Source organism: Cupriavidus sp. GW823-FHT07A04 (assembly GCF_058794615.1).
This window is the reverse complement of the sequence record NZ_JBXAHA010000012.1, coordinates 1-57,671: the sequence shown is the minus strand read 5'-3', so window position 1 is coordinate 57,671 and position 57,671 is coordinate 1. Positions and strand designations below refer to the sequence as shown.

The window sequence follows — 57,671 nt, the reverse complement described above, 5'->3', positions numbered from 1 at the left end:
CCGTCTCGCAGTAGCGCTGCCGCGGACACACGCAATGGCCGAGATGCCAAGGATCAGGCTGGCATCGCTCGCCGGCGAGGAATTTGTGATGTTCGCTCGACACGTCAGCCCCGTCTATTACGACAGCCTGGTTTCGACCTGTCGCACAGCTGGCTTCTCTCCCCGTGTATTGCACGAAGTGCGCACCGTCTCCTCACAAATTGCCTTCGTGGGATGCGGACAAGGCATTGCGCTTGTGCCGGCTTCTCTAAAGAAAGCGGCACCCGACAACGTGGTAGTTCGACCACTTAAAGAAGCCGTGAACGTGGTGACAACTGCAGTGGCCTGGTCTACCAGCCGGGAGAGTCCGATGCTCAAGGCAGTCATCGCCGCGCTGACGACCGGAAAAGCTACCAAATGAACACGCGAACCGCTGATCGGTGTCATCAGCACGCAGTCAGGTTGGATCTGCCGAGCTTCTGCAGAAGACTATTCCGGCAAAGTTGCAGCAGAAATGGCTGGAAACGTACTGACGCCGTACGGCCTGCAGGCATCTACAGAGCCCTGCAAGGGCTCCGGATCGAACGTAAAGGCCCGCGCAGCACAGAGCCAAAGGGTCGGAACAGATACTAAATTCCGGTCGGCTCAACACGCCGTGATCAAATCAAGCCGAACTGTTGCTAAGGACGGGGCGCGCGGATTTCATCAAGGCTGCAGGCATGTTCAACGTTGCCCAACAAGCAAGCCGTATACATGTGTGCAGGCCGTTTCAAGTCACCAAAGAGAGCTTGCAAAAGGCGCCGGGTCCATACATGCAGGAAGTGGATGCGCAGCATCCGCTCCAGTCCGATCGGCGGTCGCCCACGATGCCCGTTGGGATAGTACGGCCCGACCGCCGCTACCAGGCGTTGCCAGGACACTACGCTTTCCATCTCCGTCAAGAAGCGCTGGCGGCAGGTCACGCGCTTCTTACCGTGGCTTTCCGCTTCCGCAAAACTGATCTGTCCTTCATCTCCGACTCATCGCTTGGGCATAGACATGACAACGCTCACAAGCCACCCAACGATGGCTTCCTTTCTGAATAATTCAGTCTTCCCCTAGCTTCTTCAAGACGTCGAGGGCTTGCCGAGCCGCTTGCTGATTGGTGGTATGCGAAAAGATCATGCCTCGGCGCGATTTTGGAAGTGTTCGTCCTGCGCCATAGTACGCACAATATCTCGCATAACTTCATCATCTGGAGACACTTCCTATGCGCCATTCCGTCCTTGCGCGCTTCTCTTTGCTAGCGCTTGCGAGCTTTGCTTCTTGCGCGATAGGCCAGACATATCCCTCGAGACCTGTTACGGTAATTGTACCGTTTGCTGCAGGCGGAAATCTTGATGTAACCACGCGAACCGTGTTGACAGAGATGTCTAAGACGCTAGGGCAGTCCTTCGTTGTCGAAAATCGAGTGGGAGCAGGCGGAATAATTGGACACGAGGCGGCCGCACGAGCCAAACCAGATGGCTATACGCTTCTTGCCACAGCCAACGGAAGCTATGCCTACACGCCCAAGATGATCGGTAAGCCAACTTTCATGCCTACGGACTTTGTGCCAATCGGGATGATGGCAGTCACCCCGCTGGTGTTGGAGGTTCCGGCCAACAGTCGCTTCAAATCGTTTCAGGAATTCGCGGCATTTGCAAAGGAAAATCCTGGAAAAGTAGTCATCGGTCATGCTGGTGTGGGAACAACGAACCATGTCGCCATTATTCAACTCCAGGCGGAGCTGAATACGACGTTCACAATCGTTCCATACAAGGGCTCAGCCCCGGCCATTACCGATCTTCTGGGGGCTCAGATCGATGCAGTTATCGACCAATTGCCGAGCTCTCTACCTAATCTAAAGGCAAACAAGCTACGTGCGTTAGCGGTGACGAGCAAAGTCCGCGCGCCCGATCTCTCGCAAGTCTCGACGCTACAGGAACTGGGCCTGAAGAACTTCGAAGTGGTGACGCTGTCAGGCCTGATGGCGCCAGCCAAGACGCCACCAAGCATCCTGCAGTTGCTCCACGACGCTTTGAATCGCACGCTCTCGGAACCCGATGTCAAACAACGTTTGCTAGGCTTAGGCTCGATTGCCACGCCAGCGAGCGCCAAGGACTTTGACAAACAGATGCGCGATGAAGACGCGCGCGCGGCAGCGCTTGCGCGGCAAGGATTGCTCAAAGCAGAGTAAGCGACGCGGTCGGTGATCAAGCCGACCGTTCAAGATGCTTTGCATGCGAGCAGCTCGCGTGCCGCCAAGAGTCACAACCCGTACAAGCGGGCGGGATTGTGAACCAGAATCTTCTCAAGCTGGGACCGATTCGGCGTCCATGCGTTAAGGAGGTTGAGTAGAGTTCCGGCATCCGGCGCGTTCTGCATCATGTTGACGTGTGGCCAGTCCGAGCCCCATAGAAGTTGGTCGGCGTTTGTCGCAAGCATCCTCTCGTGAAAAGGCAGGATATCCTCATAGCTCGGATAGATGCCCGATACACGGTAGGGTGTGAGTTTGACCCAGACGAGGCCGTCCGAGAGCAAGCCAAGCACCACGGAAAAGCGAGGATCATTTGTTCCTCGTTCCGGAGCGACACGACCCATGTGGTCAAGGACAAATGGCACGCCTGCGGAGCGGATTAATGGCTCAAGGTCTACGAGTACATCAATGTCGGCCCAGAGCTGTACATGCATCCCCAGGCTGCGCAGGATTGGCAGTACTCTAGGCAACGCCTCGATATCGACGGTGTTCTTATAGCGTGCTTGACCATGACTGAGGAGGCGGCTGAATCGAAGTCCACGAATGCCGTGCGCGTAGAGTGCCTCCAGATCGCTCTCGCCAAGAGCGGGATCTACGACAGCAACACCCCGAAGACGGTCTGGTGTTGTAGCCAACGCATCGAGGAGGGCCCGATTGTCCAGCCCATGCGCAGATGGCTGCACTAGGACACCACGTTCCAAGTGCAGTGCATCGAGCAGATCTAAGTATGCGCGCGGTGTGCACTCGGGCGGCGTGTAGGTGCGCTCGGCAGACAAAGGATAGCGAGCATACGGACCGAAGACATGGCAATGGCAATCCGTGGCCCCCTTCGGCATCACGAAGTCCGGTGCAATCACTGCCTGTGGCGAATCATTGCTCATGGGCAAGCGCTCCAACTTTAGGCAGCCGCGGTAGCGCCCAGGACAACACCCAGCACGTTGCGTGCCGCTGTCGTGCCGAGATTGACGTACGCTGCATCGCTAACGCCACCAACATGCGGCGACAGAATGAGGTTCGGAATGTTGCAGAACGGATGGTTTGCCGAAAACGGCTCGACTTCGAAACTATCCAGGCCGGCGGCATAGAGCTTTCCGGAGTCCAGTGCGTCGATGAGGGCAGGCTCGTCGACCAACCCGCCTCGTGCGGTATTGACGAAGATTGCGCCGTCCTTGAAGCGGGTCAACGTGTCGCGATTGATCATCTTGCGATTCTCCTCAGTGAGCGGGCAGTGCAAGGAGACGACATCGGACTGCTCATACAGCTCTGCTAGTGATGCGAGTACAACGCCTTCTGGTGCAGTCTTGGCAAACGGATCAAACGCAAGGATGTTCATGCCCATCGCTTTGCCGATGATTGCTGTGCGCCGACCGATCTCACCCAGGCCGACGATGCCGAGCGTGCGGCCGCTCAGTTCCATCGTCTTGTGTGTCGCCTTGTCCCAGTATCCGGTGCGCATCCGGGAATTGAGGTGGATCACGGATTTTGCGCAACCCAGAATGAGTGCCCAGGCATGCTCTGCAACGGCGGCCGCGTTGGCTCCCACAGCGGCTCGCACGGCGATGCCACGCTCGGCGGCGGCTTTCTGATCCACGACGTCCACACCGCTTCCGTGGCGCGAGATGACCTTCAGCCCCGGCGCTGCATCCATCATGGCTGCCGTGATCTTGCCGTAGCGCGCAATGATCGCGATCGGGTTCCTGGCCTTGGCCAGCGCAACTACCTCTGATTCGGTGGGCTGTTTCCCCGCGAATACCACGTCGAAATCTTGCAGCAGATCGAGTGCCTGTCGTGCCAGATCAGCCCCCGTGACGAGGACCACTGGTTTCTGTTCGTTGTTCACAAGTGAAAGTTTCCTAGTCGGACCGCTCAGAATGAGCCGCCACCCAGGAAAATTTTGGGGGCTCAGGCGCGCGAGTGCCACTTCCAATCGTGCGCTTAGGTATAATAAAAAGTCATTCCTCAAGGTGGCGAGATGGCCCGGCGTATTCCCCCTCTTAATCCCTTGCGGGTATTCGAAGTCGTTGCCCGTACCAAGAATTTGACGATAGCTGCGCAGGAGTTGCATGTCTCGCAATCCGCTGTCAGCCGCCAAGTTGCCGTTTTGGAAGGTTATCTTGGCGTGGAGCTTTTCCGAAGGGAGCGTCATGGTGTGACCCTTACGAAACTCGGCGAAGAGTATGCCGGGGACGTACTCCCAGCCTTTGACGCGATTGCCTCTGCCACGTCTCGCTTGTTAAGGAGCACATCGCAAGGCGCACTTCGGGTGCGCACCTACACGACTTTTGCCGCCAAATGGCTCATTCCGCGGTTACCCGATTTTCAGGAGCAGTACCCGAGCATCGAGGTCCGCATTGACAATGCAATCCCGGACGTGGATTTCGACCGCGACTCGGCTGACGTAGCGATCCAATTTGGGGACGGTCATTGGTCGCGTGTAAAAAGCGATCTGCTGTTCCATGACGAGATCGAGCCTGTGTGTACCCCAGGCTACCTGAGCAGCCACCGAGACGCTCGTGGAAAGCTGGACCCCCTGCTGAAACATCGTTTGCTGGTTTCGCATTACAGGCGCACTGACTGGGACGAATGGCTTGAGTTTGCCGGGATGGCTGAAGTGGCAAGTGGAAGCGAGCGGATGAGCTTTGGCAGTTCTGTTCTCACGTGGCAGGCCGCCCAGGATGGCATGGGCATCGCCATCGGCCAAACTGCCATGTTGAAGTCGGAGCTTGAGTCGGGGCAACTGGTCCGGCCATTTGCAATGCCATGTAGGCGGGGAAAGGCCTACTATCTGGTTCGCCCACAAGTGCAACGAGAGTCTCGCAAGCTCGTGGCTTTTCGTGACTGGTTGCTCGAAACGGTAGCTCGCGAGAGGAGCGCGGCGGAACACGCTTGACTGTTGCCGGTTAGGGGTATCCAGACGGCTCCATTGCGTCCAGTCATGCGCTGAGGTATTACATTTTGTTCTGACTGGGCTCCAAACTTGAAGTTCACAACTCTTTCTGTATGGACGATGCTGATGCCTGTCAACAGTCCAAGTCAGAGAGACAGAAATGAACTTCGAACTCAGTGAAGAGCATCAGGCATTTGCGGAATCGGTGCGTCGCTTCGCCCAAGACAAGCTTGCGCCCGGTGCACTGGAGCGCGCACATTCGGCTCAGTATCCGTGGGATGCCGCAAAGATGCTCGCCGAGCAAGGTCTGCTGGGTATCGCGTTTCCGGAAGCGGATGGCGGCCAGGGCGGCACCCTGATGCACGCCGTAATCGCAATTCAAGAAGTCGCACTGGTGTGCCCCAAGAGCGCTGATATCGTGCAAGCGGGCAACTTCGGCCCCATTCGCACCTTCGTTGAGTATGCAACGCCGGAACAGAAAGCTCGCTTCCTTCCCGATTTGCTTGCAGGCAACAAGCTAATCGCCTTGGGCATGACTGAGCCCGAAGCTGGATCTGCCGTGACGGAGCTCAAGACGTCGGCAAGGCTCGATGGCGATCACTACTTCATCAATGGCAGCAAAATCTTCTCCACGCACAGCCCCGAGGCAGAACTCTTCCTGGTCTATGTTCGCTTCGGTCCGGGTGTTGGCGGCATAGGTTCGGTTCTTGTCGAGCGTGGTGCACCGGGGTTCCAGGTCGGCGAACCATCGAAGTTCATGAGCGGCGAGGAATGGTGCCAACTCTACTTCGAAGATTGTCGCATCCCCAAAGCGAACCTGCTGCTGGGCGAGGGCGGCTTCAAGCGCCAAATTTCCGGCTTCAACGTTGAGCGCCTGGGCAACTCGTCGCGCTCACTGGCACTCGGCCGTCACTGCTTCAACATCGCTCGCGAGCACGCCAAGATCCGCAAACAGTTTGGTCGCGAACTGTGCGAATTCCAAGGTATTCAGTGGAAGTTCGCCGAGATGGCACTGAAGCTCGAGTCCGCTCAGTTGTTGCTTTACCGCGCCGCAATGGAAGGGGAGCACGGTTTGCCTTCCGCGCATAGTACCGCAATGGCTAAACTCGCCTGCAATCAGGCCGGCTGGGACGTCGCCAATGAGGCGCTGCAAGTCATGGGTGGTATGGGCTACAGCCAGGAATCGATTGTCGAGTACTGCCTGCGCCGTATCCGTGGTTGGATGATTGCCGGCGGCTCCATCGAAGTGCTGAAGAACCGCATCGCAGAGGGTGTTTTTGAGCGCACCTTCTCGCAGCGTCCGCCCAGGGCAAGCTGACGCGCTTACATAAGCCTGAGTCAATAACAAGATCTGGAGACACTTATGTTTGCAAAAATCAGCAGCGCTTTGGCGCTGAGTATGGCATCTCTGCTTGTGCCTGTATCCGTTCATGCGCAAGCAGGTGCCAGCACTTATCCCAACAAGCCTGTCCGTATTCTTATCGGATATCCGGCGGGCGGCCCCACTGACCTCACTGCACGGCTCATCGCAGCCAAGCTGCAGGCCTCGATGGGCCGGCCGTTTGTCGTCGATAACAAGCCGGGAGCGGGTTCGAACGTGGCCTCGGAAATGCTGGCCACCAGTCCGGCCGACGGCTATACGCTGATGATCGCCGCGGCCCAACTGACGTGGAACAGTGTCCTATACAAGAACATCCGGTACGACGCGCTGAAGAGTTTCGAACCGATTTCACGCCTGATGTCCGCGCCAGCGGTGCTGGCGGTCAACCCCAAAGTCCCGGCAAAGACGGTGTCTGAGTTGGTGGCACAGGCAAAAAAGGAGCCCGGCAAGTATACGTTCGCGTCATCGGGCCCTGGATCGGTGCCGCACATCGCAGGAGAGTTGCTCAAGAGCAAGGCAAAGATTGACCTGCTGCATGTTCCCTATAAGGGAAGTGGTCCCGCGGTTACGGCAGTGCTCGGAGGAGAAACGGACATGTACTTCATGACCGTACTGAGTGCGATGCCGTACTTTAAGAGCGGAAAGCTCCGCGCGCTCGGCGTGACTTCCAACCACCGGATTCCCCAATTGCCTGAGGTGCCAACCATGGCAGAGGCAGGGGTACAGGGCGTTGAGGTGGACTCGTGGAACGGCCTGTTTGCGCCAGCGGGCACACCAAAAGAGATTATCGAGAAGCTGAACAAAGAGGTGCGCACGATCCTGGATATGCCCGAAGTTCGAAAGTCCTTCGAAGGGCAGGGGGCAACGGTAGTGGGAAGCACGTCGGCGGAGTTTTCCGCCTACCTGAAGAAAGAAGTTTCGCAGGGGACAGCTTTTGCACGCTCGATCAACCTGACGCTGGAGTGACGGCATGGCACGGAACAACGTTTTCAGATTAGCCGCACCGCTAGTGATGGTACTGGCTTGCAGCACCGCCTCCGCAGAGTCTCCCGCAGACTATCCTTCACGTCCCGTCAGGATGGTGGTGGGATATCAGGCAGGCGGCCCGACCGATGTCGTCGCGCGCTTGTTGGCCAAGCAACTGCAGACCTCTTTGGGGCAGGCATTCGTTGTGGAAAACAGACCTGGTGCTGGGTCGAATATCGCGTCTGACCAAGTCGCGGGCGCAAAGCCGGACGGCTATACGCTGCTTTTCGCGGCCGCTCCCATCGCATCCAACGGGTTCATTTACAAGAACCTGAAATGGAACGTGAAAACGAGCTTCGAGCCAATTTCGCAGGTCATGTCGGCGCCTGCGATTCTCGCGGTGAGCCCAACGTTGCCGGTTCACAACCTGGCCGAGCTGATTGCACTCGCAAAGAAGCAGCCAGGCAAGCTTTCGTTCGCGTCCACGGGTAATGGAGGGACGCAACACCTTGCAGGCGAGATGCTCAAGCAGCAGGCAGGGATCAATATGATTCACGTTCCGTACAAGGGAGCCTCCGGTGTGATTACGGACCTGATCTCCGGGAACGTCTCGATGGCCTTCATGACGTCGGTGTCGGCTATGCAATACCTTAGGGGTGGTCAAGCTAGGCCGATTGCCGTCGCTGCGCCCAAGAGATTAGCGGTGCTCCCGGATGTGCCTACGATGACCGAAGCCGGCTTGCCAGGGTTCGATGTCGATTCCTGGAGTGGTCTGTTTGCACCTGCCGGAACGCCGCGGCCAATCATCGAGAAGCTTCAGAAGGCGGTAGCGAAAGCCGCCGCGTCGCAAGAGATGCGCGACAACCTTCAGCCGCAGGGCGCGATTCTCGTGGGCAATACTTCAAGCGAGTTCAAGGCATACATCGACAAAGACATCGATCACATGTCCAAAATTTTCAAGACTGTCAAAGTAACATTGGAATAACTATGAACACGACCGCCACCATTCAACCTGACGCTGATCTTGCACAGGCATTGCTGGCTCCGCGCAGCGTGGCACTCTTCGGTGCATCGGATGATGCGGGCAAGACGGCTGGCCGACCACTGAAGTTCTTGCGTGCCGCTGGCTTTGAAGGCAAGGTCTATCCGGTCAACCCGAACCGGCGCACCGTGCAGGGTGAGACCGCCTATCAGAGCCTGGCGGAATTGCCGGAAGTGCCTGAACATGTCTTCATCCTGACACCAACGAATACGGTGCTTGATGCCGTGCGCGAATGCGCCCGGTTGGGCGTGAAGGTGGTGACAATTCTTGCAAGCGGATTTTCGGAGTCCGGGCCGGAGGGTGCCGCAAGGGAAGCGGCCCTGGCCGAGGTCAGCCGTGCGACCGGTTTGCGCATTCTAGGCCCGAGCAGCCTGGGCGTGATCAACCCGCGTGCGGGACTCGTTCTAACTGCGAATGCAGCATTCGCCGAGCCTGAACTTCCTCAGGGCCGAGTATTTGTGGCCTCTCACAGCGGCAGCATGATTGGGTCGCTAGTATCTCGTGGCAAGGCGCGCGGTGTTGGCTTTGCCGGCCTCGTTTCGGTGGGAGGCGAAGCGGACTTGTGTGTGGGCGAGATCTGCGCGGCAACGCTTGATGACCCCAACATCGGGGGATATCTCCTGTTCCTGGAAAGCTTACGTCACGGCGACAAACTACGCGCCTTTGCCGTAGAAGCGGCGAAGCGCGGCAAGCCGGTGATAGCGTACAAGCTGGGCAGGTCGGCCGCTGCCGCCGAAATGGCGGCGACCCATACCGGTGCGCTCGCAGGCGAGGACGATATTGCAGACGCCTTCCTCAAGGACCTTGGCATTGCCCGAGTCGGTATTCTCGAGGCTCTGTTGGAGACTTTCCCGCTTGCGGAACGAATTCCGCTGGGGGGGCGTTCCGCTCCGATGAAACGCGTGGGCGTCGTGACAACAACTGGCGGCGGTGCTGCCATGGTGGTGGACCAGTTGGGAATTCGCGATGTCGTGGTGGAGCCAGCCTCGGCGGAAACCCTGGCAAAACTTGAGGCTGCCGGCATTGTGGTATCTCCCGGACGCGTTCTCGACCTTACTTTGGCGGGCACTAACTATAGTGTCATGAAGGGGGCACTTGACATCATGTTCGAAGCATCGGAGTTCGACATCGTGCTCGCTGTGGTCGGTTCATCGGCGCGGTTCCAGCCGCAACTGGCAGTCAAGCCCATCATTGACAGCGCCTCGAATGCTAAGCCCGTCGCGGCGATGCTGGTGCCAGACGCACCTGAGGCGCTCGCCTCGCTGACTGCGGCAGGGGTGCCGTGCTTCCGTTCACCGGAGGCTTGTGCAGACGCGATTGCGTCGCTGTTTGCGCGTCGTGCACCTGGCGTGCAGGCAACCGTCGAGGTCGCCGGCGAAGCGGCACGGACGCTCAGCGAGGTGCAGGCATATGAGGTGCTTGACGCGCTTGGTGTGCCGCGCGCACCGGCAGTCACAATGCCGCTAGAGGGCCCTGCGAAAGCGCTGGAATTCTCCTATCCTGTGGTCGCCAAGGTTTGCTCTGAAGATATCCCCCACAAGACTGAAGTGGGTGGTGTTGTCCTTGGCATCCAAGATCAGGTCGGTCTGGAGGCCGCACTTGCGACGTTGCGCAAAAACCTCGCTGAGCGCGCTCCTGACAAGCGGTGTGAAGACGTACTGGTCCAACCGATGACCAAGGGGCTCACAGAGGTGCTCGTCGGCTATCGTATTGATGCCGAGGCCGGGCCAATCATCATGCTAGCGGCAGGCGGTATCTGGGCGGAAGTTGCTCGGGATCGCAGCATCCGTCTGGCTCCCGTGAGCGTCGAGACCGCAAGGGAGATGATTACGGAAGTCAAGGCTCTCAAGACGGTGTCGGGTCTTCGCGGGCGCCCTCGTGGTGATCTGGAAGCGCTGGCACAGGCAGTCTCGGCGCTGTCGCAACTGGCCGTGAAGCCTGAGCTGCGCATTGCCGAAGCGGAAGTGAATCCGATGATGGTCCTGCCGGAAGGCAAGGGCGTCGTCGCGGTGGACGCTCTCGTTCTGCGATCGTAAAAATGGTACAACACACGGCTCTGGCTACTGATCCGGGTGAGTTTATCGCTCGGATTGAAGCGCTCGGCGAAATGCGCAGAATTCGGGTGCACGGTCGGGATGTCGTGTGGCGGCGGTTCGGTAGCGGACCGCCGCTTGTGCTTATTCATGGCGGACACGGCAGTTGGCTGCATTGGGTGCGAAACATCGAACCGCTATTGGCTCGCCACACACTGTGGTTACCGGATCTGCCAAGCTTTGGTGACTCCGACGCGTTGCCCGGAGAGCCGCACGCTGCGGACCGGTTCGAACGCTTGGTTGGGTCCGTGTGCGCTTGTATTGAACAGCTTTTTGCGGCGAATGATCCAGTTCTGCTGACAGGCTTCTCGTTTGGCGGCCTCGTGGCGGCGAACGTCGCTGCCCGGTGCGGCAACGTGTCAAGACTCGCACTGCTAGGACCTGCCGGACACGGAGGGGCTCGTCGGCAGACCGTTGAGATGCGTGACTGGCGCGGTGACGATACTGATGAAGCGCAAAGTGCGCTGCATCACAATTTGGGCGCCCTCATGCTGCACGATGACCAAAATATCGATTCGCTGGCTTTGCTGGTCCACGAGCGCGCTTGCAAAGCGACTCACTTTCGAAGCAAGGCGATTTCCCGACATGCGTTACTGACTGAGGCCCTTGAACGATACCAGCGGCCGACGCTGCTGGTATGGGGCGAGCACGACGTCACGGCGGTGCCCGTCGACGCGGCGCAGCAGATTGCCTCTGATTTGCCGTACCGGGATTGGTGCCTGATTCCTGGTGCCGGCCATTGGGTACAGTATGAGAGGCCACAGGAAGTGAATCAGCTCTTACTGCGCTGGTTTTCCTCCACATAACAATTTGTACGAGAATGAAAAGCAAAATGGCTACCGTCGCTGATCTGACACTGCTGATGTCGGACTCTGCCATTCGCACGTTCGGCACGCGTATCGACGAGGTGCTACGTGACATCCCGCACCATTTGGTAACGCCGGGGGCATTGCTCGCAGGCCAAGTACCCGGGGAGGCAAAGATCGCCTTCTTGACACGAGAGGTCACCGGAAATTCCGGGAAAACTGATTTGGCCCCTTCGCTTGTTGAGTTCTACGAGGCCATGCGGGCTTCCTCCGAACTCAAATGGATGCAGACGCACTCCGCGGGCGCAGACCGGCCGATCTATGCAGAATTGAGAAAGCGAGAGATTAAGGTAACTACGGCATCCGGTGCGAATGCCGGGCCGGTGGCGCAGATGGCATTCCTGGGTGTGCTTGCCATCGCACGCAAGCTCCCGATGCTCATTGACGCGCAACGCCGGAAGTGCTGGGAGCCGCTTTTGGGTGAACGTGCGCCTAGGGAGTTGAAGGGGCAAACTGCCGTAGTAATTGGGTTGGGCCCAATTGGATTGGAGGTTGCCAGGCTGTTGAGTGCGATCGGCATGCAGGTCATTGGAGTACGCCGTACTCCAGAGCCAGTGGCCGGCGTGGCGCAGACGGCTAGCCTTGGTGACATCGGAAGCGTACTTCCTAAGGCCTCGGTCGTCGTGCTTGCTTGCCCATTGACGGACGCCACGCGCGGCCTATTGAATCGCCGGACTCTGGCGTTATTGCCGGCAGGTGCAATCGTCGTAAATGTGTCACGTGGCGAGGTAGTGGTCGAAAGGGATCTGATTGAGGCCTTGCGTGTGGGACATCTCGGCGGAGCTTTCCTTGACGTCTTCGAAAAAGAGCCATTAAGCACGGAATCCGAGCTTTGGACACTTCCTTCAGTAATGATCGCCCCCCATACGGCTGGTCACACAACGGGACACTATGCAGAAGTCGGGGAGATCTTTCTCGATAATCTCACCCGCTGGCGTGATGGGCTGCCCCTTCGAAATACCGTTAAGTAATTCATACGATCGTTAGGAGAACACATGTCTAGTTCATCCAATCTGAAGCTTCCATCGCTTCGTGACAAGGTTTCGCCTGAGGAGTGGCAGGCACGCGTGGATCTGGCTGCGTGCTATCGTTTATTCGACATCTACGACCTGTCTGATCTCACCGCCAACCACATCTCTGCCCGAGTGCCCGGCGAGAATGCCTTCCTGATCAACCCATACGGCATGCTCTACGAAGAGATCACCGCCTCATCGCTTATCAAGGTCGATGAAAGCGGGGAAGTTCTCCACAGCCCGGACTTCGGCGAATTGAAGTATGGTGTCAATCGTGCTGGCTACGTCATTCACAGTGCCATCCACGCGGCGCGGCCCGACGTCGGTTGTGTTGCCCACACGCATACGGTCGCTGGAATGGCTGTTTCGTCTCTGGCCAGTGGGATTCTGCCCTTGACGCAAACCTCTATGCGCTTCGCGAGCGCGGCATATCACGACTTCGAGGGTATCGTGCTGGATGAGCGGGAACAGGAGTCGTTGCTGCGCGACATGGGGCAGGAAAATTATCTTGTGCTGCGCAATCACGGTCTGCTTGTCGCAACGAGCACTATCGCTGAGGCGTTCAATGCAATGCATCGCTTCGAGCAGGTGTGTAAGGCGCAGCTTGCCGCGTTGGCCTGCGGGGCGGATGTTACGACCGTGCCGGTGGAGATCGTTGAGGCGACACGCAAGAACTATCTTCCTGGCACGCGGCGCCCGTTTGGCGTAATGGAATGGCCCGCCATGCTGCGTAAGCTTAACCGTATTGATCCGAGCTATCAGGACTAATTGGCCTAGGTCCGCTTCGTTCCATCCGCGACTTTGATCGCGGATGGAAGACGGGCCTGCCCTGATCGTATATGAAAACGGTCGTCTGGGCAGTCACCACGGTCGTAAGCGTGTCCCCGGCACCGTCTCGACGATGTGAGAAGAAGTTGCCAGAGTAGTCCCCACCAAAAAGTAGTGGGGACCACAGTGACAACAGAGGCACCGAAGAGAAGCTCACGCAAAGGCATCCCGAACCACCCCATCGAATTCCGACGGCATCTGGCCAAGCTGGCCTGCGAGCCAGGCGTATCGGTGGCGCGTTTGGCAATGGAACACGGGTTGAATCCGAACCTGTTATTCAAATGGCGCCGATCGCTCCGTGCTGGCGAATACGATCCGGTGGCTTTGCTGCGCGTGACAGCGGAAGCACCGATGCAAGAGATGGAGCATCCGGCCCCGGCACCAGTTGCCAGCGCTGCTCCGGCGGGCGCCATCGAGATCAGCGTGGGTAACACCCTCGTGCGCATTGAAGGCTCGCCCAACGAAGCCACGTTATTGCTGGTGCTCCGCATGTTGCGCGGCACATCGGGATCGGCAACATGATCGGCTTACCCAGCCACACGAGAATCTGGTTGGCCGCTGGCGTGACCGACATGCGCTCGGGCTTCAATAGCCTGGCCGCCAAGGTCCAGACGGTACTGGAGCGAGATCCGTTCAGCGGGCACGTGTTCGTGTTTCGAGGCAAGCGTGGCGATCTGGTCAAAGTGCTGTGGTGGCGCGGCGATGGCATGTGTTTGCTGATGAAGCGGCTGGAGCGCGGCCGGTTCGTGTGGCCACGTGCCGATGGTGGCGTGGTGTGTTTGAGCCAGGCCCAACTGTCCATGTTGCTCGAAGGCATCGACTGGCGGCAGCCCCTACGCACGACAGAGCCGACATTGGCGTTGTAAACCTGCTGGCCACCGCGTAAACTGCCGGCATGACCACGGCAGACGCCTATCCGGACGACATCGAAGCGCTCAAAGCCTTGCTGCTTGAGCGCGATACGCGCATCGGGCATCTGGAAGATGTGGTCGAATCGCACAAGGCGGCAAATGCCACTGCCAAGGCCGAGATTGAGCATCTGAAGCTGCTGATCGCGAAGCTGCGCCGCATGCAGTTCGGCCGCAGCTCCTTGTGCAGCCCAGCGTGCGGCCGTCGTCGGTCTTGCCCGTAGATAGCGATCGACGATCTGCGGAGGAATCGGTGTCGACTTGCTACAGCCGCATCCGGTCGCGTACGCGCTGAATCGCGCGACGCGCGCCAGATATAGCTTCGCCGAGCCGCGCTTGTAGCCTGCTCTCGACAGATCGGCAGCAATGCCATCGATCTCATTGCCGAGCGCGCCACTGCGAAATCGGGCAATCACTCGACGATACTTGAAATAGAGTTCTAGCATGACCACTCCTTCCGTTGCAAAGGTCGGGGACAATCCCCGGCATGGAGAGAGTGGAATCCAAATGATTATGTGGCGGTAAACAGTTTGATGACAGGCAATTCCGGAGGTGTTGCCAAGTTACGTCGCATATCACAGTTCGCCACATAACAGGGGATTCTTGGCCAGCAACGGCTCCACCAGATACGACAGGCCGTCGATGGACTTGCGCATGTCAACCGCGTCACGGCAGATGAAAGCCTGCACATCGCCGCTGATCAGCACCGGCCGCCTCCCAACTGCCCCAGCACGAAGCGCACGATGCGTTCGGCATGCACCCCGGCCATCTCGATACGTGCGCCGCCCAGCGTGACGACCACTTGGGCGCGTGACTTCGATGGTGCCGGGTCGCTCGCCGGCAGGACATTCGGTAGCGCTGTCGTTGCCGCGGCGATGAGTGCCGTATCCGGGGTCACTGCCATGGGCGGCGTCACCGGTGGCTCGTGGTTCAATCGCTTGCGCCACAGATCGAAGGTGCTAACGGCCAAGCCGTGCTGTCGGCAGAAGGCTCGAATGCTCCCGCCGCTGTGACCCCATTGTGCGAGCATCTCGCGCCAGAAGGCTTCGTCGTGCCGGTTATGCCTTGCCCCTGCTCGTCCGCTCATACCCTCGCGCTGATCGGCCATCACTCCACTCCCGCCTACCGTGAAGCTGTAACCTTCTCATCAGCGCCCACGACTCGCCAGCCGGGCTCCGCTGACGGTTACATAGCCCCAGCATGCAGAAGCTCGCGCCGGCCAATGCGGACGAGTGGGTGAGGGCGATGCTCATCAAGGCAACGACTGCGACCCATGGGGCAAATGCGTGCGCGCGCATGGTTCGCTTGACGTTCAGCATTCGAGACGAAAGCAAAAGTGCCGCCATCATGGCGCCCGCGCCGGCGCAGGCGAAGAACACGCCGGTGAAGTGCGCGGCATTACCGAAGCGGTGTGACGACAGCACAGGAATCAGGGTCTGATAGGAGCCGGCAAGAAGCCCTAGAGCGGCAAGTGTCGGTAGCGCATGTCTCGCTAGGCCGTCGGCAAACGCATATGCAACGGCGCGCCGGAAACCGCTGTGCTTTGCAGCGGCACGGGCGACGGCTTCTTTGGGAAGCGACCGGATGCACAGAAGCATGGTCGAAAGTCCCAGTATGTTTAGCGCGAATCCGCCCTGAGCACCGAAGTGCACGAAAGAGAAGGCTGCGATAATGGGGCCAACCATACGGCCGACATTGAACACGAGTGTGTTCAGAGCGATTACGCTGGAAATGGCGTTCTTGTCCTTGAGCGTTGTCGTCAGCAGGAGTTGCCGGGATGGCATCTCCATTGCCGAGAGCACCCCGCATATCAAGGCCGCGGCGGTGATCATCTCGGCTTTCAGCCACCCCAAGAGACTAATGGCGAACAGCGCGCATGCGATGAACGCCGACGCCGACAATATGCGCAGCGCATTGCGGCGCGCTGCACTTGCGCGCAGGCGCGCGCCGAAGATGGGCGACACCAGCAACGACGGGCCGTACAGCAGAAAATTTAGAAGACCAAGCTGCCACGCGGCGTGAGTCATTTCCCATAACAGCAGGTTCATCGTGATGTTCTGGGTCCAACTTCCAAGTACGGAAGCCGTTTGGCCGAAAAGGTAGCGCCTGATCGGAGGTTCGGTGAGCGCGGGAAATGCGTTGGGTACGACCGTGCGTAAGCCTGTCATGTGAGGGACGCGGGCGTCGAGGCCCGGGAGAAGAGGCCGCCAAGATGGCCTCGGTTCATAATGATATTATGAAAATGATGGCTGTAGGGGTAAACCCTCCTGTGTCGCCAAGCGGTATCCGGTATCCGGCGGCCGGAGGGTGCTATCCTGCGCCGTGCGGTAACATATTCGGGTTATGAAATTTTTGCTTAGCGCGCCCGTACGGGGGCGCTGGTACCACGGAGAACTAAGGTCAGATGGCCAGGCAGAAAACAACAGACGTGGACCGATCGGTAAATGCGGTCGGCCGTACACTCTCCATCCTGGATGCCTTCCTGCAGCACGAGGGTCCGCTGACCCTGTCGGATCTCGAGAGCCAAACGGGACTCTTCAAGAGTGTCATCCTGCGCTACATGCTGTCGCTGGAGCCTATGAACTATGTCGTCAAGCGACCGGATGGCCGCTATCAACTTGGCGCGCGCGTGTTCGAGCTGGGCCTCCGCTACGAGCAGACATTTAATCTTTCCGACCATGTCATGCCGGTACTGGATACTCTCACGCGAGAGACCGAGGAGAGCGCGTCGTTCTACGTGCGGGAGGGCGATAGTCGGATCTGCCTGTTGAGGAAAGACTCTCCGCAGCATTTGAAGGCCAGCATCGCCCCCGGCACGAGGCTGCCGATGGACGACACGGCAACCGCGGAGGTGTTGCGAGCCTTCTCTACGCCGGTGGACTTCGCATGGTCTGTCAAGAACTGCGTCTTCACGTCCGCTCGCAAGGTCAACCAGGTGACAGTCGGCCAGCAATTGACTTCATCTATGTCAGCGCCGGTCCTGCGGCATGGCAATACGCTTGCCGGTGCATTGACAATCTCCGGGCCCGTCGGCCGTTTCGATCCTGCGGCGAAGGCTACCCAAAACCTTCTCTTCGATTCCGCCAAGGAACTCTCGAAGTCGCTAGGCGCGAGCGTCTAAGACCCAGAGCTAACGATGCATACCCAAATAGGGGCGGCTTTTTAGCCGCCCCTATTCTTTTCGACCATCGAAGCCCCGGGGCCATCGGTTGCGCGGGCCGCATGGTCGTCGAATCGGTCCATCTTGGTGCGACACGCACAGTTTCTAACCGATTCGTCTCTGCCAGACACCCGCTCCTGCACAAGACTAGCGCAACTCCCTATTGTCACCGTTCCTCGCGTACGCCAGTCTTCCTGGCATCGGAATTGCAAGCATAATGCCATTATGAAAATCTAAGGGCGCGATAGGCGTGTCCCTTTTTGTGTGGGAGCGAAGCATGTCTGAAGCACAAGGGAGTGTGGGTGTTCTGAAGGTCAGTTTGCTGCGCGCTGCAGTAGCCGGAATCTTGGCGATCGGCATGGTCGACGCCGCACAGGCAGACCTGCTTGCGGATGTGAAAGACCGCGGTACGCTTGTGTGCGGCACGATGAATACCATCGAGCCAATGGGGTACCTCGACTTGAAAACCAGGAAGGTCGTCGGCTTCGATGTGGATGTCTGCGAGGCGGTAGCCAAGGGGCTGGGCTTGCAGTTCGAGCAGAAGTCGTTGGCGCTCGAAGCGCGCATCCCGGAGCTTACCCTCGGTCGCGTCGATATTCTCTCTGCCGTCCTCGGGTACACCGAAGAGCGCGCAAAGCAGATTGACTATACGGACTCGCATTTCCAGGTGCCCATTCGGATCATGGTGGGCACCGACTCGCCGTACAAAAAGATCACGGATCTGAATGGCAAGAAGGTGGGAATGTCTTCGGGATCGACGCCGGAGCACTGGCTGCGCAAGCGGTTTCCTGAGGTCCAGGCAATCACATTCCGCGATACGCCCGCAGTCTTCACGGCGCTCAAGCAAGGCAAGATTGACGGTGAGGGCATTACTCAAACATCGGGCGCGAAGCTAATGGCAGCGGGAGCAGGTGTTTTCCGCTATCTGGATGAGCCATTGGGCTGGGAACCGAATGGGCTCGGCGTACGCAAGGGCGAGCCGGCTTTCGTTGCAGCGGTCAACAAGGTTCTCGCCCAGATGGAGGCCAGCGGGGAAATGGACCGAATCTGGAACAAGTGGCTGGGATCGGGCACGGCATACAACATCAAGCGCGAGAAACGGCTGACGCCGATCAGCCAAGTTGGTGCCGAATTGAAAAGCCAGTAATCCAAGGCGCCCACGGGCGCCTTTTTCCCTATCTATACCAGCATGAAACAAATAACCGTTATCGGCGCCGGGATCGTAGGTCTGGCGACCGCACTACAACTCCGCATGGACGGTTTTGCCGTGCAAATCGTAGACCCCAATGAACCCGCAAGCGGATGCTCAGCCGGGAATGCCGGCTACTTGAGCGAAGCAAACATTTTTCCATCGAACTCAACGGAAAGTCTGAAGAAGCTGCCGGCGTTGCTGCGAGACCCGCTTGGGCCTCTGACAATCCACGCGTCGTACGTTCCGCGCTTCTTGCCCTGGGGCGTCCGCGCGGCGCTTGCATTGCGTCCGAAAAAGCTGTGCGAAACCGTTGAGGCGATGTCGGCGCTGATTCGTCCTGCGATCGACAGCTACGAGTCGCTCTTGCGCGAAGCGGGCGCATCGCATCTGATGGAGCGTAGGGGAGCATTGGCCATTTGCATGACCCTCGGGACGTTGGAAGCGCGGTCGACGAAGATTCCTGCGTTGAAGCAGCATCAGGTGGCCGTCGAGCGGATTTCGAGAGAGGAGACCCTCGAACTCGAGCCAGCGATCTCGCGTGACATTCAGGGGGCATTGTTCTACCCCAACTCGGGGCGCTGCCTCGGACCCCGGACGTTGGGAGAGACGTTCGCCAAGCGGCTGCATGAAGGGGGTTGCCGCTTTATCAAAGCGTCCGTGCATAAACTGACGCCGAACGAAGCAAACGGATGGCGGCTTGACACGGACATTGGCAGCTTCAATACCGACATGGTTGTCGTTTGCGCCGGTCGTCGATCCGACGTGCTGATGCGGCCGCTTGGTTACAGTGCACCTCTGATTTCTGAACGCGGATATCACCTCATGCTGCCGGTGCCGGGCGTTCGCCTTGGCCGTCCCGTCTCCATTGCAGAAGCGTACTTCGTCGCCACGCCCATGGCGGATGGCCTGCGCCTCGCCGGCACAGCAGAGTTTGCACCCGCTAATGCGCCGATGAATCCGGCGCGGTCCGATATGCTGTTTGATTTGGCCCAACCGTACTTGCCCGGTCTGAGCCGTGAGGGGGCTATTCGATGGATGGGCGTCAGGCCTTCCTTGCCCGACGGGTTGCCCGCTATCGGCCTCGCTTCCCGGCACACCAATCTCTATTACTCCTTTGGCCACGGTCATAACGGCCTTACGTTAGCCGCCGTCTCGGCAAAGCTTCTCGCTGCCGTCGTTTCCGGTCGAGAAACGCCACACATTGAAACCCGCGCATACGCCATCGACCGCTTTAGCCTCTGGAGCCGCTCGAGCGGGCAGGAGCGCGGGCCGCGCTCGGCATAGCGGCTCTGGTTATCCCATCGCTCTGTGTCATTCGTGACAGCGATGTCCTTTGGCGCTAGCCGGACGGACAGTACGCAGATCGCCAAATTCCTAAAACGAACCTCAAGCGGAGCTTGATATGCAGACTTCAATCGAACGCATTCCTGGTAATGAACGGATGAGCAAGGCCGTCATCGTTAATGGCGGGGGGACTGTCTACTTCAGGGGAGTCACTCCGGCTGCCAACTCCGGCCGCACCATTGAAGAGCAGACGGCCAGCGTACTGGGGCAAGTTGAGGAGCAGCTGGCCGAGGCGGGCGCCTCGAAGGCGGGTCTTGTATCTGTGAGCATCTGGCTCAACGACATTCGCGACATGGCTGCAATGAACAAGATCTACGACCGGTGGATGGTCCCTGGGCATCAGCCTGTCCGCGCGTGCGTGCAAGCTGCGCTTGCCCAGCCACACTACCTGATTGAAGTGCAGGTAGTGGCGGTCCGTTCCGCGCAATAAGTCCAACTCAATTCGATGAAGCGCAGGCGCTGACGTGTTCTGCGCCATTTTCCTATCGCGAGGACAACATAATGATCCAGGTGAAAACAGAAGGCGACAATCATCGACCGATGATTCGGCGCACAGACCTTTCAATCATGTCTCCGGAACAAGTCAGGCTGGCCATCCGGTCGTCGCAATGGACGGGGACGACGCATGGGGCATCTCGGGGACGTTTGCAGGCAAATCTGGTGGTGCTGAGCTCCCGCTATGCCTTCGACTTCCTGCGCTTCTGCATGCGCAATCCTTCTCCGTGTCCCGTCATCGACGCGACCGATCCGGGAGACCCGGAACCGAAGTTCGCTGCACCGGGCGCTGATGTGCGGACCGATCTGTCGTGCTACAAGGTGTACCGTGACGGCCAACTGGTAGAAGAGCGAAGCGACCTGCTGGACGTTTGGCGAGACGACAGTGTGGCGTTCCTATTGGGATGCAGTCTTTCGTTCGACGAGGCACTGGACAATAGTGGAATCCCGATGCCACATCTACGCAACGAGGATGGCCGCGTGGCAACGTACCGGTCGAACATCGCATGCAGGCCTGCGGGACCATTCGCGGGGCCGATGGTCGTCACGATGCGACCAGTCCCCACACCACTGGTTGCTAGAGCCGTGCAGGTGACGAGCCGCTATCCGCTCGCACACGGAGCGCCCGTGCATATCGGAAACCCGGCGCAGATCGGCATCCACGATCTACAAGCTCCGGAGTTTGTGAAGTTTGCCGGCCTCCCCGAAGGTCATACGCCAGTTTTCTGGGGGTGTGGTGTGACGCCGCAGGCTATTGCGTTGGCGGCTGGCATACCGGAAATGTTCACGCACGCCGCTGGGCATATGTTCGTCACTGACCTCACCCTTGACGGCTGGCAGTCGCTAGACTAGACACGCGAGGAGAACGGCTGGCGCCGCTTGAATCGTCCTCCGCGTGCGCGCCTGGACGTTGACCGGCGGCGGGCGTGAGAAACCAATCCCGCGAACGCCGAGCCGGCTTGGGCGAGCCTTCCACCCATGGTGGGCGCCGACTCGCCATCCCTTTTCCTATTGGACGCTACTCGGGTTTAATGCCAGCTGCCGTGATCGCCTTCCCCATTCGCTCACGGTCATTCACCACGAGCTTCTGAAACTCTTGCGGGCTGGTGCTCTTCGGTTCGATGCCCAGTTCCTCGAAACGCTTGCGGACATCCGGCTGCGCCATCACTTCGCGCATGGCACGCGAAATCTTCTCCACTATCGGCGCCGGCGTTCCGGAACGGACACAGATTCCCGTCCAGGACGCGGCTTCGAACGGAATGCCTGCCTCGTAAAAGGTGGGCACTTTAGGCAGCCCTGCCAGGCGCTCTTTACTGGCAACCGCAATTGCCTTGAGTCGGTTTCCGGAAAGGAAGCCTGCGACTGTCGATTGCTGGTCGAAGGCGACGTTGATCGTACCGGCGACCAGATCGCTCATGGCCTGACCGCTTCCTTTGTAGGGCACGTGATTCATGCTGATGCCCGCCTTTGAGGAGAACATCTCGGCCGCGAGATGTCCGGCGGAGCCCACACCTGCCGAACCGTACACGATCTTGCCTGGTTCCTTCTTGGCCAGCGCGACAAACTCGGCGGCGGTGTTGGCGGGCACGCTCGGGTGAGCGAGCAGCAAATAAGGGACGCTCGCGATCTGTGTGACTGGCAGGATGTCCTTTGCGGCATCGAAGTTCAGATGCTTGAACAGGTACTTATGCGTCGTTAGAACGCCGTTGGTGCAAGCGAACAAAGTGTAGCCATCCGCCGGGGCGCGAAGCATTGCTTCCGTTGCAATGATGCCGCTGGCGCCCGGTCGGTTGTCCACTACGACAGTCTGTCCAAGCACAGTCTTCAATTTCGGCGCGAGGAGCCGGGCCATGATGTCTGTCGAGCCACCCGGCCCGAATCCAACAATCAAGGTAATAGGCTGCTGCTGCGGATACTCGGCAGCGAATGCATGAAAGGGAGCGACAAACTGGCACGTGACAGCGGCAAAAAGGGCGGACTTGATCATGAGCGTTCCTCGAAAGCGAAACTGAGTAGTTGGTAAAAATCATAATGCCATTACTCTATGCATAATTAATGCCAGGGCGACGCCCTGAGCCATTCCGCGCGGAGCAGGTATTCATACGGACCTGGTGAGATCGAGGCGCGCTCGGAAGTGGGGCAGCTTGCGGGTGAGCGCACCGAAGCTGCGCTCACTGAGAATGACCGTGCACTGCTATTGAACGAGCTTGGACATGGGGACGATTTCGCCGCCATTTTTCTCAATGACATCGCGGATTGCGCGCGCTAGCCCCACCGCCCCAGGGGTTTCGCTGTGCACCATGACGACCTGGGCCTGCATGCTCAGCGTCTCGCCATCAATCGTCGTAACCGTGCCCGAGTCCAACAGCTGAAACACACGCCTAGCGGCGACGGCATGATCCTTGATGACGGAACCCGGCGTGCCCCGGGCAACCAGCAGCCCGTTGCTGTCATAGGCCCGGTCTGCAAAGAACTTTCGTACCGTACGCAGCCCGTGTTTCAATGCAGCGGCTTCCGTGGCCGTGTTCGGTGTGACGGGAAAGATGATGTCCTTATTGAAGGCTGCCACCGCACCGACCAGGACGTCGGCCAGTTCATGGTCTTTGTACAAGATGTTGCCAAGCGCCCCGTGAAAGCTCAGGTGCGAGACCCGCGCCCCCTGTTCGCGCGCGATCGCGTCCAGCGCGCCGAGCTGGTACAGCGTTTCGGATTTCAGGGACTTCGCATCAGTGGGCAAGCGGCGGCGGCCGAAATGGCGCTTGTCGTCGAAGCCAGGGTGTGCGCCAATGTCTACTCCATTTTTGAGAGCAGTTGCGACAGTGTGGGCCATGACATCCGGATCGCCGGCATGAAAGCCACACGCAATATTTGCCGACGACACGAGCGTAAGGAGGATGTCGTCGTCGCCCATGCGATAGGGCCCAAAGGCCTCGCCCATATCCGAGTTGATATCGATTCTCATACTGATACCTCTGGTAATAGTTCCATGAGTGGGTCGCCGTATCCCACAAGCGTTCCCGGTGCCACGAGCCATCGCTGAATGGTGCCGTTGCAGTGCGCGCGTACGACGCTGTATCGAACACCGACCTGTAGAAGCGCAACGGGGTCGCCGACCGTTACGGCATGCCCAACGCAAGCAAGCTGCCCGTTCCGTGAAGGATGCTCGAGGCGCAAGATCCCTAGGGACTCAGCGCGGCAAATCCCAACAGATGGTGGTGCGACCGAAGGAGTCGGATCAAGCTCAGTCGGTGCTGTCTCGATATGAAAGTTCCGTACCCGCGATTGCATGGACAGATGGGCCGTCTTGAGCTCGAGTCCGATGCCCCGGCTCTCGGCATATGCGACGAGATCGACGACACCGAATAGCGACAACTGATCCAGCTCGAGGTCAACGTCAAGGCATGGAGAGCTTAGTAGCACGTCGTACCTCCTCGATGTATGCGTGAATCGCCTTCGTCGCGTCCAAAGCTTGGTCGACATCGACCTCAGTGAAGCGGATGTGCTCTCCGATTCTGGCTTGTGCGAGTCTCCATAGATCGGCGCTGATGACCGTGGCAATCTTCGGGTAGCCGCCCGAGACATTGGCGTCGGCGAGCTGCAGGACGGGCTGTCCGTTAGGCGGAACCTGTACCACGCCGGGGATGATGCCGTGTGAACGCATTTCAAGCGGCTGCGTCAGCTCAAGCTTCTGTCCCTGGAGTCGATAGCCGGTCCGGTTGCTCTGGGGCGTGATTTTCCAGTATGTGGTCCAGAACTGCTGGCGCGCTGCCTCGGTCAGTTCCTCGTATTCACCTGCGGCAATCGCGCGAACCGTGACTAAGCCAGGTGCGTTGCCTGTGGCCAATCGATGCTCTGGCGGGATGACTCCGAAATCGCCGTGTTTCAGCGGGCAGGCATTGACGTTCAGTACGTCGCCTTTGCGAAGCTGCCGGCCTTCATGCCCCCCGATCGCGCCGCGCAATTGCGTACTCCGGGATCCCAGTACAGGTGGCACATCGATGCCTCCGGCGATACAAAGGTACGCCCGCGCACCGCGGATAGGGCGCTTCAGGGTCAATACTTGGCCGTCTTTGGCACTAGTCGCCCACCACGGCAGAACTTGTACGCCATCCAGGCTGGCGTCAAAATCTGCGCCAGAAATTGCAAAACCGGTTTCCCGCAGGAATCGGATTTTAAATGGCGTCAGGGTGATCTCGAGACCGGCTGCATTGGGATCGTTCCCCAGCATTTCGTTGCCCAAGGCGAGGGCCAATCGATCCATTGCTCCAGCGGTTCCTACGCCATAGCGACGTTGGCCATCCCGGCCAAGATCTTGGACGGTGGTTAGGGCCGCGGTAGAAAGAATTTCGATCATTGGTCGATCCTTTCGAGCCGGAAGCGCACGGTATCGCCGGGCGCGATCAGCGCCGGCGGCGAAGCTTCTGCATCGAACACGCCTCGCGTTGCACGCCCGATGATGTGCCAGCCCGTTGGACCTGCCGCGGATGTAACGCCTGTTTGGTCCCCCCCGATCATTACGCTGCCTGCCGGTGCGCTAAGGATGGGAACGGCGCGTCGCGCCATGAACAGTGACCGAGGGAGGCCCCCGAGATAAGCGAAACCTGGAGAACTGCCGAGCGCGTAAGCGACAAAGTCCGTTTCGGAGTGTCGAATCGCAGCCTCTTGGGGCGAAAGGCCAGCGTGACAGGCAAGCGCAGTGAGATCGGGCCCCATCTCGCCACCGTAGACGACCGGGATATCAACGACTTTGCCCGCGCGCGCCCTCGGCTTCGTTCGCGACCATTCAAAGACGAGTCGGGCCCGCATCCTCGTACTTTCCAGGCGGAAGGGGTCATACACGACTAGCAAGTTCGTCATACCCGCGACGACTTCCAGCACGCCCTTCCAGCGTTGGACCTCGTCAGCCATCCCCCAGATGAGCCGTTGCGTTTCGAGCGCGAGTTCGCCTTCGGCCTCAAGAAGCAGGGCGCTTTCACCGATCCTGCTCACCTTCAGCGGGAGGGGGCCTGGCGACGCAGCAGATGGCGGGGGATGTTCCAGCGAATGGGTTTCGTTGTCGGTCATGTAGGTGCTCCATGGCAAGTGCAAGAGGGCCTGCTCACAGAATCATAATGTCATTATGAAATCTGAGACTAATTTTTTCGACCCGGACTAACCCTTGCTCCGGATCGGTGCGCGTCGCCCAAAAGCGGTGCGCCGCTAGCTGTGCTGGTGCGCGCATTTTGTGCGTCAACGTGCGTTTTTGTCCCATGGACCCCGCGAAAACCCCTAAAGCCATGCCAGATGCGATGTGGCACGATAGCTGCGATGTAAAAATCATAATGACATTATGAAAACCATCCATAGGAGTACCGAAATGGCTTTGCACCCCCAACTCTCTCGGCGCTTGCGTCTGTTCCTTCTAGGTATAGGCGTTGCGCTGGCCAGCTCGGCATACGCCGACAGGCTGGCGGACATCAAGGCGAGGGGGACCCTGATTTGCGGCACGCTCTCGACCAGCCAGCCCCTGGGCTATCAGGATCCCAAGACCCGCCAGATCGTCGGCTTCGATGTTGACACTTGCGCGGCGCTGGCCAAACACTTGGGTGTGAAGCTCGAACACCGGCCGTTGAGCGTGGAGTCGCGCATTCCCGAGCTGGCGCTCGGCCGAGTCGATGTCGTGGCGGCCGCGCTGGGCTATACCAAGGAGCGCGCACGGCAGATCGCTTTCTCGGATATTCATTACCAGGTGCCCATCAAGCTGGTGGTCCCGGTTGATTCGCCGATCAAGGATGTCAGCCAGGCGAAAGACATCAAGATCAGCACCGTCAAGGGTTCGACGCCGGAGCTTTACGCCAGACGCCTGTTCCAGTCAGCAGAGATCGTGACCTTCCAGGACTCACCCACTGCGTTCCTTGCCCTGCAGCAGGGCAAAGCGCAGGCCTTCGCAATCGCTCAGATGTCAGGTGCCCGCTACGTGAACGAGTCAGGCGGCAGGATGCGGTTCGTCGACGGGCAATTGCATTGGGAGCCGACCGCCATCGGCGTGAAGAAGGGCGAGCCGGCTTTGCTGGCCGCGGTCAACACGGCGCTCGCGAAAATGGAGAAGGACGGCGAACTTGACGCCATGTGGAACAAGTGGGCTGGGCCCGAGACCCCGTTCAACATCAAGCGCGAAAAGAAGCTGACGCCGCTCTCCGCAGTCGAGTAACCCGCATGCGGGGTCGGCCCACCGTCAGCCCCGCCAGCATTCCGAGTTAGTCATGGAACCACTAGATTTTTCCTTCCTCCACGAAGGGCCATACGTGCAATGGCTCCTCATGGGCGGATTGCGGACCATAGTCCTTTTCCTGTCCTCATGGGTCTTCGGCTTCGCGATCGCCCTCATCATCGTTGCATCGCGGTCCTCGAACATCAAAGTCGTGGAAAAGCTGTGCGAAGCGTTTGTGGGCTATCACCGCAACGTGCCGGGGCTAGTGCAGATCTTCTTCTGGTACTTCGGCATTTCCCAGATTCTACCGAACTCGTGGCAGGCCGCAATCAATGCGAGCAACGGGGAGCTGATCTTCGCACTCATCGCCCTGTCACTCAATACGGCGGCATACATGTCGGAGGATCTGCGCAGCGGCATTCGATCGCTGCCGCCGACCCAGCTCGAAGCTGCGCGCGCTTTGGGATTGACCTATCTTCAGGCCGTGCGTCGCGTAATCCTGCCGCAAGCCGTACGAGTGTCCGTCCCTCCCTTGGTGAATCAGTCACTGAGCCTGTTCAAGTCCACAAGCTTGGCTATGGTCATCGGTGTGGGGGAAGCAATGTACGTCACCAAGCAGATCGAGAACGAAACGTTCCACACGTTCGAGGCATTTGCCATCGCCTCTGGCTTCTACCTCTGCGTATCGTTCCTGATCATGGGACTTGGCAGCTACGCCCATCAACGTCTTGACCTGACAGCGAAGGGGGCGCGATGAACGACATTCTCCATATCCTGCACGAGTACGGGCTGATTTTCCTGCTCGGGCAATTCCCGGAGGGTCCTCTCGGCGGCCTAGCCCTGACGCTATGCATGGCAGTCGCAGGTCTCGTACTGGCGTTCCCATTGTCCGTGCTGATCGGTGTCGCCCGCACCAGCCCTATCAAGGCGTTTGCCTTGCCGGCTGCTGGGTTCACTACGGTAGTCCGCGGCCTTCCGGTCCTGATGCTGATTTTTTGGGCGTACTTCATCGTGCCGGTGCTTGTCGGTCGCGGTGTCTCCGGCGTGACCACGGTCATCTGCGCATTGATCGTGTACGAGGCAGCGTTCCTCGGGGAAGTCATTCGCGCCGGCATTCTCGCCGTGCCCCGAGGACATGTGGAGGCAGCCCGATCGCTCGGCATGACCTATGGCCAAACCTTGTGGCGGGTAGTCCTGCCGCAGGCGCTCAGAAACATGACCCCCAGCATACTGAATCAGTTCATCAATCTGATCAAGAACACTTCGCTGGGCTACATCATCAGCGTGAACGAGCTGACTTATGCTGCGTACCAGGTCAATGGACAGCTATTGAATAAGCCGTTCCAGATCTACCTCATTCTCGCTGCGTTCTACTTCATCGTCTGCTATTCACTCAACCTTGGCGTCAAGCGTCTGGAAACCGGTCGACGTTCCCCCCGCAAGTTCAGCGCCGTACCTATAGGAGCAACCGTCCAATGATCCGCTTCAACAATGTCAACAAGTGGTACGGCGACTACCACGCGCTCAACAACGTCAACGAGAACATCGCCAAGGGCGAGGTTGTCGTGGTCTGCGGACCTTCGGGTTCTGGAAAATCGACGCTGATTCGCACGATCAATCGGCTCGAACCGATCCAGAAGGGCGAGATCTACGTGAACGGTGCCGACGTCCACCGCAAGGACGTGAACATCAATCGCCTGCGTAGCGAAATCGGATTTGTGTTCCAGCAGTTCAACCTGTTTCCGCACATGACCGTGCTGCGAAACATTATGCTGGCGCCGATGGATGTGCTGAAGGTATCGCAGGCCGAGGCTCGCGATCGCGCCATGGCGTTGCTCGAGAAGGTTGGCCTCGCCCACAAAGCCGACGCCTATCCTCCGCAGCTATCGGGTGGTCAACAACAGCGTGTGGCCATCGCGCGTGCGCTGGCGATGCGTCCTCCGGTCATGCTCTTCGATGAGCCGACGAGCGCCCTGGATCCCGAGATGGTGGGAGAGGTGCTGCAGGTGATGAAGCGGCTCGCTGTCGAAGGGATGACCATGGTGTGTGTCACCCATGAGATGGGTTTCGCGCGTGAGGTGGCGGACCGGGTCATTTTCATGGACCAGGGCCAGATCCTCGAATGCAACAAGCCTGGACAGTTCTTTGCAGCACCGGAACACCCGCGCGCGAAGAAGTTTGTTGCGGATATCCGCCACGCATAAGACCCGCAGATCGCGATCCCTTCCCGCGACGGATACGGCGCGATCTGCATACTCCCAATCTAGTTGAATTTGAGAATCATGCTCCATCTTGCGGAAAGACTTAACCGAATCAAGCCGTCTCCCAGTTCGATGGCCGGGCAGCGCGTACGGGAACTCTGCGCTCAAGGTCGCAACGTCATCGGCTTGACCGCCGGTGAGCCGGACTTCGATACCCCCGAGCACATTCGCGAGGCCGCAGTGCGTGCCATGGCAGAAGGAAAGACGCGCTACACCGACGTGGGCGGGACCGTAGCACTGCGCGAAGCGGTGGCTCGAAAGTTTCAGCGTGAGAACGGCCTTGAGTATGCTCGCGACGCCATCATCGTCAGCAATGGCGCCAAGCAGGTAATCTTCAATGCCGTCCTGTGTACGGTCCAGAAGGGAGACGAGGTCATCGTGCCTGCACCCTACTGGGTCTCCTATCCGGATATCGTGCTTCTGGCGGGTGGCCGGCCGGTCTTCGTTGATTGTCCGGCCGAGAACGGCTTCAAACTCAAGCCCGAAGATCTCGAGCGTGCTATCTCGCCGCGTACGCGCTGGCTTGTTCTGAATTCGCCCAACAATCCCAGCGGTGCTTCATACAGCCGAGAAGAACTGGCCGCACTAGGAGAGGTGCTGGAGCGGCATCCCCACGTTTGGGTCATGACGGATGACATCTATGAACACCTCACCTATGGGGACGGTGCTTTCACAACTTTCGCTCAGGCCGTGCCGGCGATGAAGGATCGCACGCTGACTATCAATGGCGTGTCGAAGGCCTACGCTATGACGGGCTGGCGTATTGGCTTTGCGGGCGGTCCAGCGCCGTTAATCAAGGCCATGGTGAAGCTTCAGTCCCAGAGTACCTCCGGGGCGAACTCCATCGCTCAAGCTGCGGCGATCGCAGCGCTGGACGGCCCCCAGGACTTTGTCCACGCGAACCGAGGCATTTTCCAGCGACGTCGCGATGCAGTGGTGTTGGCGCTAAGCGCTGTGGAAGGCATCGATTGCTTCGCGCCCGAAGGTGCATTCTATGTCTTTGCCTCCTGCGCTGGCCTGTTCGGTGCCAAGCGCCCTGATGGTGGCGTTATCAGCAACAGCGACGACTGGGTGGACTGGGTACTGAACTCGCAAGACCTGGCGGTTCTGCAAGGCTCGGCATACGGCGTCAATACCCATTTCCGTCTGTCCTTCGCTACTGACATGGATACCTTGATGGAAGGTTGCCGCCGGCTTGGGGCCGCGGCAAGCGCACTGTTGCGCTAAAGAGACCAGCTTGGGACTGGCAATGCTCGTCCTGAGATTTCCATCCACTGGCCGTGGCGGTGGAGTCGCCACGGCTTTCAGAACAGAAGCTTCCGCTATGAGTTTCCCCGATATCATTCGTGAGATCGACCGCGTCGCCACAGACGTCGTCGACAAAGCCAAGGCTTTCCAAGCTGCAATCCTTGCCGACGTGGCTGGACGACGCGGTGCTATGCATGGCCGCATCGCGCCGGTGCACAACACCATGGGCCTGGCGGGCCCCGCCTTCACGGTGGAAGTGCGCCCAGGCGACAACCTTATGATTCATGCCGCGATTGCGATGGCACGCCCGGGCGACATCCTCGTGATCGACGGTAAGGGCGACCTGACCGCTGCTCTCATGGGCACGCTCATGCTCAGCGCCTGCAAGAAGTTGGATCTGGGCGGCGTCGTGGTGGATGGCGCGATCCGAGATCGTGCCGAACTTCTGAATCTAGGTTTCCCGGTGTTCAGCGCCGGCTTCAATCCTGCGGGACCGACGAAGTATGTACCTGGTCGGATCAATCATCCGATTGCCGCTGGCGGCGTTGCCGTATGCCCTGGTGACCTGGTAGTGGGCGACGCCGATGGTATCGTGGTAATCGAGCGGGAAAAAGCCCCCGAAATGCTGAAGCTCGCAGAACGGAAGGTGGCGGACGAGGCTAAACGCCTTGAGGCTATTGAACGGGGTGACACGACTGCAAAATGGTTGACCGCCTCCCTGCGCGCTGCTGGCGTGCTGGCGGAAGGAGAGTCGCTGTAAGCCATAACGCCAGGTGCGGATCTCCCCATCCGCACTTGTCTCGGCGTTAACTGCCGCGCTCTGCCAACCCGGCGAACGCCTTCTTCAACGAGGGGAAACCTTAGGAAAAAGAAAGTGTGCCATCAGAAGCCGGGTGACACCACTGTGGTGCGCGTGCAATTAGGCAATGTCTCCGGGTCACGCTGCGGCCGCGCCGGGCGAAGCAGAGTTCCGTTCGATGCTCAAGGTTAGCAAACTCGACTCCAGCGTCAATGACACAATATAGTGTCACCGACGATTGGGCGATCGCACCCGCGGCGGACAGGCCGGGAACGGCCGCCGCGAACCTCCGCCCTTGACTTCGGAGGTCATTGATCTGATGCGCCAGGTTGCGGCGAAGGTATTCTCTGGGGTGCCGGTCACGCTAACACAAGGCACCGGCGGAGGCGATGCTCGCCGTTTGATTCGTGTCGGGATTCCGACCTACGGTGTCTCCGGCCACTTCCGAGATCCTGATTGCAATGGCATCCATGGTCTCAACGCGCGTCTGCGAGTGCCCTCAGTTATGGAAGGACGCGATTATCTGTACGAACTTGTGAAGATCTATGCCGTCCAGGCCAAGTGATACATAAGGGTTCGGAACGGGGGGGCCTCCCCTTTCGTGCCGAACGTCAGTTCGCTGTACGTTTCATATCTTCATTGGGGGCTCCCATCTGGGCGGGCAGAAATGCTCGCCATTTTTTTGGGCGACGAAAAGCCGGTGGGAAATCCCGTCTCCACTAGCCATCGAGGTCTTTTGCAAAACCGGGGTACATCCAATGCTCGACTCCGACGAGGTATGCGTTTTTGTTATGCCTGAGGTAGGAATTGGAAGTTTCCGTTTCTCCGCTCGTACAGGAAGATGCTGATGATCCAGCGCGCTATCGCACGATTCATATGCTTGGGCGGAACGCCTTGTGCCGCACACCCGTACCTTCAGCTGCTAGTGCTGGGCAACCCATCTATCCGGAGTATGTTGTTATGAAAGTTCTTGTCGCAGTCAAGCGGGTGGTGGACTACAACGTCAAGATCCGCGTGAAGTCGGATGGCACGGGCGTCGACCTGGCCAACGTCAAGATGAGCATGAACCCGTTCGACGAAATCGCTGTGGAAGAGGCCGTGCGCCTGAAGGAAGCTGGAGTCGTCACCGAGGTTATCGCCGTGTCGTGCGGCGTGGCGCAATGCCAGGAAACCCTTCGCACCGCGATGGCCATCGGCGCCGACCGCGGCATCCTGGTGGAGTCGAACGAAGACCTTCAGCCGCTGGCCGTGGCCAAGCTGATCAAGACCCTGATCGGTAAGGAACAGCCGCAACTGGTGATCCTGGGCAAGCAGGCCATCGACGACGATTCGAACCAGACCGGCCAGATGGTGGCGGCGCTGGCGGGCCTGCCGCAAGCGACGTTCGCCTCGAAGGTGGTCGTGGCCGACGGTCGTGCGTCGGTGACCCGTGAAGTCGATGGCGGTCTGGAGACGCTGTCGGTCATGCTGCCGGCCGTGGTGACCACCGACCTGCGCCTGAACGAGCCTCGCTACGTGACGCTGCCCAACATCATGAAGGCCAAGAAGAAGCCGCTGGAAATCGTGAAGCCGGAAGACCTTGGAGTTGACGTCAAGCCGCGCCTGGCCACCGTCAAGGTGGTGGAGCCTGCCAAGCGCAGTGCTGGCGTGATGGTGCCGGACGTGGCCACGCTGGTGCAAAAGCTGAAGACTGAAGCCAAAGTTATCTGAGCGCGGGGAGAGAAAATATGACTGCACTCGTCATTGCTGAACACGACAATCAATCGATCAAGGTCGCCACGCTCAACACCGTGACGGCGGCTGCCCAGTGCGGCGGCGACGTCCATGTGCTGGTGGCGGGCGCCAACGCCCGCGTCACCGCCGATGCCGCCGCAAAGATCGCTGGCGTATCCAAGGTGCTGCTGGCCGACGCCGCTTACTTTGGCGACGGCCTGGCCGAAAACGTGGCTGAGCAGGTGCTGGCCATCGCCAACGACTACTCGCACATCCTTGCTCCAGCCACCGCCTACGGGAAGAACATCCTGCCGCGCGTGGCCGCCAAGCTGGATGTGGCCCAGCTGTCGGACATCACAAAGATCGACAGCCCGGACACCTTCGAGCGTCCGATCTACGCCGGCAATGCCATTGCCACCGTGAGGTCTGCCGACAAGATCAAGGTCATTACCGTGCGTGGTACCGCCTTTGATCCTGCCGCCGCCGAAGGTGGCTCGGGCGCCGTGGAAAGCCTGCCGGCCGTGGCCGACGCAGGCATCTCGCAATTCGCGTCGCGCGAAGTGACCAAGAGCGACCGTCCGGATCTGACCGCAGCCAAGATCATCGTGTCCGGTGGGCGCGGCATGGGTTCTGGCGAGAACTACACCAAGGTGCTGAACCCGCTGGCCGACAAGCTGAGCGCCGCGCTGGGTGCCTCGCGCGCGGCCGTGGACGCAGGTTTCGTGCCTAACGACTACCAGGTTGGCCAGACTGGCAAGATCGTGGCCCCGCAGCTGTATATTGCCGTGGGTATCTCCGGCGCGATCCAGCATCTGGCCGGCATGAAGGACTCCAAGGTGATCGTCGCGATCAACAAGGACGCGGAAGCCCCGATCTTCTCGGTAGCGGACTACGGCCTCGTGGGCGACCTCAACACCGCGGTGCCCGAATTGGTTGCCGCTCTGTCGACGGGAGTCAACTAATGAACGCACGAGTTCGCACCGAGCAGATCGGCAACGTTCTCGCAATCTTTATCGAAAATCCACCCGTCAATGCGGGATCGCTATCCGTGCGACGCGGCGTGCTGGAGGCGGTCGATCAGCTCTCCTCGAATCCTGCCGTGGTCGCGGGCGTCTTGATCGGCGCCGGAAACACCTTCATTGCCGGCTCGGACCTTCGTGAATTTGGTCAACCTCTGGAGCAGCCGGAACTGCCGGCTGTCATAGCCGCGATCGAGACCTGTGGAAAGCCTGTGGTTGCGGCGCTTCACGGCGCGGCCTTGGGCGGTGGCTTCGAACTATCGCTCGGTTGCGATGCACGAATTGGCAGTGAGAAGCTCGTGGTCGGGCTTCCTGAGGTGACTCTTGGGATGATCCCTGGAGCTGGGGGTACACAGCGATTGCCGCGGATCATCGGCATCCCTGCTGCGATCGATTGGGTCTGTAGTGGGAAGCGCGTCGCGGCCCGCGTGGCGTTGGATGCCGGCGTCCTGGATGCAATCGCCGACGGCGATCTACTGGCGGCCGCGGTTGCATTCGCAGCCGGCATGGCGGGGAAGCGACGTCTACGAGATCTTGCAGTCCCTCCGAGCATTCCGGTGGATATTGTTGCGGCGGAGGCCGCTGCGATCCGCTCCGGCAAGGGCCGTCCTCAAGTCGTTGCGGCCATTGAAGCCGTAAAGTCAAGCGCACAGTTGCCGATTGACGAGGCACTGATAAAGGAGCGCGCTGTGTTTACGCAGCTGCGGCTGTCCAACGATGCCTTTGCGCTGCGGCACATGTTCTTCGCCGAGCGCGAGGCGCTGAAGATCCCAGAGATCCAGGGCATGGCTGCTGGTAGCGTTGCGCTAGTGGCTGTCATTGGCGCCGGCACGATGGGCTCAGATATTTCCATCGCGGCGCTCGACGGAGGCTATCAAGTGCTGCTGGTGGAGCGCGACGCCGACGCATTGCAGCGTGGCAAGGAGCGTATTCGGGCCCACTATGCGTCTCAGGTCGCGAAAGGAAGATTGGAAGAGTCTGCGGCGACCAGGCGACTCGCCGGTTTGTATGCGACACTCGAGTGGTCCGCACTGGCCAAAGCAGACTTTGTTATTGAGGCGGTCTTCGAAGATCTCTCGGTAAAGCGGGACGTGTTCACACAAATCGATCGGTGGGCAAAGCCGGGCGCTGTGCTAGCGTCCAACACTTCGTATTTGGACTTGGACGCCATAGCGTCTGCGACGTATCGACCGGCCGACATTATCGGGCTGCACTTTTTCAGCCCGGCGAATGTCATGAAGCTGGTAGAGGTCATACACGGGAATGCTAGCTCTAAACAAGCCATCGCTACTGGAGTTGAATTGGCGAAGCGGCTCAGGAAAATGCCGGTGCTCAGTGGGAATGCATTCGGATTCATCGGCAACCGCATCTTCGCGGCATACCGGTATCAGTGCGAATTGATGCTGGAGGACGGGGCCTACCCGGAACAGATCGACGCTGCGTTGGAGCGCTTTGGTTTTGCAATGGGGCCGTTTGCCGTAGCAGACATGTCCGGATTGGATATCGCATGGCGGATGCGGCAGGCCCGCGCGAATTTGCGGGATCCCGAAGCGCGCTACGTTGCTGTACCGGACCAGCTATGCGAAGCGGGGCGCTTCGGAAGGAAAACGGGCTCGGGTTATTTCGACTACGGTTTGGGCGGAAAAGGTAGGACGGATCCAGTCGTTCATCAGATCATCGACAAAGCCCGTCAGGCGAAAGGAATCGTGCCGCGTAAATTGACGGACGAGGAGATCGTCGAACGAGTGCTACTGACTATGGTTAACGAAGCGGCCCACCTTGTCGCCGAGGGTGTGACGACGCGCGCCACGAACGTGGACGTGGTTCTCGGCAATGGCTACGGCTTTCCGCGCTGGCAAGGCGGCCCAGTGTTCTGGGCACGCAGTATCGGCCTCGGCGCCCTCGAACTGAAGATAGTGTCACTGTCGAAATGGGTGGGTCCAGGTTTCAAGGCCGCGGATCTTAAATGCCTGATTTCTGACTGAGTAGCACGGCGTCCTGAAGTAAATTAGGGGCGGCTCGCTTGCGCAACGCGGGGCTTTACCATGGTCAAACGCTGTCACGATGGGGAAGCTTTGGTGCCGCCGACTCCATCGCCGAAGCTTCGCAGAAATCTGCACTACTTCGCCTTGTTAAGACAGGTCAGAGCGTTCACTTCGCGTGCCCAGCGCGAAGCTAAGGCGGCAGCGAAGCGCGGCACACAATTTGAGCGAGCCCTTCGAGAGTTGTATGAGTCTTGGGCCGCAGGAGCGAGACCATCCGAAAAGGTCCTGGTACTGGCTTCAGCTATCGAAGCAGGCGTGATGCTGCAGGAGCACTTCAACGAGATGTCACACAAAGACTCATTAGACGAACCGTCGTGGGTTTTATACCTGGCCGTGTGTCGGCGGGCTAGTCGGCTGTGCTCCGCGTCAAGGCCAGTAGCGGCAGAGCCAGGGCGCCGGAGTACTGACCGGCCTTAACCGGTAGTTTGGCGGCTGACCTGATGGCCAACCAATCTTGTAACTAAACACTTCAATCTAAGAGACGTCATGAGCGACGCATACATTGTTGATGCCATTCGTACTCCCATCGGCCGCTACGGCGGCAGCCTGTCCGCAGTGCGCGCGGACGACCTGGGCGCGGTGCCTCTGAAGGCTCTGATGGCGCGCAACGCCAACTTGGACTGGTCAGCTATCGACGACGTGATCTACGGCAACGCGAACCAGGCCGGTGAAGACAACCGCAACGTAGCGCGCATGTCGCTGCTGCTGGCTGGCTTGCCCCAGGAAGTGCCCGGCTCGACCGTCAACCGTCTGTGCGGTTCGGGACTGGACGCCACCGGTACCGCGGCGCGCGCGATCAAGTCGGGCGAAACAAACCTGATGATCGCCGGCGGCGTGGAAAACATGAGCCGCGCCCCGTTTGTGATGGGCAAGGCGGCTGGCGCGTTCTCGCGCGATGCGCAGATCTTCGACACCACCATTGGCTGGCGCTTCGTCAACCCGGCGATGCGTGCGGCCTACGGCGTGGACTCGATGCCCGAGACCGCCGAGAATTTGGCCACGGACTACAAGATCAGCCGGGAAGACCAGGACCTGATGGCGCTGCGGAGCCAGGAAAAGGCGTCGCGCGCACAGGCCGACGGCACGTTGGCGCAGGAAATCACCGCGGTCACCATTCCGCAGAAGAAGGGCGACGCCATCGTGGTGGAGCGCGACGAACATCCGCGTGCCACCAGCATGGAAGCGCTGGCCAAGCTCCGCGGCGTGGTCCGTCTGGACGGCACGGTTACCGCCGGAAATGCATCGGGCGTGAACGACGGCGCGTGCGCGCTGCTGCTGGCGAGCGAAGCCGGCCTGAAGCAGCACGGCCTGACACCGCGTGCGCGCATCGTCGGCATGGCTACCGCCGGTGTGGCACCGCGCGTGATGGGCATCGGCCCGGCACCGGCCACACAGAAGCTCATGAAGCAACTGGGCATGTCGCTGGACCAGATCGACGTGATCGAGTTGAACGAGGCTTTCGCCGCGCAAGGCCTGGCCGTGCTGCGCCAGCTCGGCATTGCCGACGATGACCAGCGTGTGAACCTGAATGGCGGTGCGATTGCGCTGGGCCACCCGCTCGGCATGAGCGGGGCGCGTCTGGTAACGACCGCAATGTACCAGCTGGGGCGTACCGGTGGCCGATTCGCGCTGTGCACAATGTGCATCGGCGTGGGCCAGGGCATCGCCATGGTAATCGAGCGGACCTAGCGGATCGGTCAGATTCTGGTCGTTGTGAAGGTAGGCGCCGCGAGTTACTGCAGCTATTAACCAACCCACCATCCCGACGTTTTTGAGAGCCTCGCCCAAAACAACGACTATGAGCGTTGGCTACAGCTTGTTCGTGTCGTGCAAGAATGTGGACCCCAACCGCAGTCTCACATGTGCGCGTGCCATTGCTGATCATCTGCTCGCGCCCGGACGGTGGCCAACACTGCATCATGCGGATGCAAAATCGACCGTAGGCCGATGCGCAGCGCGAAATCTACTGCTGAGATGCCCTGGTCGCCCTGCGGACCGCGCAGCAACCAGCTGTACTGTTTGAGGCGGGCGTGATCGTCAATCCCAACGAAGAGACGTTGCTGGCGAATGACCAAGTGCGTCGAGCGATCGCCGGAGCCGTGGCTCGCGGAGTGAAGGCTTGCCTCGGCGGCCCCGCCTTGGAGTCGCTGAGGTGAAGGTTCACGAGGATCCCCTGCCGAACTCGGCGATCGACAGAAGTACCGAACGATCGGCGCGGGCCGTCTCTGTTTTGCGGGTTGGATCTATAATCAAAATAATTGAATAATAAATTCGCGAATCGAGCAATACCTAACTCCATAGCTTCCGTGTAGTTCAGCCCATGTGAAGATCGGAGGCAAGAAATTACGTCCATAATAAATTCAATCAATTTCAACGAGATAGCGCCTATCATGTCCAATCCGAAACTCGAAGCGCCGATCCCGCAAAACGAGCTAAAGTCGAAACTGGTGTACTGGCGGAGGTATCGCATCCCATGCATGCAGAGGCATGGGACGCGATGAATGTGTGGCTTGACTTCGAATCTCACAATAGCGCCAGAGCGAGGCTCTGGCGAGCTGCCATATTGTTGTTGTCGGAAACCGGTATGCGCTGTCAGGACGTCGCGAGACTGGAGGTAAGAACCTTGGAGCTCGAAGAGGACGATTTGAACCGTGATGGAATTCACAATGCGAACTGCAGTACGCTCTTTGTCAATCGGCAAGATGGGAAAGGCGCGACGTTTCCATAACCCCTAGGCTACGCGAGGCCTTGGTAGCTCATTGGCGTGATCGCGATGACCGTCCTGGCCCCGTACTGGGATTCCTGCCAAATCAACCACTACCCCCGCTAGCACGCAAGAGTGCATTGTGCGGTCGGCGGAGATACAGCGACCGAGGTATTCGTAGGCTCGTTGAGCAAGCGGCAGTGTCGTTCTCGAGATTCATCGAGTATGAGCATCCGGAGCTTCGCGACAAATTGGGCAGTCTCCATCCTCTAGTTTTCCTGCAGGCATCCGCCTCCGCCCATCTTTCTAACTGGGGAGGCGCCTCGGACGCAAAAGTTCGAGTTAGCAGACATCGCAGACCAATCCTGCCCTATATGCCGGGATGAATCCTTATGCTGACTCACTCGTGCGTTAAACTCTCAACGGAACGGATATTTGAGCGTATAGCCGCAATACTGCTTCAACTCCGGCAACAATCGGCTCGCGCAGATCCAGGTCGCTGAGCCTGGCCAGAGTGACTCGCTCTGGCAGACAACGACCCACTGACGCGCCGGTTGGGATGGGAAGGCAAAGAACGGTCAACGATCCAGTTGACCACGTCCAGACATTCGTCGACGTTCGCTCGAACGACCGCTGCTGGAGCCGGTCAATTGCCAAGTGGACCTTGTGACGCTATCGGCCGGACGCAGACGCTAGCGCCGGGGCCGCCAGTGCAGTGCGCCAGTTTCTCGGCAAGACGGTCGCGAAATGACATTGTGAAAACACTAGCCAAACCGATGTGCCAACGTATGGACGTGACCGCGGCGCTCGACTTGGCCCAGCGAATGGAGAGCCTTCGCTACTCATTGCGGTGTCTGCAGTGATTCCCATGCCGTTAGCAACTGGGCCTGCTTTCGCAGCCAGATTCTGGGCATCGTCTGCGTCCCCCAAACATCGATACGGCCTGCGTATTCGGCCAAAAGCCAGAAATGGCGTACGGCGACAAAAGACGCGATAGCGGAAAAATCTGTCGCTTCAATCGGCCGTACGCTACGGTAGCCAGCAATGTAGTGGCGCCACCGCTCGCGGGCTGGAGAGTCCAGTTCAGTGCCGACAGTACGTGGCAGCATGGCCCAGAGGTAGACAGCGAGTTCGTATGCTAGCCAACCAGGGCCAGCATCGTCGAAATCGAAGAACGATGCGATACGAGCCCCTTCTGGGCCATCGGTCATGAAGTTATTGCTGCCATGGCAGTCACCATGGCAGTTCACGCGAGTTAGCCCAGGCATCGCTGCAATGCGCTCATCCAGTCGTTGCGCGATAGCGGAGAAATCCGCGCGCAGCCCTTCATCCATCGTCGGTGCGGCGCACAAGCGTTGCACCGACGCGCCAAGTAAGTGCGGGAGTTCAAGCACGTAGCGGCTAACCGGGCCGTCGTAGTTCTGACCGGCTTGGTGCAGCAGCGCTAAGCCGCGGCCAGTTGCCTCGATGTCGGCCAAGGCATCGCCAGGCGGGTCTCCCTCCAGATGCTCGAACAGCATCAAGGTGCGCGTGCCTTCGGGCAGGGCCATCGAGGCGGCCGCAGCCCCCCATCGAGTCGGCAATGAGGCGGCGACGGCCACGCCGGCCGCCTTTAGATGAGCGAGCAGAGCTGCTTCGTAGTCAGTGTTGGGTGCTCCGCGTGGGCGATTGGCGCACAGTCGTGCCACGACACGGCGCCCATCGATGAGGCGGAGGCCATAGACGTGGTTAAAGCCGCGCCGCAGCAATTCACAGTCCAAAACTTCGCCGAGCGCGTAGCCCTGGCTCACTGCCGCTGCAATGGCATTGCCGGTGGGCGTGGTTTGAGCGATATTGGCGAAAGGGGTCATGGCTTGATGGCAGCAATGGGCAGTAGGAGATCGAGCGTTGTTGATTGACTAGCGAAGAGCAGACGGCTATCGCAGAACTATCGCTACGCTGGAGAACGGAAATCTGATCTTCGCCTTTATTGTTCATTTTTTAGCGGCTTGTCTACCCCCCATTCGAGTGAATCTGCAAGAGCGCCGATACCTATCTGGCTCTCGGTGTCTGCACCGAACTTCGGCCGCTGGCGCAGGGCCGCTGGCGCAGACCGGGACGTAAGGAATGAGGACTGGCGTGGCGCGCGTCGCGATGCCAAAATGTGGCGATGCCCACCTCGTCGCCTGTCCTTGTTCCGCTTGCCGCGCTCGGCCCGCCCGACGTGGTGCCCTCAATGCTTCCCGTCGCCACGCGCGTCCAACTGCTGCCGTTCGATGCGCTGAGCTGGGAGAATTTTGAGCGTCTCTGCCACCGGTTGACCGCGCTCGACGGCGATGTCGAACATTGCGCGCGCTACGGGAGGCAGGGCGATGCGCAAGAAGGTATCGACATTTTCGGGCGCCAGGCGGATGGCCGCTATCATTGCCTTCAGGCCAAGCGCCATCGCAGCTTCGGCGCGGCCCAGCTTCGCGATGCGGTCGACCTGTTCCTCACGGGCAATTGGGCCGAGCGTGCCACCCGCTTCACCATCGCCGTGCAGGCGCCGCTTCGCTCGATTGCGGTGCAGGAGGAAATCGAGCGCCAGGCGGCACGGCTTACGGCGCGCGGCATCGCCTTTGTGGCGCTCGACGGCGAGGGTCTGACCGAGCGCTTGCGCGGCCAGCCGGTGCTCGTTGACGATTTTTTTGGGCGCCCTTGGGTCGCAGCGCTGCTCGGACAGGACGTTGCCGATGGCCTCGGCGCCCGGCTCGACGGCGCTGCCTTCGCGCGTGTCCGCGCGCAGCTTGCCCGCGTCTATGAGGCACAGTTCCAGTTCGTCGATCCTGGTAGCTTCGGTTCGATCGGTGACGAGGACGGGCGGCCCGCACTGACCCTGCTCGAACGGTTCCTTAAGCCCGACATGCTGGTGCGCGAGACCGCGCGCCCCCTCGAGCGTGCCGATATCGCCGGGACCGAGGGCGAGCGGGGCGCCAGCGGCTCTGCAGGCTCGCCGTTGATCGCGGCGCCCGACGGCACTAGGCCGAGTGACTCCGCCCCCAACAGTCGCATGCGGCGCCTGCCGCTTGTCGAATGGCTCGGCGACGGTCAACGCCTGGTGCTGATCGGCGACGCCGGCTGCGGCAAGAGCACCCTGCTGCGCGTCGTCGCGCTCGATCTGCTCCATGGTCAGACACACTTCCCAGAGCTTGCTGCGCGCTGGGGCCAGCACATCCCCGTCTACCTCCCGTTCGCGCGCTGGTCCTCGCAGGTCGCCCGCGACGGCAATCCGATTGGTATCAAGGAAATTGTCCGGCGCTCGCTTGAGCAGTTTCTCACCGACTCTATCGTTGATCTGCTCGATCGCGCCATCGACGATCAGCGCGTCCTACTGCTCATCGACGGTCTCGATGAGTGGAGCAGCGAGCAGGCCGCCCGCGCAACACTAAGCGCGCTCGTCACCACCGTTGAGGCACATGACGTTCCCGTAATCGTCTCCGGCCGGCCCCGGGGCCTAAGCCGCATTGGCGCTCTTCCCGCCAACTGGAAGCGCGGTACTGTCGCGCCTCTGTCTGCCGCCCAGCAGGCCGCCATCGCCGGACGCTGGTTCGCGCGCTACGCTGCGGCCGCGTCGGACGGCACCGGCCTGTCTGACGCAAGCCTGCGCACCGGGCGGTTCATGGCCGAGCTGGCGCGCGACGCAAACCTGGGCGCGCTCGCCGCGGCGCCGTTACTGCTGATCGGCCTTGTAACCCTAGCGCTACGCGGCCAAATCCTTCCGCGCACCAGGGGCGACATCTACGACCAGCTAGTGCGCGTCCTGCTCGAGGTCCATCCCGGCAGCCGCGCGACGGCTTCTGGCGACACCGAGCCGCGCTTCCGCCATGCGACCGATCCCGACCAAAGGCGCGCGGCGATCGCCCGGTTGGCGTTCGCGGTGCGCGAGCAGACGGGCGGTGCTGGCATGCCACTAGTCGCCGCGCGCAATGTCCTGCGCACCTATCTTGCCTCGCCGCACGGTTTCGATCTCGCTGACGCCGATGCTGCTGCGGCGGCAGGCGAGATTCTTTCCGTCAATGCCGAGACCCAGGGGCTTATCGTCGAGAAGGCGCCCGGTGAGGTCGGGTTCGTCCATGCGAGCTTCGAGGAGTTCCTCGGCGCCGAGCATATCGGCGGCTGGCCGTTTAGCGAGATCGAGGCGTTCGTGGGTGCGCATGCCGGCGAGGGGCGCTGGCGCAATGTCATCACCAATCTTCTCGGCCGCATCCAACGGCGCGACGAGTTCGATCGGTTGGTCGCGATCATCGAGGCGCCTGACTCCGACGAGCTCGCGCGCTTCCATCGCCAGGTTCTGCTCGGCGACATCGCGTTCGGTGCAGCGATACGTTCGACTGCGACAGCCAAGCGGCTGGCGCTCGCGACCATGCGCCGGGTCGAGACCGAGGACTGGTTGCCGGCCCGCCGCGAGGCGCTGGCATCGGCGCTGAAAGGTCTCCCCGATCCCACGCTCAAGGCGGACGTCGAGCGGCGGGTCGGCCGCTGGCTGCCTGCGCGGCTTTCCTATCGCGCGTCGCTGGTCGGGACGTTAGGCGCATGGCAGCCGACTGCACAGCTCCAGGATTTTCTGTTCCAGGCGATGTGTGATGAGGACCGCGGCGTTCAGCGTGCCGCGGCGACCGCCTATGCCGAGGCCTTCTCGCCCTCGGCCGAGGCCTGTCAGCGGCTGATCGACGGGCTGGCCCGTACGCGTGATCTGGCATCGGCGGCGGCGCTACTTGAGAGTCTGGCGCTCGGTTGGTCGGGCGTGCCCGAGGCAGCGCCATTGTTTGAGGAAGCCTGGCACTCGCACAACGCGGATCTATGTCTGGTCGGAATCCTTGGGCTCGCAGCGACAGGTGCGGCAACCGACGAGGCGCGCGATGCCGTGCTACGCGGCCAGAGTTTCTGGTCGGACGTATCCTATCCGCACCGCGAACTCGCCGCGGCGATGCTGATGAAATACTGGAGCGGCGACGAAACGCTAGTCGAGAGCGCGCTCAGCCGCGTGTCGGGCAACTTCAATTCGCCCTGGGAACACGATGTCGCGAGTGCCTACCTTATGGAGTCGCCAGTCGACCGCATCGATGTCTGCGCCTGGATCCTCGCTGAGCTTGGCCGCGACCTCCCCTTCAACGTACTGGGCGGGACGCGGATTTGGTCGCAGGTCGGCCGCTTCGCCGCTGCCGATCCCAAGATCCGGGGCGCCGCCAACGCCTACTGGTGCGAGCCAAAGAACCGGCTCATCAATATGCGCAAGATGCCGGGCTACGTCGCGCAGGTTGCCGATCCGTCGGTCGCGGCTGCGCTGATCGAGGTTCTGGGCGAAAAGAAGAGGCAACTCGACCGCCATTGGGCGTTGAGCGCGTTGCTTGCCGGTTGGGGACGCGGTCATCCCGAGGTCAAGCCCACCATCGATGCGCTCGTCGATAGCGCCGACGAGGATCTAGTCGATCTTGCTGCCTTGATTCCCGAGATCATGCCCGACAGGGCAGTGGCGCGCGAACGGCTGATTCGCATGGGTATGCGCGCAGAGACGCGGCGCGACCTGCTCGCCGTCGGGTTGGAGGCATGCGGCTGCGATGCTGCCGACAACGAAGCCGTAGCGGCGATGCTGGCCTTTCCCGAGCAGCTACGCGGCACGTTTGACGCGTCCTATCCGCTGTTCCGCGCGTTCGGCGCGCATGCCAACGTCCGAGCACTTGCGCTGGAGCGCGTTCGCGAGGCGAACGGGCCGCTTGCGGCAATCTCCGCTGGCTACACGAACGACCCCGAGTTCGCGCCCGCGTTGTTCGACGCAGCGGTGCCCTTACCGATCGATCTGCGCACGCAAGTCGTTGAGGTCGCCGTGACCGGCGCGACTGGGACGGCGCTCGAGGCGGTGCTGGGCCAGGCCATGCTCGAGACTGATCCCGAACTGCGCGCACGCATGGTCATCGCCCACTACCGCGCCCTGCCGCCGGAAGCGCACGACGCGGCTCGGCAAGTGCTCCTCGCCAAGGCTGTCGCGGTCGGCAGCGACTATGAATCCGTCCGCGCCGCCGCGCTCGCCGGGCTGGTGACAATCGGAGCGCTCGATGCGCTGGCTACGCTTGAGGACTGCGGCAAGCCGGTCGCGCTCGAGACGACCGGGGGCGTCATTGATGGCATCGCCTCGGTCGAGCGACTGGTTTGCGAGCGGTTTGCGGACTTCGAGGAGGTCTTCGGCGAGAGTTTGCCTGGGCGGTTCAAGTCGTTCGGCCACGACAGCAGGCTCGCCGAGATACTCTCGGCGGCGCCAGGTGCCTCACCCGCTGCCCGAGCGGCTTTCCTCGCGCTCGCGGAGCGTGGAAAGATTCCGCTCACCCCGCAAGCGCTGCGGGCGCTGGCCGCCGAGCGTCCCCGCAGCGAGCTTCTGCTCGCGCGCTGCTGGGACACGCTCGACAGCCGTGATCACCGCAACGACCGCGCGATGGTCAATGCCGATATCGGCCTCATTCTGCGCGAGAACTTTTCTGGCGATGCGGGTGTGCGTCAGCGGCTTGTCCAGCGGTTTGAGGGTATGCGGGATACTGCGACCGCGATCCCGCTCGCCATCTTCGCGCCCGACACCAAGGAACTGCCGGCTCCCATCGATTTCGACGCGCTCGGTCATGAATTCGCCGATTGGACGGTCGCCGTGCATGTGGCGGCCTGCCGTGCCGACAGCGCCGCATTTTGCAGGTTGCTTGAGGCCATGGTGACTCGGCAGCGGCGTTCAAAATTCGATGCGCAGCAGATCACCAATCTGGCGGTCGAGGAACGGCTCCAGCGGGATTCGGAGCTCGAAGGCTTGCTGAGCGCAAGGATCGGGAGGGACGTCGATCCAAGTATTGCCGGCAGCTTTGCCCGTTATTTGGCGGCGGCCGGCAAGCTCAGCCCCGAGGTGCGCGGCAGCGCGCTCGATCTTCTTCAGGCATTTGGCACGAATCAGCGCCTGCCAGTCGCGGGCTATGACGCGATCGCCGATCAATGGCGAGCGGCACGTGCGACTCTGCTCGACGCCGTCTCCGCTGGGCTTGAGCTTAGCTGACGGCCGGCTTTCATCCGGCTTTAGAATCTTCAGCGCGAGGAGTTGTTGGTCGACTCATCAGAACTGGCGGGGAAGGGGCGTCGGCTATAGCCTAGCCGGCCATCGTCCCCACCTGTCTGTGGACATCCGCTCCGTTCGAAGCGACCGGCCGCATCCGGCTGGGGGCGGACGGTGACTACTGCGCGACATTTGGAAGCTGCATCCCGCCAGACTCACCACGGGCGTCAGTTTGAGCGGCCTTGAGACATAAGGATGCGATCTTCGAAGCTTCTATTACGATAAGTATCCTTATCACAATAGCATCATAGTCGCGCTAAACTGGTGCCCATGAAAACGCGCCTCGCCCTGAACGCTCCTGAAACCACCCCGCCATCCGGCTTTCCGGACGCCGCCTCGCTCGCCGCCTTGCGCGCCTGGCATGCTGGGCTGACCACGCGGGAAGCCGTCGCGCGTTACCTGGGGGAGGCTAGGGCACAGGGCCAATCGTCGCGCAGCATGCTGGGACGCATCCGCCGCCGGTTGGCCACCTTAGCGCGGGATCGCCAGCGCGCGGACCTGGCCGAGCTGTTCGAATTCCCCGCGGCCGACAGGGCCGCGCAGGGCAGGGCCGCCGACCAAGCGATCGAGCAAATACGGAGGTTGCCGGCCCCCACGCCGGCCATCAGCGACGACATCGGCCTGTGGCTGGCGCCGCGCACCGTGGCTGCGCTGCGGGCACAGGGGATCGACACGCTGGCGGCACTGACGGTGCGCGTGCCGCGCCGACGCCGCTGGTGGGCCGCCATTCCCGGCCTGGGCGCGGCCGGCGCCCGGCGGATCGAAGCCTTCTTCGCCCGGCATCCGCAACTGACCGAGCGCGCCCGTGCCCTGATCGCCCAGGAGCGTCGCGGCATTGTCGTACCGTGGGAACAGTTGCGCCTGCCGCACGAGGTCGACGGCTCACAGGGACAGTTCCGGGCGCCGCGCCAGACCTGCACGCTCAATGCAAACAACGACTACGCGGCCGTCCAAGCCTGGCTGGCGCTGCACGAATCGCCGGCGACCCAGCGTGCCTATCGCAAGGAAGCGGAACGCCTAATCCTCTGGGCGATTATCGAGCGCCAGCGGCCGTTGTCCTCGCTCACCACGGAGGATGCGACAGCCTATCGCAGCTTCCTGCGGCGGCCGACACCCCGGGAGCGTTGGGTGGGGCCACCCCGGTCCCGTACCTCAGCGGACTGGCGGCCGTTCACGGACGGGCTGTCGGCGCGGTCGGCCGCCCATGCCTTGTCGGTGCTGGGTGCGATGTTCCGCTGGCTGGTGCAGCAGCGCTATGTGCTGGCCAATCCGTTTGCCGGGATCAAGGTGCGGGGAGGCGGGCGGCCGGCAGCGCTGGACAGTTCCCACGCGTTCACCGAAGGCGAATGGTTGCTGATCCGCACCATTGCCGACGGGCTGGAGTGGTCCTATGGCTGGGAGGGCCCGGCAGCACAGCGGCTGCGGTTTGTGCTGGATTTTGGCTATGCGACGGGCCTGCGCGCCAGTGAACTCGTCGGTGCGGCGCTTGGTGGCATTGAATGCGATCCCCATGGCGACCATTGGCTCAAGCTGGTAGGCAAGGGGGCCAAGGCGGGCAAGGTAGCGCTGCCACCGTTGGCGCGCGTGGCGCTCGACCGCCACTTGGTGGAGCGCGGTCTGCCGGTCACGCCGGCGCGCTGGGACCCGCATACTCCGTTGATCGGCGGCCTTGGCCAGGATCCAGCCAGCGGCATCACTGGCACGCGCCTGTGGGGCGTGCTGCGGCGGTTCTTCAGACAAGCGGCGGACTTGATCGGAGCGGATCACCCGTCCGCGGCCGAGAAGCTGCGACAGGCGAGCCCGCATTGGATGCGCCACACCCATGCGACCCATGCGCTGGCACGCGGCGCGGAATTGACGACCGTTCGGGACAACTTGCGCCACGCATCGATCTCGACCACCTCGATCTACCTGCATGGCGATGAGATGAAACGGGCGTGTCAAATCGGGGCAGCATTTTCCGCTCCCTAGCGACACGGGCCCTGACCAATTCTAGTGCGCTTCAACCTGCTTATATCGAAGTGCAGTGTTTCTTTTATTTCTATATAATCACAGAGATTATGGCAGGCGATTCCATATTTTGGCCGAATCGCTGGTAGCGCTCAACGGCTGCGCTCGAGGGCGTTACCGCATGCTACAGGTGGTCGAGTTCGGCGGGCGTCGAGAACACGGCGAATACCCGGGATCGGTCGGCAGGGGCGAAAATGACCAACGGCCAGTTTTCCATAAGAATAATGCTATATATCCAGGTGTGCGCGTAGTTCGCACCCTCGCGAAAATTATGGCCAGGAATCAAAAAAGCGAACCAACTGTGGCGCTTGTCGCAAAGCCCCACCAATTGGTGGGTCCCAGACGGCAGCGCGCTGTGCGGAAATTGCCGATCGACCTGAGAGAGCGTGGCTGTGCTCGATATTGAGCGGAGCGACGTGAAAGTCCAAGGCGTAGTGTTGCAGGTGCTGCAGCCTTACGATCGGTGGACCTTTCGAGCCGCTGAGGCGGCGAATCTTTGCACTTCAGAAACGACGGTTAAGGTTGTCACGCTACACGGGTTGGGCCGGATTGACCAGATGCCACCCAGAGGAGAAGGAAAAGGTGTCCCTGCTGCAAGAAATCCAGAACAAGTCGAACGGGGCGCAGTTCCGCCGCGCGGACTTGCACATCCACTCATTCGGCGAGAACGGTTCCTACGACGTGAAGGACCCGACGATGACTCCCGAGGGCATTATCGACACGGCAATAGCTGAGCGACTCGATCTCGTCGCGATTACTGATCACAACCGGATCGGCAACGTCCGTCAGGCGCTGAAATATGCCGAAGGGAAGCAGTTGCTTGTCGTGCCTGGGGTGGAGCTGTCCACGCCACAAGGGCACTTGCTCGTCTACTTTGAGACAGCTGACCAGCTGCAGCGTTTCTTCGGAAAGCTGTCAATCTCTGACGACTACAAGGCCTGCCATGACACCATCCCCCAGTGCCTGAAATTCGCCGAAGAGTTCAATGGCTTTGGGATATGCGCGCACATCGAACTGGACAGTGGCATTGAAAAGGCCCACCCGAAGTTCGATGCGTTCAAACAGGCGGTATTCGACTGCCAGAATCTCCTGGGTCTGGAAATCGCGAGCGCCTCGAACAATGCATGGTTTTCTCACGACGACGCGGATGTAAATCGACGCAACTGCATCGTAATCCGTTGCAAGACCCTCGGGCTAGAAGAGGGCGTGGATCTCGCAAAGGTGATGTCCTCTGACGCTCACAATCTCAACGCCTTGGGTCGCAATGCAAGCGGCAAAAAGAAGTTGACCCGGCTAAAGATGGACGCCTTGACGTTCGGATCGTTGCGTATTGCCCTGATGGATCCGGCTGCACGCGTGCGCCTGGAAGACCTGATTCCTGCTTCCATACCGAAGTTCGTAGGTATGAAGCTCGAGGGCGGTTTCCTGAAGGATCAAATTGTGCACTTCAGTCCGAACTTGACTTGCATCATCGGAGGACGCGGAGCAGGAAAGTCGACCCTTCTTGAGTCACTTCGTGCCGCATCCGGTAACGCAACAGAAGGCACCATTGTGGATTCCGAAGTCTGGCCAGACGCTATCTCTCTGGTCTACGAGGATGAAGTGGGCCAACGGCACACGCTAACCCGAAGCAAACTGTGCGATGTCGTCAACGGTAATCCAGACGGTCCGACGACAGTTGCCATTGAGAGTTACGGGCAGGGAGAGACGGCCGACACGATTCAGCACTGCGATACCGATCCTGCAATCCTCCTGCGATTTCTGGATGGCTTTATCGATTACGGCGATTTGCGTGAGCAGGACGAAGTCCTGCGCGACGGGATTCTGGAAAACCAGAGCCTGATCGAGACCCTACAGGCCAATATCAGTCAGATCGTACCTACGGAGAAGGCGAAGGGTATTGTCGATACGCAGGTCGCGGCGCTGAAGATGCAGAATGCCAGCCAGGTGGTCAGCCTGGAGGAGAAGCTTGCCAAGGAGCGTCAATTTCGCGAGCACCTGAAACGAAAGCTGGATGATCTTCTCGCCTCCATCACGACCAGCTTGGCTGGTAGCGAGCTTCGCAAGCTGACGACTGATATCGACGGCGATAGTCTGGCTGTTGGAAAGGCCGAGTTTGAGGTGGTGAAGGCGCTTGTCGAGGGGCTCGCAACCGGAATAGAAGGCCTCTCCGCACAGTTCAAGAGGATGGTCTTCGATGCGAATGACAAGGTAGCCGCGCAGCTTCAGATCTGGATCGCCCGCGAAAAAGAAACCCAGGAAAAGATCGAAGCCATCCGACGGGAGCTAGAAAAGCAGAACATCAGGCTTGACATGGCATTTATCCGCAAGGTCACAAAGGAAGCGGCAGATCTGCAGGCACGACTGCTTCTGCTAAGAAAGAGTCAACCGAAGCTGCTGGATGCGCAAAAGGAGCGCAAACGCCTCCTTAGCGAGCGCGTTGGCGTACGCGCGAAGATATTTAATGCGCGCCAAGCCTTTGCAACGACGATGAATATCAATCTCGCCGCGGCCGTGGTGGACTACAAGGTCAAGATCCAGTTCCATGAAGGCTTGCTATCTCCAGCTCTGCAGGAGCTGATCAAGAGCACTATGAACTGGCGAACCTCGCAGGTTCCGCGCGCCTCGGTCATTGCCGCCGCGCTGTCGGCGAGTCAACTTCTGGCCGCGGTGAATGCCAAGAATTTCTCGGCGCTCGAAGGGTTGAGCGACGGCGATGGGAACCGTCTGTTTTCCAAGGCCGATGCGCAAGAGATCATCGAGAGGCTTGGAAGCTGGGGGGCCAAAAGCGCGCTAGAGCGCATCGCCTTTGATGATCGACCCGAGATCAAGGTGACGCGGGTTATTGACAAGCCCGACGGCACCAAAGGCCATCAAGTCCGCGACTTTGCCAAGCTGTCGCTTGGTCAACAACAAGCCATCCTCCTGTCGGTGCTTCTCTTCTCGAAGAGCCGCGTGCCGCTGATTATCGATCAGCCAGAGGACAATCTGGACGGCGAGTTCATCTACAAAACCGTTGTGCGCTCGCTTCGCAGTATCAAGGAGCACCGGCAAGTCATCATCGTCACGCACAACCCAAACATTGCAGTCCTGGGTGATGCTGAACTGATTATCCCATTGCGCGGCGCAAGCGAAGTGTCCGTGATCAGGGATCGCGGCTCGATTGATACGGGCCAGACCAAAGACCTTGTGTGCACGATTCTTGAAGGCAGTCAAAAGGCTTTCAAGCGCCGGCAGGAAGTTTACGGTTACTGAGCCGATCGATTCGGCCTCCCGTGCATTTGAAGCTAGATCGGCTCATCGTTCGAGGAGCCGATTGTGACTCGCAAGATTCGGTTGTTACCTTATACGAAGGCGGTCGACTGGGTAGTAGCGGCGCGGCGTAACGTGCGAGGGCGCAATCTACGATCGGCGCTCTAGTTGCCGCCGCAGTCAGCAAGGGCCGTCCAATCATCGTCAGCGTCTCCGTCATTATCGTTGTTGTCGATATTGCCGGCTGCAGTTCGTAGCGCGGCGAGTTGGTTATCATCAGGCGCATCGTGCGTCTGATAGCGCTCGAGCGCAACGATTTTGGAGCCAAGCGAGTGGAAGACGCGGGTGTACGTCCATCGGCCGCCGAATCCACGACTTGCTTCGCCATACACGTTTTTTTCGCCAGCCAGTGTCCAGACTGCGACAAGATTATCCTTCTGCAGAAAGGATAAGAAGGCCTCTCGATCGATGAGCGCTGCACTGCGGCCGGTCGCGGCAACCGACGGATCCATAAAGCGCACAACCTGATCCTTGTCGACATACCTGATCGTCTCGCCATCGGTGAGGTGCAAGCCTAGCCCGTCCATCAGCCACCCGGCGGGTAGATTAAGGTTGATGGTTTGGGTGATTGAGGCGTCATAACCCCCGGATTCGGCGAGATAAGTGGCGGTGGTTGGACGAATGCTAACCCGGACCGCATCGTCAAAGCGAAGCGGGCTCCAGCCCTTTATCCATTCGTCGTCGACCTTCTCATCTCCTGCGCGCCATGACCACGGATGCTCGCCCAAATATGAGTGAAAACCGGCGCTGCGAGCCGACGGTACATCGTCGTCGCCCTGGAAGTGTTTGTGCTTTATTAGGCCCAACGTCTTCTTGAGATCGCGTTTCCGGACGACAAAACACGCAATCCGCCGCCAGGTGTCCAGCTTTACGGACTTGCTTCCGCCACGCCAGCTCTCGAACCCCTTGAGCACAAGCCAATGTTTGTCATCGGTGGGGTTGGTGACCTCGATGTTGTCCTCGCCATCAACGTAGTCCACGTTGGCGCCAAGCCACTCCAAGGCCTCGTCGAGCGTCATGGGTGGCAACTCGGGTTGCGGGGGAACCCAGAAGCTGGGCTCTTCAAAGTGCCGCCAACCGTCGTCCTCGGTATGTGCCACTAGTAAAGACGGATCGATGTTGCGCAGGCGCAAAATGTCAACTGCGGCGTCCCGCCCTGGCAAAGGCTGCAGGTTATCTGCCATCCTGGCGCAGAGCTCATAAAACGCTATCCATTGGTACTTCTTGCCAATTCGCTCGACCTGATGAGTGTTGCGATCATTCCGGATCGATGAGTCAAAGGCGCCGTGCAGCGCTTCAGACCATCCGAGGTCATGGGCGCGCTTGCACACCCAGCGCCGAGCCCAAGCGAGATTGAATCCTGCAGGGTTATCGCGCCGATCTCCGAATTGTTGAAACATGCCGCCTTCTCGCCAGTTCGACGCTTCCGCGCTCCATTGGGCATATACCACTTCGCCGACGGCGGCCCGGAAAGCGGATTTCGCCCGATCGGAGATGTCACGCCTTTCCGCATAGCTCCGATCAGCACCCTCTGACATGGCGCTTACGAGCGCATCATGGGCCGCAAGCATTTCTTGCGACGCCGTGCTGCGAAACCTTTCAAACCAATCCTGAGCAAGCTGCGCATCAGTGGGGACCTTTCCAGACGCTTTGGTTGCGACGCTGCAATCACGGAGCGTCGGATCAATCTGATAGCGAGCAAAGTCGCCATCGAAGACGGTCGAGCTTACGATCTCATCGCGATGTCTCGAGTTTCCGCGATAGGTGCGTTCGTAGGACTCGATCTGTGCTTCGGTGACATACTCTATCGGCCATGGACTCCGGAAAGTTAGATTGGCCGGACTGGCGTCAACGTTGTCAGGAAGCGCTGCTTTGCTCTTCGCAAATTGGATGAGGCCAAGTGCGTAGCTGCGAGTCAAAATGTTCGCTGGAAATCCGATACTGACAAAAATGTCGCCATGAATGATCATAACTAGGGAAGAAAGGTCTTCAGCGCTCCAGCGTCCCTGCATCGATGCGCCATAGATGGCTGCAACCAGCCGCTCTGTCACATAGGAATCGTCGAGCGATTTGAAGCGGGTCCATAGGGCTTCCGCCAATTTCGGTCGGCCGGCGAGAAGCACGACAAGTGCCTTTGTGGCGGTGTCGCGTATCGATCGGTCCGATGCTGTCAGGAACCAGCAAAGTTGAAGACTCGCCAAGCTTGCGCGTTCCGAGTGGATTGCAAGTTGATCGGCCTCGCGCACCCAATCCGTGAGCCTTTCCGTTGCCCTCCGATGCGTGCCCAAGTGTGTTGACCAGATGGCGTCGCGCTGCGGCATCGACATTCCGCGCAACTCGCCATCAAGATACTCCGCATTACGGTCTTGTCCGGGGTCCGTTGATAGGGCGACCAGCGTTTCGTATCGAAGCTCGTTTCCACCTACTTGCTCGATCAGCTCCCACGTCCGGTTGCTAAGGCTATTGGGGTTGCGGGTCAACAGGCTCGCTTCAAATGCTTCGGGTAAGCCCCACACATCCGACAGGTTTGGCATGTCATTCAGTTCAATACCGAATCGTTCAGGCAGTTGGACGGCAAGCGCTTCAATTACCCCTGCCGACGGTGACCAGAATGCGTCCGCCATTGCTCTACGAACTGCCGTGTCGCCGGAGAAGGCTGCGACGACGTTGCCATCTTCGATGCTGCGATCGAGAAGACTACTTGCGATGGCGTGGTCGCTCATGCGCTGGAACGTGAATCGGTACTCCTCCTGGTCTTTATTCTTCTGAGACGGCTGCGCGCTCAGCAAGCCTTCGTTCTGAAGCTGGAACAGAATGTCCTCTTCAGCGGAAACCACGGCAGGAAAGAACTCTGAGATCAGATCGTAGGCCCGGCCACTTGGTACCTCTTCGCGTCCCGTGTCAGCCATCTCTTGCGCAAGGGCGCTGATGGCGCGCTCGACAAAGCGACGCTGAGCAGCAGCGCCGATCTGCTTGTTCACACGATTGACGAGGGCCTTGGTGTAGAGATTGAAGATCTCTGTTACGCCGCCGAGGCTATGCGTGAGAACCGTCTGGCCGTCAAATGCAAGCGCGTCGCAGCAAATGCGAAGAAACAGAGGTGTTTCAAATTCCTCGGCCGAGTTGGGTTCCTCTGCCAAGCTTATGCCGCGCTTTTTAAGGTATTGGCGCGCCTGCCGCTCGGAAAATCCCTCATGCTTGATCCGTGGGAGCTTATCGCTATTCAACTCATCAGGGATTACGACTTGTTCGTAGGTCGAGCGACAAGATAATACCAGGCTAATCCACTCAAATCGGCCTACGTCATGCACCAGCCCTGCCAGGCGTTCGGGCCAGATCGCCAGCCCATTCTTTTCGTTCAGGGCATCGATCATCAAGAGCGCCCGGGCTCCCAAGGTCTGCCCAGCAGCGTTCAACGCCCCGAGGAACGTTTCCGGCAAAAGATCGCGCGGTAAGCCAAGATCTTTCAGAATTTCTGCCCATGGCTCGGCATCCGGTAGTTTTCCGGACAGAACCATGACGGCAGGACGCTCTCTTTCAATGGCGTGGTCGCAGACATCAGCCAGGAGATGCGATTTACCCGAGCCGGCCTCACCGACCACCAGCAGTGCTCGCGTGCTGACATGGTCCCAATGCGGAAATGCCAACTCTCGAGCAACGCTATTGAGTGCCGATGACAGATTGGAGATGGCACTCGCTTGCGGGTTGGGATGGTCGGGGGGAAATGCGTTCCTCTGAGTTTGATCCCACGGCAAAACCGCGTTTCGCGCTACCGAAACCGCCTCTCGTACCGCGGCGACGGGAATCGGTTTGCCGTGCACCTCGGCAGCCTGAGCCAGCTCGCGTGCCGCAGCCTCGCAAGCATTGACAGCAGTCGAGTCACTCTTATTGGTCCTCGCAAGTGACTGTGCGATCGCCTGGCTGAAGTCGGCCAGATCTTTGTACAGTCGAGTATCTAGTGCAGTTGCCTCGATCACGCGCCGTATAGGAAGGTCAACGTGATTCTCCGGGCTATAGCGCTCGCCAAGTCCCGCACGCGCCCGCTCAAAGCTACTGCGAAACCATTCCGGGGTGAGTAGTGATTGACCGAACCAGTAAGCGACCCGGCCTGCTGCAGTTGCGGTCGAAGCGGTGAGGCGCTTCTTGAGTTCAAAGGCGTCCCAACGGTCGATCTCGATCTGCCGGCCGGACGAAGCTGCATTGGCGATTCGCTTATCCTTCCACGTCGTCCATCGTTCCAGCGCTGTCTTGACGTCGTCTCTGCGTGAGTCCGACAGATCAAAGGGAAGACACGCGATGAAACGAGTCATTTTCGGGTGCTTAACGAGCGCTTTGTTCAAGGAATCATCTAGCGAGCTGATCGCGCTTGCTACATCCCAGTAGTATTTCACCTGCCAGCCCGTCTCGGTCCTGTCGGACAGCGTAGCGAAGCACTCGACCCCGCCGTCACCTCCCAGGCCCTTGCGGACAAAGCTCACCCTTTCCTGGTCCAATTCCTCGTCGCCGGCGAGTTGGCAGCATAGCTCCTCAAAGGCGCTTGGTTGACTTTTACGGTGAAGGCGGATTGACGCGAAATCAATATCAGGTAGTTGCATTGTTTCAGTTCAATTGAGCAGTATCGCGCGGCGCAAAGCACTTACTTATGGCTTCGGCGGGACGGAGACGGAGACGGAGACGGCACCATGATATACAAATAGTCGTGGTGCGCACGTACAACCTTGTCCGATCAGTTGCCGTGCGAGATCGATTCCGAAGGCGCAACGGCAGGGACCGTGCCGGCGCAATCGAGCAACACCGGCTGGATGCTACCCAGTCGCAGAGCCAGTTCGGAATCCATGAAGAACCACGAGCCAAGCTCGGAGGTAGAAAGCTTGGGGACAACCAAGACCTTCTGTTGATTCGCGCCGACGTACAGGTACTTCGAATGTCGCGCCTCTCGCGCATCAAACCTCCCGTCAAGGCACAACGCGCGATCATTAAAGTCGAATTTATGCGCGAGAACATAGGCCGTCACTGGAAGCGCGTCATCCTTGAGGCCGTTGAATAAGAGCTTGGCGTAAGTAACGCTGAGCACGATGCAGCAGAACATCAGCAGAATGGCCGATCCCGAGATGTCGCTGAGCGAGCGGTCGCCACGGAGGACGCTGATTGCGCCGCGTATCAATAAGACGAGCTGGATGGTCGCTGCAACGAAAAGTATTATGAAGAATGGCTGCATCGCCTTCAGCACTAGAGCGGCCGTCAGCAGTACGCGAGCAATCGGCGCGTTGCTCGCATCTACGCCCAGCACTTGGTTGAGCGCGCCGTTCGCATTGGCAGTGGAGGTCACCACGATTAAAGCAAAGAAAAAGCCAATCGCAATTCGGCAAGGTATAGAGCCAATGACCGCTTTGACAAGAGGCATGCCTTCTGCGGCCAGCAGCACCGCGAGAACTCCTGCCATGAGCCCGACCCCGGTGATCTCGACGTTGTATTCATTCAGAAAATCGCTGTCCGGTCGATTTACCCCCAGTGTCCAAAATAGGACCAAGCATGCAAGGCCTAGCGCCGCCACTGCGGATGCCCGGATGCTTTGCTGCTGCTCGGTGGGACGGCTGAGTATTTGGTTCAGTTCTCGAAGATCGCGGCTGACAATAATCACTAGGTCTTTGAGCGACATCTGTCCGATAAGGCCGCGCTGCTGGCTCTTAAACTCGTCTGCCAACTGGCGTATAAGATCGTCAGGGCTCGGTTCCTTCATGGGTTCTCCTAGTCAAGTGTGCGCATGCGTTGCTGCCCGGCGTGGCACGCACTATGTGATTGAGTTATTGGTGCAGCGACACGGGAGGGGGGGCAAGGTGCCGCACCCAATTTTGCCACTACCAGTCACTGTGTCTCGTGCCTGACATGACCATGCGTCGACCTCTTGGCCGCGGCACGCCTGGCACGCATTGCTCGGATACGGCGCGCCCCGTCTAGATAGACAGCTTCGCTCGTCTGCGGGCATCGTTCCAGGCCAGCCAGCCTACTCGATGGGCATGCGCATCGTGCCAAGCGTGATGCCATGGTTGATCGCAACCACGGTGATAGCTACATACGGCCTTGTGGAAAACAGTCGTGTCGATGAGCGGGCGCAGATCAAATTTCCCAGCGATGTTTGCCGGGAGGGGACGTCCTACGATCTCACATAGGATTTCCCAATCCCAGTCACTATCACAGGCAATGGTTAGGGAGCGGGGCAGGGTGTGGAGCCATTGCCTGACATCTTGTGGTAGTTTTGCACTCTCGACGGCTGCATCGGGGGAATGCCCGAGAAGGGGTAGAACGTTTGCTCGTACGAAAGGACTGCAGTTGTCGAGATCGAAATCCCGCAGTTCTCGGTAAAAAGAGTGCTGTCCATCCTCCGACATCATACCGATGCTGATCAGTTTTCGGTCTGTGAGATTGGTGAACTCGGTATCCAGGAATATCAGCATCGGAGGTCTAGAGCGGCGAGGCCCGCCGGCGGTCTACAAGAATCATGCTTACGGGGGATTTTCGCACGCTATGCAAGTGCGTTGGGGGCAGAAAGGCATGCACGGAATGCGGCAGCGTGGGCCTATTGCGGAATGATGTGCACGAGATCTCAAAAGAAATCGTAGAGTCACTTTTCGGACCAGATCTGACGAATTCGTGCGCACTTTTATGTTGGAGCACTATGGACGTTCAGGCGGTCAGTATCTCAGGCGTGGATTTAGAATATTCATGATTTAACATAAGAAGCATTATGCGCGCTGTTGGTGTCAGGGCTAAATAGTAATGTCGTACTTGAGCCAAATAGAAATGTCGTACCCATGAGCTAACGCGAGCATGCTGGC

Annotated in this window: 46 protein-coding genes and 2 pseudogenes (1 of these 48 running past the window's edge); 33 read left to right on the top strand and 15 right to left on the bottom strand. The window is 59.7% G+C overall.

The window, feature by feature from the left end; genetic code table 11:
- A protein-coding gene (locus AC1Q7Q_RS21215) for a LysR family transcriptional regulator (RefSeq protein WP_492374081.1) crosses the window boundary here: on the top strand, positions 1-400 show its final stretch. Its footprint begins 503 nt before the window's first position; only the last 400 of its 903 coding nucleotides appear in the window; its start codon lies off the left edge, out of view; the stop codon is at positions 398-400.
- A 385-nt stretch (positions 401-785) separates the two neighbouring features.
- Here AC1Q7Q_RS21215 and AC1Q7Q_RS21210 read toward each other — a convergent pair.
- A pseudogene (locus AC1Q7Q_RS21210) lies at positions 786-980 on the bottom strand (transposase); the annotation flags it as partial.
- Positions 981-1,228: 248 nt separating this feature from the next.
- Between AC1Q7Q_RS21210 and AC1Q7Q_RS21205 the strand changes: the two are divergent.
- On the top strand, positions 1,229-2,197 hold the full coding sequence (locus AC1Q7Q_RS21205) for a Bug family tripartite tricarboxylate transporter substrate binding protein (protein WP_492374080.1): 969 nt from the start codon (positions 1,229-1,231) through the stop codon (positions 2,195-2,197).
- Between the two features lie 71 nt (positions 2,198-2,268).
- Here the strand turns inward: AC1Q7Q_RS21205 and AC1Q7Q_RS21200 are convergent, their stop codons facing one another.
- The gene (locus AC1Q7Q_RS21200; RefSeq protein ID WP_492374079.1) at positions 2,269-3,138 is read right to left on the bottom strand and encodes an amidohydrolase family protein; all 870 of its coding nucleotides are present in this window, start codon (positions 3,136-3,138) and stop codon (positions 2,269-2,271) included.
- 17 nt (positions 3,139-3,155) lie between these two features.
- The gene (locus AC1Q7Q_RS21195; RefSeq protein ID WP_492374078.1) at positions 3,156-4,097 is read right to left on the bottom strand and encodes a hydroxyacid dehydrogenase; all 942 of its coding nucleotides are present in this window, start codon (positions 4,095-4,097) and stop codon (positions 3,156-3,158) included.
- Positions 4,098-4,229: 132 nt separating this feature from the next.
- Here AC1Q7Q_RS21195 and gcvA point away from each other — a divergent pair, with 132 nt between their 5' ends.
- From gcvA to AC1Q7Q_RS21140, 11 genes and pseudogenes are all read left to right on the top strand, one after another.
- Complete coding sequence (gene gcvA / locus AC1Q7Q_RS21190; protein ID WP_492374077.1) at positions 4,230-5,147, top strand: transcriptional regulator GcvA; 918 nt, start codon at positions 4,230-4,232, stop codon at positions 5,145-5,147.
- Between the two features lie 157 nt (positions 5,148-5,304).
- Positions 5,305-6,462 (top strand): acyl-CoA dehydrogenase family protein, encoded by a 1,158-nt coding sequence (locus AC1Q7Q_RS21185; protein ID WP_492374076.1) that lies wholly within the window; start codon positions 5,305-5,307, stop codon positions 6,460-6,462.
- 45 nt (positions 6,463-6,507) lie between these two features.
- A complete protein-coding gene (locus tag AC1Q7Q_RS21180) occupies positions 6,508-7,491 on the top strand; it encodes a Bug family tripartite tricarboxylate transporter substrate binding protein (RefSeq protein WP_492374075.1) in 984 nt (327 codons plus the stop codon).
- 4 nt (positions 7,492-7,495) lie between these two features.
- Positions 7,496-8,476: a Bug family tripartite tricarboxylate transporter substrate binding protein gene (locus AC1Q7Q_RS21175; protein ID WP_492374074.1), complete on the top strand. Its 981-nt coding sequence runs from the start codon at positions 7,496-7,498 to the stop codon at positions 8,474-8,476.
- 2 nt (positions 8,477-8,478) lie between these two features.
- Positions 8,479-10,569, top strand: coding sequence for an acetate--CoA ligase family protein (locus tag AC1Q7Q_RS21170; protein WP_492374073.1), 2,091 nt, complete (start codon positions 8,479-8,481; stop codon positions 10,567-10,569).
- A gap of 2 nt (positions 10,570-10,571) precedes the next feature.
- On the top strand, positions 10,572-11,432 hold the full coding sequence (locus AC1Q7Q_RS21165) for an alpha/beta fold hydrolase (RefSeq protein ID WP_492374072.1): 861 nt from the start codon (positions 10,572-10,574) through the stop codon (positions 11,430-11,432).
- Between the two features lie 26 nt (positions 11,433-11,458).
- Positions 11,459-12,463 carry a D-2-hydroxyacid dehydrogenase gene (locus tag AC1Q7Q_RS21160; protein ID WP_492374071.1) on the top strand — a complete coding sequence of 335 codons (1,005 nt, stop codon included), beginning with the start codon at positions 11,459-11,461 and terminating at the stop codon, positions 12,461-12,463.
- Between the two features lie 24 nt (positions 12,464-12,487).
- On the top strand, positions 12,488-13,273 hold the full coding sequence (locus AC1Q7Q_RS21155; protein WP_492374070.1) for a class II aldolase/adducin family protein: 786 nt from the start codon (positions 12,488-12,490) through the stop codon (positions 13,271-13,273).
- Between the two features lie 174 nt (positions 13,274-13,447).
- Complete coding sequence (tnpA, locus tag AC1Q7Q_RS21150; protein WP_492374069.1) at positions 13,448-13,855, top strand: IS66-like element accessory protein TnpA; 408 nt, start codon at positions 13,448-13,450, stop codon at positions 13,853-13,855.
- Complete coding sequence (gene tnpB, locus AC1Q7Q_RS21145) at positions 13,852-14,199, top strand: IS66 family insertion sequence element accessory protein TnpB (protein ID WP_492374068.1); 348 nt, start codon at positions 13,852-13,854, stop codon at positions 14,197-14,199. Before tnpA (AC1Q7Q_RS21150) ends, tnpB (AC1Q7Q_RS21145) begins: the two co-directional genes overlap by 4 nt.
- A gap of 29 nt (positions 14,200-14,228) precedes the next feature.
- Positions 14,229-14,423: pseudogene (locus tag AC1Q7Q_RS21140) on the top strand (IS66 family transposase); the annotation flags it as partial.
- Positions 14,424-14,816: 393 nt separating this feature from the next.
- On the opposite strand, the gene tnpB (AC1Q7Q_RS21135) reads toward AC1Q7Q_RS21140, so the two are convergent.
- Genes tnpB (AC1Q7Q_RS21135) through AC1Q7Q_RS21125 form a run of 3 tightly spaced genes read right to left on the bottom strand, consistent with a single transcriptional unit; the run spans position 14,817 to position 16,409 of the window.
- Positions 14,817-14,948, bottom strand: coding sequence for an IS66 family insertion sequence element accessory protein TnpB (gene tnpB / locus AC1Q7Q_RS21135; RefSeq protein WP_492374067.1), 132 nt, complete (start codon positions 14,946-14,948; stop codon positions 14,817-14,819).
- Positions 14,942-15,328, bottom strand: coding sequence for an IS66 family insertion sequence element accessory protein TnpA (gene tnpA / locus AC1Q7Q_RS21130; protein WP_492374087.1), 387 nt, complete (start codon positions 15,326-15,328; stop codon positions 14,942-14,944). The genes tnpB (AC1Q7Q_RS21135) and tnpA (AC1Q7Q_RS21130) overlap by 7 nt, the downstream gene beginning before the upstream one ends.
- Entirely contained in the window at positions 15,300-16,409 is a 1,110-nt protein-coding gene (locus AC1Q7Q_RS21125; RefSeq protein ID WP_492374066.1) for an MFS transporter, read from the bottom strand. The genes tnpA (AC1Q7Q_RS21130) and AC1Q7Q_RS21125 overlap by 29 nt, the downstream gene beginning before the upstream one ends.
- Positions 16,410-16,645: 236 nt before the next feature.
- Here AC1Q7Q_RS21125 and AC1Q7Q_RS21120 point away from each other — a divergent pair, with 236 nt between their 5' ends.
- The 5 genes from AC1Q7Q_RS21120 (at position 16,646) to AC1Q7Q_RS21100 (ending at position 21,284) form a co-directional block, all read left to right on the top strand.
- Positions 16,646-17,362 (top strand): IclR family transcriptional regulator, encoded by a 717-nt coding sequence (locus AC1Q7Q_RS21120; protein WP_492374065.1) that lies wholly within the window; start codon positions 16,646-16,648, stop codon positions 17,360-17,362.
- A gap of 316 nt (positions 17,363-17,678) precedes the next feature.
- Positions 17,679-18,548, top strand: a complete 870-nt coding sequence (locus tag AC1Q7Q_RS21115) for a transporter substrate-binding domain-containing protein (protein WP_492374064.1) — start codon at positions 17,679-17,681, stop codon at positions 18,546-18,548.
- A gap of 42 nt (positions 18,549-18,590) precedes the next feature.
- On the top strand, positions 18,591-19,877 hold the full coding sequence (locus tag AC1Q7Q_RS21110; RefSeq protein ID WP_492374063.1) for an NAD(P)/FAD-dependent oxidoreductase: 1,287 nt from the start codon (positions 18,591-18,593) through the stop codon (positions 19,875-19,877).
- A 118-nt stretch (positions 19,878-19,995) separates the two neighbouring features.
- Positions 19,996-20,367 (top strand): RidA family protein, encoded by a 372-nt coding sequence (locus tag AC1Q7Q_RS21105; RefSeq protein WP_492374062.1) that lies wholly within the window; start codon positions 19,996-19,998, stop codon positions 20,365-20,367.
- A 71-nt stretch (positions 20,368-20,438) separates the two neighbouring features.
- Entirely contained in the window at positions 20,439-21,284 is an 846-nt protein-coding gene (locus AC1Q7Q_RS21100; RefSeq protein WP_492374061.1) for a putative hydro-lyase, read from the top strand.
- 166 nt (positions 21,285-21,450) lie between these two features.
- Here the strand turns inward: AC1Q7Q_RS21100 and AC1Q7Q_RS21095 are convergent, their stop codons facing one another.
- From AC1Q7Q_RS21095 to pxpB, 4 genes are all read right to left on the bottom strand, one after another.
- Complete coding sequence (locus AC1Q7Q_RS21095) at positions 21,451-22,419, bottom strand: Bug family tripartite tricarboxylate transporter substrate binding protein (RefSeq protein WP_492374060.1); 969 nt, start codon at positions 22,417-22,419, stop codon at positions 21,451-21,453.
- A 207-nt stretch (positions 22,420-22,626) separates the two neighbouring features.
- The gene (locus AC1Q7Q_RS21090) at positions 22,627-23,394 is read right to left on the bottom strand and encodes a LamB/YcsF family protein (protein WP_492374059.1); all 768 of its coding nucleotides are present in this window, start codon (positions 23,392-23,394) and stop codon (positions 22,627-22,629) included.
- A 432-nt stretch (positions 23,395-23,826) separates the two neighbouring features.
- A complete protein-coding gene (locus AC1Q7Q_RS21085; protein WP_492374058.1) occupies positions 23,827-24,786 on the bottom strand; it encodes a 5-oxoprolinase subunit C family protein in 960 nt (319 codons plus the stop codon).
- Complete coding sequence (pxpB, locus tag AC1Q7Q_RS21080; RefSeq protein ID WP_492374057.1) at positions 24,783-25,496, bottom strand: 5-oxoprolinase subunit PxpB; 714 nt, start codon at positions 25,494-25,496, stop codon at positions 24,783-24,785. Before pxpB ends, AC1Q7Q_RS21085 begins: the two co-directional genes overlap by 4 nt.
- A gap of 292 nt (positions 25,497-25,788) precedes the next feature.
- On the opposite strand from pxpB, the gene AC1Q7Q_RS21075 reads away from it, so the two are divergent.
- From AC1Q7Q_RS21075 to pcaF, 11 genes are all read left to right on the top strand, one after another.
- On the top strand, positions 25,789-26,622 hold the full coding sequence (locus tag AC1Q7Q_RS21075) for an ABC transporter substrate-binding protein (protein WP_492374056.1): 834 nt from the start codon (positions 25,789-25,791) through the stop codon (positions 26,620-26,622).
- 52 nt (positions 26,623-26,674) lie between these two features.
- Positions 26,675-27,379 carry an amino acid ABC transporter permease gene (locus AC1Q7Q_RS21070; protein ID WP_492374055.1) on the top strand — a complete coding sequence of 235 codons (705 nt, stop codon included), beginning with the start codon at positions 26,675-26,677 and terminating at the stop codon, positions 27,377-27,379.
- A complete protein-coding gene (locus tag AC1Q7Q_RS21065; RefSeq protein ID WP_492374054.1) occupies positions 27,376-28,101 on the top strand; it encodes an amino acid ABC transporter permease in 726 nt (241 codons plus the stop codon). Before AC1Q7Q_RS21070 ends, AC1Q7Q_RS21065 begins: the two co-directional genes overlap by 4 nt.
- Positions 28,098-28,826 (top strand): amino acid ABC transporter ATP-binding protein, encoded by a 729-nt coding sequence (locus AC1Q7Q_RS21060; protein WP_492374053.1) that lies wholly within the window; start codon positions 28,098-28,100, stop codon positions 28,824-28,826. Before AC1Q7Q_RS21065 ends, AC1Q7Q_RS21060 begins: the two co-directional genes overlap by 4 nt.
- A gap of 78 nt (positions 28,827-28,904) precedes the next feature.
- Positions 28,905-30,110, top strand: coding sequence for a pyridoxal phosphate-dependent aminotransferase (locus AC1Q7Q_RS21055; protein WP_492374052.1), 1,206 nt, complete (start codon positions 28,905-28,907; stop codon positions 30,108-30,110).
- A 97-nt stretch (positions 30,111-30,207) separates the two neighbouring features.
- Positions 30,208-30,891, top strand: coding sequence for an RraA family protein (locus AC1Q7Q_RS21050; RefSeq protein ID WP_492374051.1), 684 nt, complete (start codon positions 30,208-30,210; stop codon positions 30,889-30,891).
- A gap of 334 nt (positions 30,892-31,225) precedes the next feature.
- Positions 31,226-31,495 carry a hypothetical protein gene (locus AC1Q7Q_RS21045; RefSeq protein WP_492374050.1) on the top strand — a complete coding sequence of 90 codons (270 nt, stop codon included), beginning with the start codon at positions 31,226-31,228 and terminating at the stop codon, positions 31,493-31,495.
- Between the two features lie 395 nt (positions 31,496-31,890).
- Positions 31,891-32,640, top strand: coding sequence for an electron transfer flavoprotein subunit beta/FixA family protein (locus tag AC1Q7Q_RS21040; protein WP_492374049.1), 750 nt, complete (start codon positions 31,891-31,893; stop codon positions 32,638-32,640).
- 17 nt (positions 32,641-32,657) lie between these two features.
- Entirely contained in the window at positions 32,658-33,605 is a 948-nt protein-coding gene (locus tag AC1Q7Q_RS21035) for an electron transfer flavoprotein subunit alpha/FixB family protein (protein ID WP_492374048.1), read from the top strand.
- Entirely contained in the window at positions 33,605-35,647 is a 2,043-nt protein-coding gene (locus AC1Q7Q_RS21030; RefSeq protein WP_492374047.1) for a 3-hydroxyacyl-CoA dehydrogenase NAD-binding domain-containing protein, read from the top strand. Before AC1Q7Q_RS21035 ends, AC1Q7Q_RS21030 begins: the two co-directional genes overlap by 1 nt.
- Positions 35,648-36,193: 546 nt before the next feature.
- On the top strand, positions 36,194-37,396 hold the full coding sequence (pcaF, locus tag AC1Q7Q_RS21025) for a 3-oxoadipyl-CoA thiolase (RefSeq protein ID WP_492374046.1): 1,203 nt from the start codon (positions 36,194-36,196) through the stop codon (positions 37,394-37,396).
- Between the two features lie 167 nt (positions 37,397-37,563).
- On the opposite strand, the gene AC1Q7Q_RS21020 is transcribed toward pcaF, so the two are convergent.
- Positions 37,564-37,782, bottom strand: coding sequence for a hypothetical protein (locus tag AC1Q7Q_RS21020; RefSeq protein ID WP_492374088.1), 219 nt, complete (start codon positions 37,780-37,782; stop codon positions 37,564-37,566).
- On the opposite strand from AC1Q7Q_RS21020, the gene AC1Q7Q_RS21015 reads away from it, so the two are divergent.
- A complete protein-coding gene (locus AC1Q7Q_RS21015) occupies positions 37,738-37,863 on the top strand; it encodes a hypothetical protein (RefSeq protein WP_492374045.1) in 126 nt (41 codons plus the stop codon). The genes AC1Q7Q_RS21020 and AC1Q7Q_RS21015 overlap by 45 nt on opposite strands.
- 1,390 nt (positions 37,864-39,253) lie before the next feature.
- Here the strand turns inward: AC1Q7Q_RS21015 and AC1Q7Q_RS21010 are convergent.
- Positions 39,254-40,261: a phosphotransferase enzyme family protein gene (locus AC1Q7Q_RS21010; protein WP_492374044.1), complete on the bottom strand. Its 1,008-nt coding sequence runs from the start codon at positions 40,259-40,261 to the stop codon at positions 39,254-39,256.
- Between the two features lie 365 nt (positions 40,262-40,626).
- Here AC1Q7Q_RS21010 and AC1Q7Q_RS21005 point away from each other — a divergent pair, with 365 nt between their 5' ends.
- The 3 genes from AC1Q7Q_RS21005 to AC1Q7Q_RS20995 all read left to right on the top strand — a co-directional run bounded on the left by AC1Q7Q_RS21005 (position 40,627) and on the right by AC1Q7Q_RS20995 (position 50,778).
- Positions 40,627-45,456 carry an NACHT domain-containing protein gene (locus tag AC1Q7Q_RS21005; RefSeq protein ID WP_492374043.1) on the top strand — a complete coding sequence of 1,610 codons (4,830 nt, stop codon included), beginning with the start codon at positions 40,627-40,629 and terminating at the stop codon, positions 45,454-45,456.
- Between the two features lie 327 nt (positions 45,457-45,783).
- The gene (locus tag AC1Q7Q_RS21000) at positions 45,784-47,484 is read left to right on the top strand and encodes a site-specific integrase (RefSeq protein ID WP_492374042.1); all 1,701 of its coding nucleotides are present in this window, start codon (positions 45,784-45,786) and stop codon (positions 47,482-47,484) included.
- Positions 47,485-48,105: 621 nt separating this feature from the next.
- On the top strand, positions 48,106-50,778 hold the full coding sequence (locus tag AC1Q7Q_RS20995; protein ID WP_492374041.1) for a TrlF family AAA-like ATPase: 2,673 nt from the start codon (positions 48,106-48,108) through the stop codon (positions 50,776-50,778).
- A gap of 161 nt (positions 50,779-50,939) precedes the next feature.
- Here AC1Q7Q_RS20995 and AC1Q7Q_RS20990 read toward each other — a convergent pair whose 3' ends face one another.
- The 3 genes from AC1Q7Q_RS20990 to AC1Q7Q_RS20980 form a co-directional block, all read right to left on the bottom strand.
- Positions 50,940-55,430, bottom strand: a complete 4,491-nt coding sequence (locus AC1Q7Q_RS20990) for an NACHT domain-containing protein (protein ID WP_492374040.1) — start codon at positions 55,428-55,430, stop codon at positions 50,940-50,942.
- 131 nt (positions 55,431-55,561) lie between these two features.
- Positions 55,562-56,575 (bottom strand): hypothetical protein, encoded by a 1,014-nt coding sequence (locus AC1Q7Q_RS20985; RefSeq protein WP_492374039.1) that lies wholly within the window; start codon positions 56,573-56,575, stop codon positions 55,562-55,564.
- A 214-nt stretch (positions 56,576-56,789) separates the two neighbouring features.
- Positions 56,790-57,290: a hypothetical protein gene (locus AC1Q7Q_RS20980; RefSeq protein ID WP_492374038.1), complete on the bottom strand. Its 501-nt coding sequence runs from the start codon at positions 57,288-57,290 to the stop codon at positions 56,790-56,792.
- Positions 57,291-57,671: the final 381 nt, after the last annotated feature.

What these genes read in the sequence shown, in the direction of transcription:
- AC1Q7Q_RS21200 (WP_492374079.1), bottom strand. Translation starts at nt 3,138, where the DNA reads ATGAGCAATGATTCGCCACAGGCAGTGATTGCACCGGACTTCGTGATG.
- AC1Q7Q_RS21100 (WP_492374061.1), top strand. Translation starts at nt 20,439, where the DNA reads ATGATCCAGGTGAAAACAGAAGGCGACAATCATCGACCGATGATTCGG.
- AC1Q7Q_RS21050 (WP_492374051.1), top strand. Translation starts at nt 30,208, where the DNA reads ATGAGTTTCCCCGATATCATTCGTGAGATCGACCGCGTCGCCACAGAC.
- AC1Q7Q_RS21125 (WP_492374066.1), bottom strand. Translation starts at nt 16,409, where the DNA reads ATGACAGGCTTACGCACGGTCGTACCCAACGCATTTCCCGCGCTCACC.
- AC1Q7Q_RS21205 (WP_492374080.1), top strand. Translation starts at nt 1,229, where the DNA reads ATGCGCCATTCCGTCCTTGCGCGCTTCTCTTTGCTAGCGCTTGCGAGC.
- pxpB (WP_492374057.1), bottom strand. Translation starts at nt 25,496, where the DNA reads ATGACCGACAACGAAACCCATTCGCTGGAACATCCCCCGCCATCTGCT.
- AC1Q7Q_RS21160 (WP_492374071.1), top strand. Translation starts at nt 11,459, where the DNA reads ATGGCTACCGTCGCTGATCTGACACTGCTGATGTCGGACTCTGCCATT.
- AC1Q7Q_RS21055 (WP_492374052.1), top strand. Translation starts at nt 28,905, where the DNA reads ATGCTCCATCTTGCGGAAAGACTTAACCGAATCAAGCCGTCTCCCAGT.
- AC1Q7Q_RS21005 (WP_492374043.1), top strand. Translation starts at nt 40,627, where the DNA reads ATGCTTCCCGTCGCCACGCGCGTCCAACTGCTGCCGTTCGATGCGCTG.
- AC1Q7Q_RS21170 (WP_492374073.1), top strand. Translation starts at nt 8,479, where the DNA reads ATGAACACGACCGCCACCATTCAACCTGACGCTGATCTTGCACAGGCA.
- AC1Q7Q_RS21085 (WP_492374058.1), bottom strand. Translation starts at nt 24,786, where the DNA reads ATGATCGAAATTCTTTCTACCGCGGCCCTAACCACCGTCCAAGATCTT.
- AC1Q7Q_RS21095 (WP_492374060.1), bottom strand. Translation starts at nt 22,419, where the DNA reads ATGATCAAGTCCGCCCTTTTTGCCGCTGTCACGTGCCAGTTTGTCGCT.
- AC1Q7Q_RS21060 (WP_492374053.1), top strand. Translation starts at nt 28,098, where the DNA reads ATGATCCGCTTCAACAATGTCAACAAGTGGTACGGCGACTACCACGCG.
- AC1Q7Q_RS21030 (WP_492374047.1), top strand. Translation starts at nt 33,605, where the DNA reads ATGAACGCACGAGTTCGCACCGAGCAGATCGGCAACGTTCTCGCAATC.
- gcvA (WP_492374077.1), top strand. Translation starts at nt 4,230, where the DNA reads ATGGCCCGGCGTATTCCCCCTCTTAATCCCTTGCGGGTATTCGAAGTC.
- AC1Q7Q_RS21155 (WP_492374070.1), top strand. Translation starts at nt 12,488, where the DNA reads ATGTCTAGTTCATCCAATCTGAAGCTTCCATCGCTTCGTGACAAGGTT.
- AC1Q7Q_RS20990 (WP_492374040.1), bottom strand. Translation starts at nt 55,430, where the DNA reads ATGCAACTACCTGATATTGATTTCGCGTCAATCCGCCTTCACCGTAAA.
- AC1Q7Q_RS21065 (WP_492374054.1), top strand. Translation starts at nt 27,376, where the DNA reads ATGAACGACATTCTCCATATCCTGCACGAGTACGGGCTGATTTTCCTG.
- AC1Q7Q_RS21040 (WP_492374049.1), top strand. Translation starts at nt 31,891, where the DNA reads ATGAAAGTTCTTGTCGCAGTCAAGCGGGTGGTGGACTACAACGTCAAG.
- pcaF (WP_492374046.1), top strand. Translation starts at nt 36,194, where the DNA reads ATGAGCGACGCATACATTGTTGATGCCATTCGTACTCCCATCGGCCGC.
- AC1Q7Q_RS21010 (WP_492374044.1), bottom strand. Translation starts at nt 40,261, where the DNA reads ATGACCCCTTTCGCCAATATCGCTCAAACCACGCCCACCGGCAATGCC.
- AC1Q7Q_RS21120 (WP_492374065.1), top strand. Translation starts at nt 16,646, where the DNA reads ATGGCCAGGCAGAAAACAACAGACGTGGACCGATCGGTAAATGCGGTC.
- AC1Q7Q_RS21165 (WP_492374072.1), top strand. Translation starts at nt 10,572, where the DNA reads ATGGTACAACACACGGCTCTGGCTACTGATCCGGGTGAGTTTATCGCT.
- AC1Q7Q_RS21110 (WP_492374063.1), top strand. Translation starts at nt 18,591, where the DNA reads ATGAAACAAATAACCGTTATCGGCGCCGGGATCGTAGGTCTGGCGACC.
- AC1Q7Q_RS21090 (WP_492374059.1), bottom strand. Translation starts at nt 23,394, where the DNA reads ATGAGAATCGATATCAACTCGGATATGGGCGAGGCCTTTGGGCCCTAT.
- AC1Q7Q_RS20985 (WP_492374039.1), bottom strand. Translation starts at nt 56,575, where the DNA reads ATGAAGGAACCGAGCCCTGACGATCTTATACGCCAGTTGGCAGACGAG.
- AC1Q7Q_RS21115 (WP_492374064.1), top strand. Translation starts at nt 17,679, where the DNA reads ATGTCTGAAGCACAAGGGAGTGTGGGTGTTCTGAAGGTCAGTTTGCTG.
- tnpA (WP_492374087.1), bottom strand. Translation starts at nt 15,328, where the DNA reads ATGAGCGGACGAGCAGGGGCAAGGCATAACCGGCACGACGAAGCCTTC.
- AC1Q7Q_RS21000 (WP_492374042.1), top strand. Translation starts at nt 45,784, where the DNA reads ATGAAAACGCGCCTCGCCCTGAACGCTCCTGAAACCACCCCGCCATCC.
- AC1Q7Q_RS21035 (WP_492374048.1), top strand. Translation starts at nt 32,658, where the DNA reads ATGACTGCACTCGTCATTGCTGAACACGACAATCAATCGATCAAGGTC.
- AC1Q7Q_RS21180 (WP_492374075.1), top strand. Translation starts at nt 6,508, where the DNA reads ATGTTTGCAAAAATCAGCAGCGCTTTGGCGCTGAGTATGGCATCTCTG.
- AC1Q7Q_RS21175 (WP_492374074.1), top strand. Translation starts at nt 7,496, where the DNA reads ATGGCACGGAACAACGTTTTCAGATTAGCCGCACCGCTAGTGATGGTA.
- AC1Q7Q_RS21070 (WP_492374055.1), top strand. Translation starts at nt 26,675, where the DNA reads ATGGAACCACTAGATTTTTCCTTCCTCCACGAAGGGCCATACGTGCAA.
- AC1Q7Q_RS21105 (WP_492374062.1), top strand. Translation starts at nt 19,996, where the DNA reads ATGCAGACTTCAATCGAACGCATTCCTGGTAATGAACGGATGAGCAAG.
- AC1Q7Q_RS20980 (WP_492374038.1), bottom strand. Translation starts at nt 57,290, where the DNA reads ATGCTGATATTCCTGGATACCGAGTTCACCAATCTCACAGACCGAAAA.
- tnpB (WP_492374068.1), top strand. Translation starts at nt 13,852, where the DNA reads ATGATCGGCTTACCCAGCCACACGAGAATCTGGTTGGCCGCTGGCGTG.
- AC1Q7Q_RS21075 (WP_492374056.1), top strand. Translation starts at nt 25,789, where the DNA reads ATGGCTTTGCACCCCCAACTCTCTCGGCGCTTGCGTCTGTTCCTTCTA.
- AC1Q7Q_RS21185 (WP_492374076.1), top strand. Translation starts at nt 5,305, where the DNA reads ATGAACTTCGAACTCAGTGAAGAGCATCAGGCATTTGCGGAATCGGTG.